Source organism: Lactimicrobium sp., assembly GCF_036453465.1.
Taxonomy (GTDB): Bacteria; Bacillota_I; Bacilli_A; order Erysipelotrichales; family Erysipelotrichaceae; genus Bulleidia.
On sequence record NZ_JAZHUW010000002.1, the window covers coordinates 1 to 56656 of the forward strand.

The following is a 56656-nucleotide window of genomic DNA, read 5'->3' on the forward strand; positions in this document are numbered from 1 at the left end:
TTAACGGGAAAAAGCGGTAGTTTGCGTGTGGCAGACCGCTTCATGCGCTTCTGAGCGCAGCCAGTAATAAGAGGGCTACGCCCGTCTTGTGAAAAACCACCAGCTCAGCTGGTGGATACTTATTTATAAGACTTCCTTAGGAGGTAAAAGCTGTTTACTATTGTTGATTTAATGATAGGACTAACAAATTCTCAAAGAATTTCAATTTTATATTTTGAAGATATATGTTGAGAAAGAAGAAAACCAACATATATGCCGATCATATCAAACAGTATATCAACAATATCAAATATTCCGCGCCTGGAAACCAGTTGGATTGTCTCGATTGAAAGAACGGAAATTAACGAAAGAAGCAGAACATGTTTATTGGAATCACTGGTTTTGAATAACATCCCGATTGGCATAAACAGGATGAAATTAAATAGATTTTGAAAGAATGTATATGAATCCATTTCAAATAATTTCAAAGGATTTAAATTAACAGAGATTCCGAAGTAGGACCTGCCGAATAGTAATATCAGCATTATTACAATATAAAAACACCAGAGTAATCGTATTTGATGACGGGAAATCGCTCTTTTTTGAAGAAGAGAAATGAAAAGGTATATCAATACACTTTGTCCCAGATAAATGACTATATATAAAATCTGTTCAAATTTAAATGAGCCTTGATAGAAATAAGTAATAAGTAATAAAAGAGCTCGTAACATGATAGAAAACCAGAAAGCTGGCAAATAAACTGAATGCGGCCAATAATATAGTCTTAATCAATTTCATTAAAATCCTCATAGCTATTGCAGATTGAAGTCTGTCTGTAGTTTTGGAAACTGTAAGTTTTCTTTTTTGATTTCTAATAATGCAATTGCATATAGAGGGTATGTTTCAAAACCATCTCCTCCACCTACATTTGTATCCGCATATTTTATGGCTGGATGCTTCCCGAATTTCTGAGGATGCTTTAAGACATAGCTCATACTGGTTGCCTTTGTTCGACTGGATTTACATTCAATCATTACTGCTTCACCATCTTTTTCTGCAATGAAGTCCAGTTCCGGAGAACCAGATCTGTGATGGTAATAATACAGATTCTTTCCTGCTGTTCTTAAAGCACAAGCTACGGCATTTTCAGCAATTGCTCCCTTATAAGCACTTAGATCACCCTTAAGTACATTAACAGCAGTCCCTTCGTCCAGTTGTGAGATCAAAAGCCCGGTATCTGCATAGTACAGTTTAAACTCCTCAGAAAGTTTCTGTGCTTCCAGTGGTGATGAGATTTCTTTCAGGTTATATGCCTTCATGACAAGGCCGACATCACAGATGTATTGAACGCCGTCAGCTTTGTCCGTACTGTGTCCACTAACATCAACTTCACTGTATTTAAATTTCTTATATTCGCGTGAAAGCTGTGAAGGTACGGAATCAAGGCAGGCTTCAGCACGCAGTTTCAGTGTCTCATTTATTCTGTCATTTCCATCTGCGTCCTTATATCTCCCAAAATCATCCCGAATCGAACGCAAAATCTGCCTCTGCAAATTCTGTACATGATTTACATCCTTATTCGTAAGAAAGACATTCACAACTTCTGGCATACCACCAACAATTAAATACTGGTAATACAAAGAACGAAAAGACGCATGAACAGCAGGCATGATCTGCTTGTGGTCTTTCAGGCATTGTCTGACATACCTAATCACATCATCCTTCATACCATAGTTCACAATGAACTCATGAAATGACAGTGGCATCATTGTCATTTCTTCCTCATAGCCGACCGGAATTCCGCGCTGATAAGGAGTCCGGAATCCTTTGACGCCTAAAAAGCTGCCTGTGGCAATCACATCATATCTTTTATCCAGATCCCAGTATTTCAGCGAGCTGCGTGCATTAGGACAATCCTGAATCTCATCCAGAATCACAAGTGTTTTTCCCGGCACAAAATGAGCAGATGGATCATTGGCAGTAATTGCCAGAACCATTGTATCAACATCGAAATTGCCACTAAATGCAGAGTGGATGGTTGTATTGCTGCGAAGATCCAGATACACAACATTCTCATAAAACTCTCTGCCAAATTCTTTGGCAATGTATGTTTTACCTACCTGGCGAAGACCACTGATGATCAGCGGATGATGACTGCGATTTTTCCACTCAACCAGACTTTTCCATATATCTCGCTGCAGCATAAGCAATTCCTCCAACATCACAGTTTATGATTCATTCTGCTAATAACAAGATCAGAATAACATTGAAAGGACAAAATTCAAGGGTTCAATAGTCAAATTTCGGACAAAATTCAAACGTTCAAGAGATATAAAACGGATATTTTTCAAACCTTTCTGGTCAATATAACTTCTGCGATTTGATTATGACGGAAGACAGGATTGGCTTTTTGTAACTTGCTCGTTTCACATAAAAGCCCCCTCAGTTTCCTGAGGAGGCGAAAGGGGTAAGTGTGATTGTTTTGTTTATGCTTACTTTTGAAGCATGATGGCATGCAGGTAATTGTATGCCATATAGAGACAGCCTGCTAAGACAACAAAGGAACCGATGATCATCACAATGGAAGACTTCTGCATGAACATGTAGACAACCAGTAGGATACCGAAGGCCAGGTACAGTACCATCAGTAATATTGCTTTTGGCTTTGTATAGGACTGGGCAACGGCCTCTGCCAGGGTATGTCTTTTCTCCGGTTTGAAGTTTTCAATGTGTGACAGGTTCTGCAGCCATTTGCGGTAGCGGAATTCCAGCAGAATGTACAGGACAACACCGACAATCAGCGGCATCTTCCATGAATTGACAAACGATGCCAGAATCATGAAGACAGCAATCGCAATGGCGACCCGGTTGTGATACAGACTGTATGCACTCCTGTCAGACGGCTTGAGAAGATAGCCGGTGCCTGTACGCTTGACATACATAACCGTCTGGCCTTTATCATTCTTATAAATATTCAGGCCGGCAATTTCATCATTGGAATTGCTCTTATTTCCCATTCCTGTTTTTTTCTTATCTGACATGAGTTTCTCCTTCTAAATTGATGAAATCAGAACTGCGGTACGCCCTTGCAGTATGTTTCCTCAACAGAGTAATCATCATTGAGAACAACGATATCTGCATCATAGGCAACGGCAATCTTGCCAAGATGGTCATTGAGACCAAGCAGGGATGCCGGATTGATGGTGCAGCTATTCAATGCTGCATCAAACGGAACACCAGCTCTTGTGACCAGGTTCTTCAGGCCATCACATATCCGCATCGTGGATCCAGCCAGACCCTTTGTCTCGGTCAGATGGGCACTGCCATCCGGGTAGATTTCGATTTCGTGGCCGCCGAACATGAATTTATCACCCGGCTTGAATCCCTTTGCCATCAGGGCATCGGAAATCATGATACCATGATCCTTTCCCTTGCTGGTGAAGAAAATATTCAATGCTTCCGGGGTGGAATGGTTGCAGTCACAGATGACTTCACTATACAGATCATGCAGTCTCAGTGCTGTACCAGTCACACCATTGGCACGGTGGTTGAACGGGGACTGACCATTGTATGTATGGGTAATGGACTTGGCACCATTGGCAACTGCCAGAATGGCCTGCTCAAAGGTAGCGCCGCTGTGGCCGATGGAAACAACCACACCGTTCTCACTGCAGTATCTTGTCAATGCATAATCCGGATCATGTTCCGGTGCCAGGGTGATGATCTTGATCAGACCATTGGCAGCTTCCTGATATTCCTTGAACTCATCCACAGAAGGAGGAACAATTGCCTCCGGCGGCTGGGCTCCCTTGTACTTCATATCCAGGTACGGTCCCTCAAAATGAATACCGAGAATATCAGCACCATCGCGGCCTGCCTCAAAGTCCTTCTTGACAGCAGCAACATTCTTGACAGCCTTCATCAGTACCGGTTTGAGCTCGGTAATGGTTGTGGACATGAACCCGGTAACACCTTCATGCACAATTCCCTTTGCCCACTTCTTCAATCCTTCCGGCTCTGCATAGTTGGTATCATAGCCATAGGCACCATGGCAGTGGATATCGAGGAAGCCAGGAACAATTCTCAGATCGCCATAATCCTTATCAGCCGGCTTTGTATTGAGCGGATAGATTTCGGTGATCTTCCCATCATTGATTTCAATTTCTGCGGGAATGAAATCACCGCAGATCCAAACACGTTTACTCTGAATCAGCATATTTATCTGATCTCCTTTCTTTGTCAATCTGGTTTGTACTTATACGATATCACGCGATGTAAGCGCTTGAAATCAATATGCTTACACTTTTCGGTTATCCTTTTATCGTTTTCAACCGAAACGTTCCATACCGGTATCGCACATGATATCATCCGATTGTGGAAAGTAAGGAACCAAAAGGAGGAGATACCTTATGACAATTTTCGGTTATACAGAAGAAGATCTGCAGAATAAAAATGCGATCTTTACCGCCACAGAAATTCACCAGCAGCCGGATACCTGGGAGAAGACAGTCAAGCAGATTGCGTCCATGAAGGATGAAATCAAGGCTTTCATCTCCAAGGTCACAAGCCAGCCTGACTATGACATCATCATGACCGGTGCCGGTACATCTGAGTTCGTTGGCAACGCACTGTTCTCTTATCTGAACAGACTGACAAACTACAAGGCAAAGAGCTTTGGCTCGACTGATCTGACACCTACCCCTGAGAACTATGTCAGTGCTCATAAGCCGACCCTGCTGATCAGCTTCGGCAGATCCGGTGATTCCCCGGAGTCCATTGGCGCCATTCAGTCTGTTGAGGCTGTCAATGACAACGTCTATCATCTGTTCATCACCTGCAACAAGGATGGTGCTCTGAGCAAGAGAGCTGCCCAGGAAGGTGACAGATGCCTGGCCATTGACCTGACACCGGAAACGCTGGACAAGAGCTTTGCCATGACATCTTCTTTCTCCAATATGTATCTTGCCTGCCTGCTGTGCTTCAGCCTGGATAACCTGGATGAAACCGCAGCCAAGGTCAAGGAAATCACAGAAGCTGCCAGAAAGCTGGTTGATACAGACTGGAAGGAAATGCTCAAGGTGGATGAGACATATGCTTATGACAGAATTGTTTACCTTGGCACCAACTGCCTGAAGGGTGTTGCCCAGGAGTCTGCTCTGAAGATGCTGGAACTCAATGCCGGCAGAATCGTTACAATGTACGATACACCGATGGGATTCAGACATGGTCCGAAATCCATCGTCAACGATACAACCCTGAATGTTGTCTATCTGTCTGATGGTGCTTACCAGAGACAGTATGAAATGGATCTGGTCAAGGAACTGGCATCCCAGAGAAAGGGCGACAAGGTCATGGTTGTCTGCAACACACCTTGTGAAGAAGCTGAAAAGCTCGCTGACTACTACTATTGCTTCAACACATCCGCAAAGGACAATGTGTTCCTCGGCCTGGAGTATGTTGTTGTTGCCCAGCTGATTGCCATCTTCCGTTCTCTGCAGAACAAGATCACACCGGACAACCCGTGCCCGACAGGTGAAGTTAACCGTGTCGTCAAGGGTGTTACCCTCTATCCGTACCATAAATAAGACTGGGAGAAATCATCGATGATTGGAATTGTAGTTACAGGACACGGACACTTTGCCACAGGTTTGGCAAGTTCCGTCAAACTTATTGCCGGTGTACCGGAGGACTTCGTGCCGGTAGACTTTGAGGAAGGAGACAGCTCCGAGGATCTCGCAAAGAAACTGACGGATGCCTTTGATTCTCTTTCCAACTGCAAGGATGGCATTCTGGTCTTCACGGATCTGGTTGGGGGATCTCCGTTCAAGATTTCAGCCGAACTTTCTGTTACCCAGAAAGACAAATATCATCTGGCTATCCTCTCCGGCAGCAATCTTGGTATGGTCATTGAGGCCAATATGTCCCGCCAGTTCATCACAGATCTGGATCAGCTCGCTGACAGCACTGTGGAAACAGGCAAGGATCAGGTCATTCATTACGTCTACAGCGAATCAAATAACGATGAGCCGGCAGACGACGAAGACGGTATCTGAGTATTCTGATAAGTCTGGCAGAAATGCCGGACTTTTTCGTTATGCTTGAAACGGAGGAACAATATGAGCAGATATATCATCGGCATCGATGGCGGCGGCACCAAGACCATCTATGCCCTGGCAGATGAAACAGGAAAAATCATACAGACATACGCAGCATCATCCATTTCCTATCATGAATACGGCATAGATACCATCATAGACAGAATCAAAGCAGGCATCAGGAATGTCTGTGCAGGAGCAGATATCAAAGAGAATCAGATCAGATGGATTGCGGCAGGGATTCCCTGTAATGGCGAGAATTCATCTGCCGACAAACAGATCAAAGAAAAACTGCAGGCCTATCTTTCCTGCCGGTGGATACTGGTCAATGATGCTGTGATTGGTTTTTATGGTGCATTGGGCGGCAAAGCAGGTATCAATGTTGTATCAGGCACGGGTTCCATTGCCTATGGTGAAGATGAAGAAGGAAATACAGCAAGAAGCGGCGGCTGGAGTGATCTGGTCGGGGATGAAGGCAGCTGTGCCTGGATAGGCAAAAAGGGCATGGAACTGTTTTTCAAAGAAGCGGATGAAAGAGTACAAAGAGGCAGTCTCTATACAATTGTGAAAGAGACGTATGCTTTAAGGAATGATATGGACTTTATTCCGATTGCGGAACAGAAGATCTTCCCCAATCGGAAAGAAACAGCTTCGTTTCAGAAGCTTGTATTGAAAGCAGCTGAACAGAAAGATACAGAAGCACAGAAGCTGTATGAGATGGCAGCCCATGAATTATTTCTGATGGCAGACAGTGTCAGAAGACAGCTGCAGTTTGCTGGTGATGTGCCGGTGTCTTTGACAGGCGGACTGCGCCATGCCAGTGCCTTTGTCCTGCCGTCCTTTCAGAAAGAACTGGCTGCACATCACATGTATTATCAGGAACCCATGAAAGAGCCATATGAAGGTGCTGTCATCCTTGGCCAACAGGCTGCAGGAGCTGATCCAGCCAGCCAAAGCGGTAAGGATAGCGCTCCACCAGCGTATTGATCAGATCTGTCATAAATATTTCTGAGAATACATACAGATAGCAGCTCTGCCACTTTTCAGAATAGACAGCTGTCCTGGAGCAAAATAGAAGTAATGCTTGTGGTTCCGGCTTTGGTTTTTTCTTTTCAGGATGGATGAGAAAGACATCCTTGGAGAAGTCTTCAATGACATAGCTGCCATCGTTTATAAGTCTGGCAAGGCGGCTGTCAGGACAGGCATGGACATGACCATTCATGCATACATATTTTGTATGATGGACTTTGCCACAGGCAATTGGGCAGGCATAAATGCATGTATTGAAATCCCGCATATGGTATAGTGAATTGCCTGTTTGGATCATATGATCTTTATGGATGATAACAGGAAACTGAAAGCATGGTACATCATAGCCGCGGCTGCTGCGCATGGAGATGATACGGTTCATTTCATACCGTTCTTCCAGACATTGTAATTGCAGGGATGGATGGCAATGCAGTATAGAGGAAGACTGTGCTTTGTGTAACAGGATCCGGTAATAGAATTTGGGCAATAGTAAAAGCACTGTATGCATCTGGGCACACGATAGAATGTGCAAGGTGGATACAGCGCTTTTGTTTGATTCATTGTCAGATATCAGTTTTCCTCAGACATCCTTTACATCATAGATGCGGCGGGCATATTCACTTGGTGTAACACCAAACTGGGCCGTGAATTTGCGGGAGAAGTAGTGGATGCTGTTATAGCCGACCATGGCTGCAATTTCAGAGATGGTATGCTTGCCAGAGCGGATGAGAATGCGGCTGCGGGCCAGCTTGGCATCGTTGATGTACTGCTTTGGTGATACCTTGAGGTTGTTTTTGAAAAGATTCTGCAGCGTACTTCTGGAGATGAAGAAGCGGCTGCATACCTGATCAATGGGCAGAGGCTCATTGAGATGGGTGTTGATATAGTCCACGATTTCTTCCACCAGACGTGCTTCATAGTGCTGGGCAATAGGGGATGTCGGCATAACCTTGTTTGTTTCTTCGGAGTCCATCTGCATGGCAATGATGAGATAGTGCAGAGCCGCGATCATGGCATCGTTGCGGAATTCACTCTTGTCATCGGTTGCTTTGACAAAGTCGTTGACATCCACCAGAAGGGCCCGGGAAAGAGAGATGACTTTGTTTAATACGAGATCGTCACGGATGCCGGAGGCACGAAAGATGATGGTGAGGTAGGAACAGGATTCTTCTGAGGAGATACGCTGGTCATGGTACTGGCCGGGGCCGTAGAGCATACACTGGTTGGCACCGATCTGGTATGTCTTTGTATCAACGGTTGTTTCCAGGGTGCCCTGGTCAACGTAGGTGAATTCATAGTAGGAATGGATTTCGCCGTCGAAGACGTAGCCTGGACGTTTGACCATGTAGTAGACAGCGACGATTTCATCGATGCTGATGTGCGGAGTGATGTAATTGTAGCGGTAGGGCTGGGGCAGGGTGAAGGAATCGCTTTTGGAACTGGCGTGGACATAGAGGTTGTAGGAGATGCTGCCATACATGGACATGGGGACAAGGGCAAAGTAGACGTGGGCGTTGATTTTGACAGAGCGGTGGAGGGCGAAGCTTTCAATGTTGTCGATGCGTGGATCGTTGACGACTCTGAGCATGCCCATGCCATCGACTGGCTCGATGTACACCGGCATATCATAGGCAATCATCTGATACACGATGCCGTCTCTTTCGACGTGGGAGGTCTTGATCATGTCTGTTTTTGTCAGATATGACTTTGTGACGATGCCATACTTCAGATAACTTGTACTTGTTGTTTTGTTAAACATATCGATTACCGAAAAATGCAACTTTCATGATGAATATAACACACAAATCCCACAATGTTTTCATTTCAGCCATGAAATTTCGAAAATTTACCGAAATTTATACATGGGATCATAAAAAATATAAAGACTTGGTAAACGCTTTCATGTATCTTGAAACCAGAAAGAGCGAACAGTTGACCGCGAGCTCATTCTAAAAAAGTAATAATGCTTGATAGAAAGGAGAGAATTCACATGCCTGATATTGTATTGTGCAGAATTGACAATCGTCTGATTCATGGACAGGTAGCTACGCAGTGGTCTGGTTCTATTGGCGCAAACTTGCTGTTGGTTGCAAATGATGAGGTGGCCGGTAATAAACTCCGCCAGGGGTTGATGGACATGGCTGCTCCGTCATATGCTCAGACAAGGTACTGGACATTGGATAAGACAATTTCCACGATTCATAAGGCATCTCCGAAGCAGCATATCTTCCTGATATGCGAGACACCGGAGGATGTACTGAAGCTGGTTGAAGGCGGCGTTCCGATTAAGAAGGTCAACATCGGAAACATGCATATGGCGGAAGGCAAGCGCCAGGTGGCTGGCAGCGTTGCTGTCAACGATGAGGATGTTGCCGCATTCAAGAAACTGCGTGATCTTGGGGTTGAGTTAGAGATTCGCAGAGTACCACAGGAGCCTGCTGAAGACATTAATAAGCTCTTCAAGTAAGCCATTCATTATTCGTATCAAAAGATTCACATTTAAATCATTGGAAAAGGAGAGAATTCATCAATTATGCAAATCGTATTGTTAGCGATTGTAACCTTCATCTTCGCGATTGACCAGTTCTCCCTGACAGAGCTGTTGTATCGTCCGATTATTGCCTGCCCGATTATCGGTGCAATTCTGGGCGATGTAAAGACCGGCCTCGTTGTAGGTGGAACCTACGAGCTGATGATGGTCGGTAACATGCCTGTCGGTGGAGCACAGCCTCCGAACGCAGTTCTCGGTGGCATCGTCGCCATGATCTTCGCCGTTAAGTCTCATCTGGATGTCGATACAGCTCTGGGTCTGGCCGTTGTCTTCTCAATCTTCGGTCAGTATGCAGTTACTCTGACATTCACCATCACTTCTGGTCTGATGTCCAAGGCTGATGAGGCTGCTGACAGGGCAGATCCTTCCGGAATCACAAAGGTCAACCTGATCGCTATGTGCTTCCTTGGTGTTCTGTTCGCAATCCTGGCTGTCGTTGCTTATGTTGGCGGCGAAGCAGCTGGTACTGCTCTGAACAACTTCTCTAACAGCAGATACTTCAGCTTCGTCATGGGTGGTCTTGGAGCTGCCGGCGGCATGATGCGTTATACCGGATTTGCCGTATTGCTGAAGATCATGCTTGCTGATGATATGTGGGGTATTTACCTGGCAGGTTTCGCTGCTGCTGCACTGTTCGGAAACGTCGATGCAACAAGCGGTGCTACTCTGATCCTGGTTGCCTTCATCGGTGTAGCAATTGCTCTGTATGACTACAACACAAATGTAAAGATCAAGAATTTGCAGAACGCAGGAGGAGACGAAGATGGCATCTGAGGCATTAGTATATGAGGATCGTACACCCGCTCCTCAGCTTGATAAAAAGACGCTGAACAGAATGGTCTGGAGATCACTCATGCTACAGGCATCCTTCAACTATGAAAGAATGCAGGCTGCTGGCTGGCTCTGGTCAATTCTCCCGGGACTGGAAAAGATCCACACAAACAAGAAGGATCTTGCCACTTCCATGAAGCACAACCTGGAATTCTTCAACACCCATCCGTTCCTGGTAACATTCGTTATGGGTATTGTCCTTTCCATGGAGCAGAACAAGGCTGATATCAACTCCATCCGTGCGGTAAGAGTTGCTGCCATGGGCCCTCTGGGCGGCATCGGTGATGCTCTGTTCTGGTTCACACTTGTTCCGATTACTGCTGGTATTACAGCGAACATGGCGATCAGCGGCAGTGTTGCCGGACCGATCATCTACTTCCTGATTACCTTCGGTGTCCAGATGGTTCTCCGTTACTGGCTGATGTACATGTCCTATGACATGGGCACAAAAGCTATCGAAGTCCTGACTGCCAATGCACGTGAGTTCACACATGCTGCTTCTCTGCTGGGTGTCTTCGTTGTCGGTGCTCTGACCTGCAACTATGGTGCTACAACACTGGGCATGGAAATCGCCAATGGTGATACGCCGATCGTTATCCAGGATAAGCTGAACAGCATCCTGCCGGCAATGATCCCGCTGATTCTCACTCTGATGTGCTATAACCTGATCAAGAAGAAGGGCTGGAGCCCGACAAAGTGCATCCTGCTTCTCCTTGCTATTGGTATCGTCGGATGTGCATTCGGTATCTGGTCCGGAACATACACAGCTCTGGTACCGGTTCCTTGGCATAGCTAATTCCAAGAGGGAAATAAGAACACCTTCGGGTGTTCTTTTCTTATCCCTGCATAAAAAACAACTGCTTATGCAGCAGTTGTATCAGAATGATCATCCGTATCCTGTGATTCCGGTGTGTGATTGGCTGTACGTTCTTTATCAACGTCTTCCTTCTCCTGTTTCAGCTCATTCATTTTCTTCTGGTATTCATCATAATAAATGTGCTGAACATCATCACTCAGCGGAACCTCATAATCTTTCTTCTTTCTTGCCTGACTCAGAAGTTTCGCTTTGCGCACCTGATAATAAATGACAACGCAGGCCAGGATGATGATGGCAATGACGGCAGACGAGTTATTCATAATTCAATGCTCTCCTTATATAATGAAACTGCTATGATAATAACACAAGAAACTGTAATCAATTGATCACTGGAGGATATATTTCATGAACTGGGGTTTATTTATTATTTTACTGATCATCGGCCTTGCCCTGTATATTGCCTGGACCTTTTTCTCACAGAGAGAGGCAGCAGTACTGTCCATTCTGCTGTACCGCAATGGTGATGCGGATGGTTTCCTGAAGGAGCTGGATACCGGCCGTGCAAAGTTCTTTTTCTCAAAGAAGCTGCGCGTATTGATGGCCATTGATGCCTATATGATGAAGAACGATGATGAAGCACTCGCAAAGCAGTTTGAAAAGGCAGATGCCTATAAACTGCGTGCTGCAGACAGACTGCTTGTCAAGCAGAAGGAACTTACCTGGCATGCTGGCAGAGATGAGATTGATCTTGCTAAGAAAGACTTTGAAGAGATGTCAAAGATCTATGATCATGATCTTTCCAAGAAACAGAAGAAGACGCATGAAGAGATGATGCGGGAAGCGGATTATACCAATGCCATTCATATTGAAAAGGATGGCAAGTATGCCCATGAACTGATGGAGAGGGCCAAGGGTATCAAGGATGATATTCCGTGTGGTGTGACGTATTACAAAGCAGCACAGTCCTATTATCTCAAGGGTGATAAGAAGCAGTGTCAGCTGGCACTGGAAAAGGCAGAACCGAAGCTTCGCAAGACAAGCTATCACGATCTGATCCAGAAGATGCTGGATAGTAAGAACTATGATCAGATCCTGAGCATGAAGATTTGAACAAATGAAAATCAGTACCATTCACAATTTGGTGAACAGTACTGATTTTTTTGTGCTTGTTTTTCAGAACTTGATCTCTTCCTGATGGGAAGCGAACAGATACTCATCAACAGTATGAATCACTCTGTCCTTGACGATGGATACCGGATCATTGTGCAGCTTTCCTTCTCTTACCTTTGTATAGGCAATCGGGGCAAACTGACTCAGTACACCTAGCGGAACACCATCCTTGAAGTTTTCAAACAGTTTTTCCTGGGCTGCGACAACTTCCGGCTGCGGCATGTAGTAGCGGCAGCGGTCAGAGAACGAGAACTTTCTCTTATAGGCAATCTCAGCATCAGTTCCATGATAATGATGCGCATAGTACTTAGGATCCTTTGTCATGGCTTCATCCAGCACTTCCATAAAGTGGGACTGCTTTTCCGGCTGATCCTTGTATACTTCCTTCTCGGCATAGGCCAAAGCAAACAAACCTTCTCTCATCGCAAAGGTCAGACCAGGTCCAACCTTCAGAATGCCAACACCATCTTCCACGAGTTCTCTCAACGCATACTTTGTCTGATAGTCAGTGGAATGTCCCTCAAACACAAAGTTCGGATATTCCTTGATCGATGCCATCAGATCAACAGCCTTGGATCTGTCATATGGTGTGCAGCCGGCATCTTTTTCTTCAACACCTGGCTGGACAACAAAGCCGATGACCTGTTTCCAGGCTTCATCCAGACCATGTTCATGGAAGGACTTCTCAAAGATATTCACGGTATTCTTGAAGTCTTCTACCTTGGTGACCTGCAGGCCTGTATCCACTGCCTGCTGGGAGCCGCCCGGAATCGGTACTTCCGAACCGACGATGTAGACAGGATGAATCGCATCCGGATTCTTCTTCAAGAGTTCCTGATATGCCTTCTCAGCAACAACAGCCAGTTCAGCACCTCTTCTGGAAATAACTTCATCTGACAGTCTTGTGTCAGGATCATCCGATGCGACCTTCATGGATGTATCAATATGGATCTTGGTGAAGCCGGCCAGAACAAACTGACGGATCAGCTCGGATGCCTCAGCCATTGCCTTTTCTTCATCATAATGTGCAAATGTCAGCGGACCCAGATGGTCACCGCCAAGAATGATCTGGCTCATCGGCAGATCTTCTTCAGCTGCCAGCTTCTTGATGAATTCCATGAAATCTGCCGGCTTCATGCCGGTATAGCCGCCATACTGGTCAACCTGATTGGCAGTTGCCTCAATGAGCAGAATTGTGTTTGTTTCCTTTGCCCGCTGCATGCATGCACGCAATGTTAAGCCATTGGATGTGCAGGCACTGTAAATACCTACCTGCTTGCCTGCTTTCTGCAGCCTGACAATATTCTTTAATGGATTTTCCTTTACCATAAAAGCAATATTCCTCCTGAAATCATTATACGGGAAAGTATTGTCACTATCCGCCACAGCGTGTGTACATTTGCACACAGGAAAAGAAAGAACCAGTTGAAAATGGACAAGCTGAAAAGACAACAATAATCTGTAAAAAACTTGATGGACGTCAATTTCGATTCCCGCTTTGAAAGATACACTGTCTGTGTCAAAAGAAAGCGGGGAATTCGAAAATGCAGAAATGGCTGAATCAAAATCGTGACGCAATCATGTATATCACAGGTGCATTGACCATCATGGCATTTGTTACACGGATTGTATTCCATCAGGAAGCAGCAGCGCAGCTGTTGTTTCTGACAGGATCCATTGTGGGCGGCTTTCCGATTGCCTTCAAAGCAATACAGGCAGTCAGGGTAAAGGTGATCAGTATTGATCTGCTGGTAACGATGGCAATTGCCGGTGCTTTTGTGATCCAGGAATATGAGGAATCGGCAGCAGTATCCTTCCTGTTCCTGTTCGGGGCATGGCTTGAGCAGCGGACACTGACAAAGACACGTTCTGCCATCAAAAGCCTGACAGAAATGGCACCGGAAACAGCGCTTGTCAGACAGGAAAATGGAGAATTTGAAGAAACAGAGATTGATGAGGTGGATGCCGGGGATGTTGTTCTGGTGAAAACCGGTGGAAAGATCCCGGTGGATGGCAGCGTCATCTTGGGATCTGGCTCAGCCAATGAAGCAGGCATTACCGGGGAATCTATCCCGGTATCCAAGCAGAAGGGAGATCATGTCTATGCCGGATCCATCCTGGCAAATGGCACGATCCAGATTGAAGCCGAGAAGGTTGGTGAGGATACAACCTTTGGCAGGATCATTGAGCTGGTGGAAGAGGCACAGGATTCCAAATCCGAAGCAGAACGTTTTATTGACCGCTTCTCCCGCTATTACACACCGGTGGTTCTGGCCATTGGTATCATCACGTATCTCTTTACCAGAAACATCGAACTTGCGGTAACGATTCTCGTGCTTGGCTGCCCTGGTGCCCTTGTGATCGGTGTGCCGGTATCCAACGTTGCCGGCATCGGCACCGGGGCAAGACACGGCATCCTGTTCAAAGGCAGCGATGTTATCACAAGATTCTCCAAAGTCGATACGATCTTCTTTGATAAGACAGGCACACTTACCTATGGCAGTCCGCGCCTGAACAGAACGATTTCTTATGACAGTGACAGACAGCTTGCAGAAAGTCTTCTTGTCAGTGTGGAAAAAGAATCCGATCATCCGCTTGCCAAAGCGATCATTGAAGCCTATCCAGATGTGAAGATCAGGCCGGTGGAACATACAGAAGTCATCCAGGGCGGCGGCATTGTTGCAGAGATTGAAGGACATCATGTTTTGATTGGCAGCCAGGCAATGCTGGAAAAATACAGCATTGCCATCAATGAACAAATAAAGAGAGATCTGAAACAGCTGGAACAGGATGGCAATTCGATTGTATTAACCGCCGTGGATGGAAAGCTGGCATTGGCCAGCGGTATCAAAGACCAGATCCGCAGCGGTGTCAAAGAAGATCTTGCGGCATTGAAAAAGGCAGGCGTAAAGAACCTGATCCTGTTATCCGGTGATAACCAGGAAACTGTCGATGCCACGGCAAAAGAACTTGGCTTAACACAGGCCTATGGACAGCTGCTGCCGCAGGACAAGGCAGAGATCGTGAAGAAACATCAGGAGAATGGAGAAATCGTGGCATTTGTCGGGGATGGCATCAATGACAGTCCTTCTCTGGCTCTGGCAGATATTGGCATTGCCATGGGGAAAGGCACAGATGTGGCCATTGAAACATCCAATGTGGTTCTGATGAACTCAGATTTCCATAAGATCCCCTATGCCATCACGCTGGCGAGAAAGGTCAGAGCCAACATGATCGAGAATATTGTCATAGCGATTGCAACGGTAGTGGTCTTATTAACAGGGATTCTGGCAGGCAGCTGGATGAACATGGCCATCGGCATGTTTGTCCATGAAGGCAGTATTCTTGTGGTCATTCTCAATGCCATGAGACTTCTTCATAGAAATCATAGAAAACTTGATGGACATCAATTTCAAAGCAGGACAGCCGAAGTAAATTAAAGCTGTCAGAAGAAAAGGAGATGAAGGAAATGAAAAAAGCAGTATTACAGCTGGAAACACTGGTCTGCCCGACCTGTGTACAGAAAGTAGAAGGAGCCATCAGAAGTGTGGATGGCGTTGATGCAGAAAGTGTGAAAGTGCTCTTCAATGCCAGCAAGGCAAAGGCACAGTTTGATCCGGAAAAGACCAATGCAGAAACGATTTCCCAGGCAGTCAGGAAGATCGGCTATGACGTATTGAAAGTGTCAGAAAGATAACAAAGGAAGGAAAGGTACAGGAGAATGAACCAGTTTTTCAAGGAGAATGAAAAGACGTTGGACTTATATACAAATGCCATTACCAAGGCACATGGAGCCCATCATCCGGAGGTATTTGAGGTCAGAAAGATCTATCAGCAGATGGCAGAGAAACTCAAGGCAGGGAATGCAGATCTGTCCGAAGAATTCAGAAGACTCCGTGAGATCACAGACAACTACAGTATTCCGTCTGATGCCTGCGGTACATTAGCTGCTACATATGAAATGTTAAAGGAAATGGACAGCCTGCAGTAAAGAAAGAAGATGATGAATATGCATGAATTCTTTGAAGCAAATGATCTGGTTCTGGATTTCTATACACTGGCAATGACAAAGGCACATGGTGCCCATCATCCGGAAGTGTTTGAAGTCAGGAAAATTTATCAGCAGATTGAACAGAAGATGAGAAGCGAAGACAGCGATCTGACAAAGGAGTTTGCCCGTCTGCGCACTGTCACAGATCACTATACGATTCCATCGGATGCCTGTGGTGTCTATGCAGCCACCTATCAGGCCCTTGAGCAGATGGACCATCTGGCATCTAGACATACTGTATAATCAATCGTATCAAACAAGGAGAACTTTCATGAAGCATCTGTGTGTGGCACTGGTACCGTTATTCAATACACTTTCGGAAACAGAACAGGAAGAGATCAACAGCCTGACGGTGCATAAATCCTATGAGAAACATGAGCAGGTATTCGCGCCCGGGGATGAAAAGCTCAGTATCGTGGCCCATGGCAGACTGAAAGTCTATCAGGTCTCTGCCAATGGCAGAGAGATGATGCTGCGGGTTGTGAAGACCGGAGAATTTGAAGGAGAGAACCAGCTGTTCGGCATTCAGAATGAAAATCTGTATGGCGAAGCACTGGAAGATACTGAGATTTGCTCATTGAGCAAAAGTGCCTTTGATCAGGTGATGATGAAGAATCCAAAGATTGCATTGAAGCTGGTTGAGCTCAGCGGCCAGAAGATGGTGCAGCTTGAAAAGCAGACACAGATACTGAGTCTGGAAAGAGTTGAGGAAAGACTGGGTGCCTATCTTCTGGATCTGGCCAGACAGAAAAAGACAGATTTCTTCATCCTGCCAGTAAAGATGAAGGATCTGGCAATGTATCTTGGCACAACACCGGAAACACTTTCCAGAAAGTTGAAATATCTGGAAGATGAAAAGATGATTGCACGTGATGGAAAGACTATCACTATTCTGGAAGAAGGCAGGCTTTCATCCTTGTAATGAGAACAAAGATCAGATTTCTGCAGACAACAGGAACCTGATCTTTTTAGACTATATGTATTGTTTTCCTTCAGCTTGTCGGGTGTAAGGAGAGTGGTTGAAGATGTTTATTAGATTGATATATCGGAATTTGCGGATGGTAGAAGTTCAGACAGCTTTCTTATACTCCCTAAAATATCCTCATAGGAAATATTTGCAGCATAGGAATACTTCCTGCAGTAAGCCTTCCATAATCTTCTGAGATTTTCATCTACGGCAATAGCAGAGATGATATTTTGCCTGTCACGGATAAGGCTTGCAGTTCCGCGTTTTCTGCAAGTTGAAATAAAAGCTTCTGCAAAAACATAGGTATCCAGACCATTTTGAAAACGAAGCAGTAATGTATAAATATCGTAATAATCTCTCATCCTGGTATTTAACACTCCACGTGAAAGGATTGTCTGAAGTTTTTCACCGAGGATGGTTTCCAGATTGTAAGATAAAAGACGAATAGAACGGTTTTCTAATAACAATCTGTATTGATACTCTATTGCACCTGGCGTAATAGCATCCCCAGTGGATATATCAATTTTTATCGGTGTGATCATTTCTTCAGAAAGTGCATTTATCGAAAGCCGAATTCCAGGATATTCCATGTCATCCATAATTTTCTCTGTACGCTTGATCTCGAATGTAACACCGTCACCCAGATCAATTGCACTTATTTCTTTTGCAATCTGAAGTACATCTTCCTCAGATAAAGTTACATTACGGATTGAGGTGTCAATATCCATTGTTGATCGCTGAGCGATTCCCACCATCGACGTGACCAGAATTCCACCTTTAATAACAAAGTTTTCTGCATAAGATGATTGAGATATTCTCTCAAGGAAGCGCTCCATCATATATAGGCGCATCAGAATTCTCGCATCCGCATGATTGTCTTTGGCAAGTCTTTTGATTTTGGCTTTCAGCTGTGCCTGCGATAACATTTATAGCATTACCTCCATATACTCTCTTACTTTTGCATCAACGTGAAATGCCTTTGCATATTTCATTAACTTGTAAAGATCTTTGTTCTGATTTCTGGTGTAAGACTGCAGAGCTGTCTGATAATCCTGAATTTCAAACCAATTCCTGTTTCGTATCAGATCACAAATGGTTCGGTCTATATCGTACATTGGGATCTCATGGCCAAATGATGTAGGGACAATGATCTTTCCTAAATTCAAAAGCTCTTTTTTTACTGTAAAAAGTTTGACTCCGTCCTTTACAAGTCTGGAAGTGCTGTACCCTGTATATACAGTCATTGTTCTCTGTGATGGCTCTCTGTCGATCAGGCCATAATGGTACAGTGCTTCATCATGAGAAATAACACCTTTCGGACAGCGCAGAGACAAAACATAAAGATCATCAGCCCACGCAGCAGGTGACACATATATTCCCTGCGCTGCCTTTTCAAAGGAGTTCTGTTTCAGGAAAGAGTATAGATCGTGCTTACTGATTCCTGATTCCAGTGCATTCCTGGTTAAGATAATTCCAGATGAATCAACAAGCTGCTCAATTGATTTCATAGATATCACCAACTTTCGTGCTAATTTCATTATTAATATTAGCACGAAAGTATACAAGAACTTCTGAAACAGAATGTTTCAAATTTCTTTGTTCTGGCAGCTTACATTTACTCTATGGCATCTGATTTCTAATATTCCCTGCAATTTCTTTCAGAAGTTGAATAATCTGTTTAATGTCAGAATAATCATCTGCATCACGAATGTGACGATTCATGATTGATAATGATCGCAGCATAAATGATGGTGTTCTGATAGATCAGCAGATGATTCATGATGTTGATCAACGATACATTGTGCATCTTTTACCTGGATAGATGTTTATCCTGCAGGGGATTTTACGAAGATGGCATATGATCAGAAACAGGCAGAAACATTGCGGATGAAAGAGGGACACAATGGATACTATTCTGGAAGTCAGCCATCTTGTGAAAAACTATGGATCTCTGCAGGCAGTCAGAGATATTTCCTTTACAGTAGAAAGAGGCAGTCTGTTTGCTTTTCTTGGCACCAATGGTGCCGGTAAATCGACAACAATCAATATTCTCAGCACCTTGATGAAGCCGGATGACGGCAGTGTGCTGATAGATGGATTCATTCTGGGCAAAGAGGATGCAGTGATCCGTTCAAAGATCGGCGTTGTCTTCCAGAACAGTGTGCTGGATCATCTTCTGACGGTAAAAGAAAATCTGCAGGTAAGAGGATCTTTCTATCATCTGTCCACAGATGAGCTGGAAGAAAGAATCCTGTATGCGGCCAGAATCACCGGCTGTTCTGATTATCTGTTTCAGCGCTATGGCATGCTTTCCGGCGGTCAGAAAAGAAGGGCAGATATTGCCAGAGCTCTGCTGCAGAAACCGGATTTGTTGTTTCTGGATGAGCCGACGACAGGACTGGATCCACAGTCCCGCCAGCAGATCTGGGAAGCAATATCCTCCATGCAGAAAAAAGAGGGGCTGACTGTCTTTCTGACGACACATTATATGGAAGAAGCGGCTGGGGCAGATCATATTGTCATCATTGATAAGGGCAGGATAGCAGCACAGGGTACACCGGATGCACTGCGTGAGAAATATTTACATGATCTGTTACGCATCTATCATCCGGATGAAGAAGTGCTGTGCTATCTGCAGGCCAACCAGATGCCGTTTGAAACAAAGAATGATACATGTGAGGTACAGATCAGAAAGCCAAGACAGGCAATGAATATTCTGCATCTGATTGAAGCCGAAGGACACACACCTGTGTTTGAGATGAAGAAAGGCACAATGGATGATGTGTTTCTGACTGTTATCAAAGAAGCTGAAAAGAAGGAGATGGCAGGATGAAAGCCGTCAGAAGTCTGATTTCCCGGAATCTGAAACTCTATTTCCGTGATCATACTGCCGTCTTTTTTTCTGTGCTGGCTGTACTGATTGTCATTGTCCTGTATATTCTGTTTCTGGCAGACATGCAGGTTAAGATCATCCAGGACAGTGCTGAAGGCATGCTGGCAGAAAAGGATATCTCCTATCTTGTCAACAGTTGGATTCTGGCTGGGCTTCTTTCCATAACAACTGCCACTAGCACACTTGGTGCCTATGGCACCATGGTCAAAGATACTGAAAACAGAATCAGGATGGATTTTGCCAGCTCACCATTAAAAAAATGGCAGTATCCTGCTGCCAGCCTGTTATCAGCCTTCTTCATTGGAACCACGATCAGTCTGCTTGCGGCACTGTTTTACGCATTATTTATCGTCATCAAAACCGGATACTGCTTTACCATCGTACAGATGCTGGAAACCATCCTGTTCATCTGCCTTTCCTCATTGATGAATGCAGCATTGATGGGACTGATTGTATCTTTTCTGAAAACAAGCAGTGCCTTTTCTTCTGTCAGTCTGGTCATTGGCACCATCATCGGTTTCCTGACTGGTTTGTATGTACCGCTGGGATCTCTGCCATCTTCTGTTGCCAGACTCATCCAGGGTCTGCCATTCATGCATATTGCCGCAATCTTCAGGCAGATCCTGACAAAGGATGCCGCAGACATCTGCTTCAAACAGGCAGGGAAGCAGGCACTGCTTTCCTGGCAGAAAAGCTTTGGCGTCATACTGGATATCGGCAATGGCACAATATCCCTGCAGACATCCTTATGTTATGTACTGATCATACTGGCTATTTCCCTGCTCCTGTTCTGCATGAACGATAGCCGTAAAAAGAGATACCTTTAGCTGCGTTTGATTAACAGGACAGTCAGATCATTGACATTGGTGCCGGTAGGACCTGTCTTGATCAAAGCATTCACAGCCTGTAAGGCATGATAGCTGTCATTGTCAGAAAGAACAGCAGGAATGGATATGCCTTTCTTTTCTAATTGTTGTTTTGTATGCTCATCCACCATGCCGCCAGCCGCATCGCTTGGCCCGTCCGTGCCATCAGAACCAATGGAGAAAACACAGGTATCATGGCAGGCAGATAATCCTTCTGCTGCAGCTAAAGCAAGCTCCTGGTTTCTGCCTCCCATACCGCTGCCGGTCAGATGAACAACGGTTTCCCCGCCCAGAATCCAGGCCGTTGAAACAGTGACATCCTGATGATCACGTCCAATGGCAGACAGGAATCTACCTGCTTCCTTTGCCTCACAGTCCAACGAGGATGTCAGATAGACAGGGGTATAGCCAAGTCTTCTGCATTCTTCTTCTGCACTTTGACATAATTGTTTAACACTGCCAGTGACGATGCTTTCCACATTGGGCAGTGCTTTTGGTATTTCTTGTTTCAGTGCAGCAAGTGCCTCATCTGACAGGGTGAGATGGTATTTGTTGACAATTGCCATCGCATCCTGGCTTGTATGGGGATCCACCGCAGCTGGGCCAGACGCAATGGCATCCAGGGGATCGCCAATAATATCTGACAGGATAATGGCATAGACATGGGCAGGGGAACAAAGCTGGCCGAATCGGCCTGCTTTGACATGAGAAAGCCGCTTGCGGATGATATTGATCTCCTGGATATCAGCCCCGCAGGCCAGCAATTGATTTGTAATATCCTGCAGTTCAGGCAGTGGAATGATGGAATCTTCAAACAGGGCACTGCCTCCTCCGGAGATACAAAAAAGTACAAGATCGTCTTCACACAGATTGCTTACGATTTTCTCTGCCTTTCTGGCCGCAAAGATACTGTTCTGATCCGGTACAGGATGGCCTGCCTCCAGGCATTTCACATGGGGAATATCTCCTCTGACATGGCCGTACTTGGTGATACAGATACCTTTACAGAGTTTCTCACCAAGCTGTTTTTCAGCCGCATCTGCCATTGTCCAGGCAGCTTTGCCAATGGCCACAAGATATATCTTTCCTTTTACTTCCGGCATCTTTGTTAATGCCGTAATGACAGCCTGGTCCGGCTGGGTATCATGCAGTGCTTTCTGTATCACTGCCTGTGCATCTTGTTGTATTGTGTTCATCGTCAGTCCTCATATCTATTTTATGCCTGTGATGTTTACGGCAGGTAAAAACAATATGAAATTGCATGCGTGATGATCAGTGATTCTAATTTGATCATTCTGTTTTCAATTTGATCAAATTCTTAAAAATGATCAAATTGAAATATCTCCTGCTGATATACTGTGGGTAACATGTCACTGATTACACTGGTAAAAGAAAGCCGGAAATACTGGCAGAATTCTCTTGCTTCATTCGATGAAATCCAGAAAGACAGCCTGGATGGCTTTCATCATGTACTTGTGCATGCCTATGATCATTCTGTGTTTTATCATGATCTGTATACCAAAGCCGGTTTGAAGAGAGAGGATCTTTTTGAGATTGATCCAAATGATGTGCCAGTTATTGCCAAACAGGATGTGATTAATCATTTTGAGCAGATTGCCACAATCCCGGTCTATCATACAGCAGATGGGTGGAAAGCATCCCATGGTGCTATGGTGATTCACTCTTCCGGCTCTACCGGAACGCCCACCCCATATGTATATGGAAGAGGAATGTTAACGGCTATTGAGGCTAACTTTGTTCGACTGGTAAATAGAGGCGGGATGAACCGGATCATGTGGTCGGATCTGCCAATCAAGAATATTCATGCCGCATCGGTTGGATCCGGCTATGCCAGTACATTGCTGCTGACAAGCGGCTTGAAGAAATATCATGTTAATTGCATTGTCGTGAAAGCTTCGGATCCATTGGAAGAATGGGTCAGAAAGATCGGTGATTTCCAGCCGCAGTTTCTTTCAGGCTATCCATCGTGTGTGGCAATCCTGTTGAAGCTGCAGAAAGAAGGCAGAATCCATCTTTCACCAAAAAAGATCATCATTGGCGGTGAACCGGTTAACAGAGCACAGATGAAGGATTTATCTGATGCCTTCCATGCGGATGTGATCGACTACTATGGCAGCTCAGAATCCATTCTGATCGGAGCTGGCAGCAGCTGGTATGACGGCATGTATTTGTTTGATGATCTGAATTATGTTGAAGAAGATGACAAACACAGGTTGATTCTGACCACCCTGCATAATCCGGAATTTCCCTTGATCCGCTATCAGATGAATGACATCATGATCCACTTTGATAAACATGATCATGGTATTCTGCCATTCACCCATATCGATGGCATTGCCGGTCGAGTGGAAGATACGCTCTGGTATGACAACGAAGAAGGCAAACAGGATTTCCTGCATCCATTACTGCTGGATGACTTATATGTGGAAGGTGTCTCTGCCTATCAGTATGAGAAAACAGGAAAAGATGAACTGACCGTATACTGCCTGACAGACAGAGATCATCAGGAAGTGACATATGAAGTAAATCGCCAGGTTGGCAGAATGCTGGCGGACAAAAAGATGAGGAATGTAAGAATCGTTGTCAGATTTGTGGATCATCTGTACCGGAATCCCAGATCAGGAAAAACAGCGATGATCATCAATCATAAAAATGAAATTGTTTTGAAGCAGAATCATCATAATACCTGATGAATCCTGCTTTTTTCATTACTTTCATATGTAGTGAAATATCCTTGGATTGCTACAAATACTGTATTCTGATGGATGAGAAAGATACATTTCATTGTATAAACTTATAGGTATGAATAAGGTACAGACAGACAATATGAAAAATCATCAGGATGATGAACATCATCATACACATGGCCACTATCATTCTGTGGAGGAAAAGAAAAAGCAGCTGAACCGTCTTGCCAAAGCATCTGGTCATCTGTCTCATGTGAAGACAATGATCGAAAATGATGAGGATTGTGCTGAGGTTCTGATGCAGTTGGCAGCGGTGGAGTCTGCTTTGCACAGTCTTGGCAAAGAGATCATCAATGAACATCTGACCCATTGTATTACCCATGCCGTTGAGGATGGGGATATGGAAACACTGGAAGAGTTCAAGAAAGCAATTTCGAAGTATATGTAATAACCCCCAACGGGCTTGTGAAGGGATTCTCGATTCCGTAGAATGAAATCAATGAATTGATTTTATGGGGAGAGAATACCATGCATATTCCTGAGAATTATCTTTCACCAGCCACCTGTGCTGTGATGGGGGCAGCTATGGTCCCGGTATGGGTTCATGCTGTGAAGAAAGTAAATCATGATCTGCCAAAGGAGAAGATGCCGTATCTTGGTGTTGGCGCAGCTTTTTCCTTCCTTGGCATGATGTTCAATGTCCCGCTGCCTGGTGGTACTACCGGACATGCCGTTGGCGGTACCTTGATTGCCATCCTGTTTGGACCGGATGCGGCCTGTATCGCTGTATCAATTGCACTGCTGTTACAGGCAGTGATCTTTGGTGATGGCGGCATTTTGTCCTTTGGCGCCAATTGTTTTAACATGGCCTTTGTACTGCCCTATGCCGGCTATGGCATTTACAAGCTGATCTTAAAGGCTGCCGGCACAAGGCACAAAGGAGCTGGTTATGTATCGGCGGCAATTGCCTCCTACATTGGTATCAATCTTGCTGCATTGTGTGCAGCCATTGAATTCGGTATCCAACCATTATTATTTAAAGATTCTGCCGGCAATGCCCTGTACTGTCCCTATGGACTCTCTGTTTCCATTCCAGCTATGATGATTCCTCATCTGCTTGTGGCGGGTGTTGTCGAAGCCATCTTTACTGTGGCTGTGTTTGCCTTTGTGAAAAAGACATCACCGGATCTTCTGTTTGACAGCAGTAACGTACAGACAGAAAACAAAAGACATCTGCCTGTGTTTGCATTGCTTGCCGCACTGATTGCGGCCACACCGCTTGGCCTTTTGGCAGCAGGCACTGCCTGGGGAGAATGGGGTGCCGATGAAATTGCCTCCATTGCCACCAATGGCAAGGCACTGGGCTATGTGCCTGCCGGGCTGAAAAACGGCTGGACATTATCTGCTTTGATCTCTGATTATGCCATTGATGACATGAATGAGATTGCTGCCTATATTCTGTCTGCCATCATTGGCGTGGCACTTCTGATCATCATCTTCAAGCTGCTTTCGCTTGCAAGGAAAGGAAAATATGCTGCCTGAATGGATGAAAGAAGAGGATGATTATCATCCTGAAAAGGATCGAAATCCGTTTGTCCTTTCCACCATCAAAGCCATTGGCAGTGCTATGGCAAAGATACGTGTGCAGCGCGGCCATGAAAAAGGGCGGACGATGCCGCCTGTTTTAAAGCTTTGTCTGTTGTTTGCGATGATTCTTTGCATTTCCATCTCTCAGAACAGACTGTTTGTGATGGCTTGTGCAGCAATTGTACTGCTGTACCTGTGCACATGGCCTGCCAGGGATATCCTGCCGATCATCAAAGCGGGATTAAAGGCATCGTTATTAGCATTTCTGATCTTACTGCCAGCGATGATCACCCATCCCGCATTGATCCACAATGATCTTTTCATTGTCTCAAACGTCTTTCTGAGCATTGTCTGTCTATCTATTTTCAATCACACAACCCAATGGAACCATATCACCATGGCCCTGAAACAGATCCATCTGCCATCCTTATTTGTGTTTACCTTGGATATGGCATTGAAATACATTGTCCTGCTGGGCAGCCTTATGAGGGATCTGCTGACAGCAGTGCAAGTGCGCTCCGTTGGCAGAAACCATAAGAAATACAATTCCATTGGCGGCGTCATGGGCGTGACCTTTGTGCGGGGCTCTGAAATGAACCGGCAGATGTATGAAGCCATGCAGTGCCGCGGCTTTACAGATGACTATAATGGACTGTGACATGGATCTGATCACATTAAAAGATATTACATTTGCCTATGGTGAGGATGAACCACCGGTGCTGGATCATCTCAGCTTTTCGCTTGCCAAAGGAAAATGTCTGGTGGTGGAAGGGGAGAATGGTGCCGGCAAAACAACTTTATTCCGCATTCTCAATGGTCTTTCGTTTCCACAGAGTGGGAGATATTTGTTTGATGGCATACAGATTGACAGAAACTATCTGAAAAACAATCAGAATGCCAAGCTGTTCCATAAAAGAATCGGCTATCTGTTTCAGAATCCGGATCTGATATTATTCAATGCCAGTGTGTATGATGAGATTGCTTTTGGGCCAAGACAGATGGGACTGAAGGAAACAGAGGTACAAACAAGAGTTGAAGACTGCATGAATCTGTTTCATCTGTCCGCTTACAGAGATAAGGCTCCCTATCATCTCAGCGGCGGTCAGAAGAAAAGGGTGGCACTGGCTGCTGTGATGGCATTGAATCCAGAGGTGTTGATCCTGGATGAACCCTTTGCCGGACTGGATCAGAAGAATGCCGAAAACCTGATGGCATTTCTGAAAGAGATGAAATCTGCTGGCAAAACACTGATCATTGCCTCCCATCATCCTGCTGTAAAAGAAAGACTGGCAGATGAAGTACTTACCCTTTGCAATAACAAGTCAGAATCGTTTTGAAGCAGAATCCTGATAACATCCGATGGATCCTGCTTTTTCTGACTTTGGTCTCTGTAGTGGAAAAGTCCGGTAAACCTGATAAGATAGCAGGGCTGTAGAGAAGGGATGAGAGACATCTATGAAGAAGCTTGTGATCTTTGATGTGGATGGTTTACTGCTGAATACGGAGTTTATCTGGCAGAAGATCTGGAATGAAGTAGGAGAGAAGGACAATGTGCCTGCTTTTGGACCATTGTTTCATCTTGCGGTTGGCACCAATGGCGATATGGTCATGAATATGCTGCATAAGCAGCTGCCTGATCTTTCTGCGGCTGAGATTAACAAGCTGCGGGATGATGTCTTTGCCCTTGGTGATGTGCAGATGGACCGGGATCTTGCCCTGATGCCTGGTGCACAGGAGCTTCTGACATATCTCAAAGACAGAAATATCCCCATGGCTGTTGGTACAGCGACTTCCCGCATCAAAACAAAAGAACGCTTTGAACGCATGAATCTGTTTCCGTATTTTTCCTGCATTGTATGCGGGGATGAAGTAAAGAAGAGAAAACCGGATCCGGAGGTTTACCAGACCCTTCTTGCCAGAACAAAAACAGCACCAGAAGATGTTCTGGTGCTGGAAGATACATGTTATGGCGTGGAGGCAGCTCATCGGGCAGGCATCGATGTGATCATGGTGCCAAGCATCAATCCTGCCACAGAGATTGATAAATCCCGTGCTTATGCAGTTGTGAACAGTCTGTATGATGTATTGAAGATGATGGAAGAAGGACAGATTGCACTTATGCCAGCGAGCTTTTCCGGCGGATCTGCACTCTGACCTTCTTTTTCTTGATGGTCAGATTCTCCAGCTGCGTCAATGCCGCTTCCTTTGTCATAAACAAGACCACGGTACAGTAATGATCCTGAAGCTGCACTCTGCCGATCTTTTCAAACGGAATCCTTGCACAAAGGGCACCAATCACATCCTTGAGGCGCATTCCATCCTTCTTGCCAAGTGACAGCTGTATTTCTGTGGCATCCGGGGTATCTGTTTTCTCTTTTTCAATCGGAACGGACAGATCATTTTCTTCATTGTTCTGCCATGGGTATGGCTCTGCCATCGCCATGATTTCCTTTCCGATATCTGAATTCTGATCTTCTGTGTCAAGCAGGGCAATCGTCATACCGGATTGTTCCTGATGGCCGGATCTTCCGGATCTGTGCAGGAAGGTATCCATATCGGCAGGCAGGTCATAGTGAATGACCATGGAAATACTGGTCAGATCCAGACCTCTGGCCGCCGCATCGGTGGCACATAACACCCGGATTTCACCTTTCTGAAAATGATCCAGAATGGACAGGCGCTTTGCCTCATCAAAGTAGGCCGAAAAAGCAGAACAAAGAATATTGTGATGAGACAGGATATCACTGAGATTGTTCGCATCCGAACGGTGATTCACAAAGATGATTGCCTGCTCGATCTTTTCTTTCTGCAGCAGGTCCAGCAGTGTTTCCTTCTTGTTCTGTGATGCGATGTAATATGGTTTGATGTTATGGCTGAGAGAGGCATCATCCAGGATGACCTGTTCATATGGTTGGGGCAGATAGGCTTTGACATCCTCATGCAGGGTTGCTGAAAAGACAGCCCTTTGTCCATTTACCATCGAAAGAATCTGATTTGTCTCTTCATTCTGGCCGGTGCCAGCCATCATATCTGCTTCATCAATGATGGTGAATATGACATTGCTAAGATCAAGCTTATCCTGATGGATCAGATCCAGCAGTCTGCCCGGTGTGCCGATGACAAGCTCTGCCCCTTGTTTCAACAGATTTTCCTGCTTTTCAATGGGCATGCCGCCAATCAGGCAGACCGTATGAATCCGGGTAAAGACAGACAGACGCTGCGCATTCTTTTCAATCTGCATAGCCAGCTCCCTGGTCGGGGCCAGAATCAGAACCTGTGTCAGCCTGTTTTCCTGGATTTTATCCAATGCCGGTAACAGATATGCGGCTGTCTTGCCTGCTCCGGTATGGGCCTGGCAATAGAGATTCCTTCCCTGCTTTAATAACGGAATGCATTCCTGCTGAACAGGGCGCATCTCTTTCATGCCGCACTGCATCATTGCTTTTTGCAGCGCTTCCTTTTCAATCAGACTCTGTGTCATAGCCCTAGTGTAGCTGAGATGGCGCCGAATGCAAATGGTGCGGTGTGCGGAAAGAACAAAGGGAAGGTATACTAATAAGGAAATGAAGGGAGACAGACATGGAAGATACCATTGCGGCCATTGCCACAGCCAATGCCATGGGGGCAGTTTCAATCATTCGCATTTCAGGTGAAAATGCGATATCCGCAGCTGGAAAGATCACGCATAAGGATTTTTCCAAAGCAGCTGGCTACACCATCCACTTTGCGACGGTCTATGATGGCAGTGAACCGGTGGATGAAGTGCTTGTCTCTTTATTCAAAGCACCAAAGTCCTATACCGGTGAAGATGTGGTGGAACTATCCTGCCATGGCGGTTTATACATCACCCGCCGGATTCTCTCAATTGTACTGGGAACAGGTGTACGCATGGCAAGACGCGGTGAATTCACGGAACGTGCTTTCCTCAATGGCAAAATGGACCTCACCCAGGCCGAGGCCGTCAATGATCTCATCCGTTCCCGTGACAAGGTCAATGCCAGAAGTGCTGTTCATGCCATCAAGGGATCTGTGCAGAAACTGCTGGCACCGCTGGAAGAAGACCTGACTCAGATCATCTCCAACATTGAAGTCAACATCGACTATCCTGAGTATGACGATGTCCATGTACTCACCGAAGATGAAATCCTGCCCAAGGCAAAACAATGGGTGAAACAGATTGATCAGATCATTGAAACAGCCCAGGATGCCGTCCTGATCAAAGAGGGCATTGATACCGTGATTCTTGGTAAGCCCAATGTCGGCAAGTCATCCCTTCTCAATGCCCTGCTGGAAGAAGACAAGGCCATTGTGACAGATGTGGCCGGCACCACCCGTGATCTTGTCGAAGGCAGTGTAAGAGTAGGCAATGTCACCCTGAACCTGATTGATACGGCCGGGTTGCATGATTCCAGCAATAAGATAGAGCAGATCGGCATGGCCAAGACCATGGAAGCTCTGGATAAGGCACAGCTGGTCATTGTCGTCATTGATGCCGCCCATCAGGATGATGAGGATCAGAAACTGCTGGATCTGACCAAAGATAAAAACAGAATCGTTGTCTACAACAAGAAAGACCTGCAGGAAGTACCAGGAAAGCTTTGTATCTGTGCTGCGAAGGGCGACGTACAGGCTTTGAAGAATGCCATTGAGAAAAAGTATGAAAAGGAACTGCTGGCGGCAGATACTGATACTTTGAACAATGAACGTCAGATCGGTCTTGCCATTGCCGCACGCAATTCTGTCAAAGATGCCATTGCCTCTTTGGAAGCGGGCATGGAGCTGGATCTTGTGACGATTGATCTGCAGAAGGCATGGACCGACTTAAGAGAAATGACAGGAAAGGCAGGCAGGGAAGATCTGCTGGATGAAATATTCAGCCGCTTCTGCCTGGGTAAGTAAGATGCAGTATGTTGATACACATGCCCATCTGTTTGATGAGGCATTTCATGATGATTTTCACGATGTGATTCAAAGGGCAGAGAATGCCGGTATCACCAAGACGCTGATCATCACATTAAAACATGAAGAGACGATGCAGGCTATCGACTTTGCCAGCAAAGATCCAGAACGCTATCAGGTAGCCACAGCTATCTTTCCCGAAGACGCTGACAAGATCACCGACAAAGACTATGCACAGTTTGAAAAAGATGCGGCTCTGCCACAGGTCAGTGTGCTTGGGGAAATGGGCCTGGAATACCACTGGGTTAAGGATCCCGGCTTACGGCAACTACAGAGAGATCTCTTTGTCAGACAGATGGAACTTGCCAAAAAGCTGGATAAACCGGTGGCAGTCCATGCCCGTGATGCCATCCAGGATACCTATGATCTGATGAAACAGGTTCATCCAAGAGGACTGCTGCACTGTTTCTCCGGCACAAAGGAAATGGCAAAAGAGTTTACCAAACTCGGCTTCTATCTTGCTTTGGGCGGTGCCCTGACCTTCAAGAATGCCAGACATTCCGTAGAAGTAGTGGAAACTGTAGATGAAAAGTGGCTGTTAACCGAAACCGACTGTCCATATATGGCACCGGAACCAGTGCGGGGAACCCGCAATGAGCCTGCCAACATTCCCTATGTCCTTGCCAAAATGGCAGCTGTCAGAAACGAAACACCAGAACATATGTCTGAAGTGGTGATGGCCAACTATGAAAGGTACCTCCATGGCTGAGAAGAAACGGATCAAAGAGCTGATTGTGGTGGAGGGACACCATGATACAGCCAGACTGAAACAGCTGTATGACTGTGATACGGTAGAAACCCATGGTACATGTCTGTCTGATTGGACGCTGCGCTTTATCAAGCGTGCTGCCAGGACGCGCGGTGTGATTGTGATGACCGACCCGGATTCCCCCGGCAACCGCATCCGTAAGGCAGTCAACGATGCTGTGCCAGGCTGTAAGAACGCCTTTGTGGATAAGGCCCATGCCCATACGGATCATAAAGTCGGGGTGGAACATGCGGATGATAAAACCATCCAGGAAGCATTGAACAATCTGATTACCTTTACAGAAGAAAACCATCTGACCATGCAGGATATGTATGCTCTGGGTTTGTCAGGACATCCTGACAGTGCAGAGAAAAGAGAATGGATCGGTCAGAAGTATCACCTTGGCAATGGCAATGCAAAAACAATGCTGGCAAGGCTGAATGCCCTTGGCATTACCAAAGAAGAACTCCAGGAGGCAGTGAAATGACAAAGTGGATTGCGACACCATCCCGGACGAAACAGATTCTTGCCGACTATGGCCTGCATGCAAAGAAGGGCTATGGACAGAACTTTCTGGTGGATCCCATGCTTGTGGAGCGCTGTGCCCAGGAAGCCCATGCCAGTGATGCGGTGATTGAAATCGGACCAGGCATCGGCTCCCTTACCGAACAGCTGGCCCGTGTGGCAAAACACGTCACCGCCTACGAAGTCGACCATGACCTGGAGAAAGTTCTGGCAGATACCCTTTCTCCTTACGATAACATCGAAATCATCTGGCAGGACTTTCTTACCTGCGATCTGCGCGCCAAGGTGGATGAGCTCAAAGCAAAGTATGGCAGCGTTTCCGTCTGTGCCAATCTGCCATATTACATCACCACACCGGTATTATTCCGCCTGTTTGAAGAAGCACCGGATATTCCCTATATCACAGTCATGGTGCAGAAGGAAGTCGGAGAACGCTTTGCGGCTGCTGTCAATACGGCTGACTATGGCGCATTGAGTGTAGAGGCACAGACATTGTATGATGTGAAAAAGCTGTTCAACGTACCGGCCAGATCCTTCAATCCCAGTCCGAATGTGGACAGTGTGATTATCCAGTTTGCCCGACACTCTGAACAGACCATGGACAGCCAGGATCTGCAGAATTTCTTCACCTTTGTCAAAGCCTGTTTCCGCCAGAGAAGAAAGACGGTTTACAATAATCTCAGAGACTATCTTGGCTCCGGTGAGCAGGCCCTTGCCGTGCTTGCCAAAGCAGGTGTTGACCAGCGTACAAGAGCGCAGGAGCTGAGTACAGAACAGTTAAGAAAGCTGTATGAATGCCTATGAGAGAACGTGCTTATGCAAAAATCAACCTGTGTCTGAATATCAAGGATACAAGAGCAGACGGCTATCATGATCTGGAAATGATCATGGTGCCGATTGACTTCTATGATGTTCTGGAAATGGAAGTATCCAGTGAAACAACCCTTTCCAACAACCGCAGCTTTCTGCCGGTCAATGAGAAAAACACAGTGATCAAGGCCATCCGTGTGCTGCGTGACCGCTATGGCTTCCGGGAAAACTTTGCCTGCACGCTGAACAAGCATATTCCCACCCGGGCCGGACTGGCCGGGGGCAGTGCGGATGCAGCGGCTGCCATCCGCATGATCAACCGGATGTTAAATCTGCATATGAGCCGTCAGGAAATGATCGAAGCAGGCAAGGAAGTCGGTGCCGATGTGCCATTCTGCCTGATCAACCAGCCCGCCTTTGTACAGGGCATCGGTGAAATCATTGAACCCTTTGTATGCCATCCTGACTTTGAAATCCTGCTGGTCAAGCCAAAGCGCGGCGTTTCCACCAAGGAAGCCTTTGCCCTCAGTGACAAGACAGATCCCATCCATCCTGACTGCATGGCCATGTGCAGGGCATTGATTGAAAATGACTACCAGGGTGTGATTTCATCGCTTGGCAATTCGCTGGAAGATGCGGCAGTACAGCTTGTGCCGGAAATCCGCAGCGTAAAAGAAGCCCTGCATGCACTGGGCTTCGATGGGGTATTGATGTCAGGCTCAGGCAGCACCGTCTTTGGCATTACCCAAGACCATGCGCTGCTGGAAAAAGCCAGCCAGCTGCTGTATGAGCGTAAATATTTTGTCAGAAGAACACGGATTCTCACCCGCTGATTATTCCAGATACATCTTCTTCAATCGATCAATCTCATCATCACTGAGATTGATTTTTTTCTGGACAAATCCCTTCACAGAACCATATTCTCTGTCACACCAGTCCATCATCTGTTCCATGGTGTCCGGTACAACACCAAACATGCACCGGATGCCGGTCATGATACGATCATCATCTGTGAGCTCACGTGCCTTTTCCAGCATGGACTCAATCCGATCCGCCCGGTATTCATTGGTCAAAAGATAGTCTTCCATCATGGTCTCGCGGTCAAAGTCCAGGACCGACATCAGGAAGACAGCAGCGATGCCTGTGCGGTCCTTGCCGGCATTGCAGTGCCACAATACAGAACAGCCATCCGGATTGGACAGCAGATAGTCAAAGAAACGGCGATATCCCTGCTGTGCCCGGAAGGTCTTGATGAGCTCAATATAGAAGCCATACAGATCAAACGGCATCTTGACCATCTCCATAACCATGGAAAGCTCATCATCATTGGCATGAACGGCAGGATTTTTTTCATCCGCAATCTCCGGATTGACTGAAATCCAGACATAGTCAGCACCGGGAATGGACACATCCGGCTTCTGGGCTGCTTCCAGTCGTGTGCGGAAGTCGATGACCGTCTTGACATGATATTTGCCGGTTAACAGCTGGATGTCATCATCCTGCAGATTATGCAGATTGGCAGTGCGCAGCAGACGGTCCATCCGGATCTTTCTGCCCTCTTTGTTTACATAGCCGCCCAGCTGGCGGTCATTGTCTACATGGGCAAGCCCCAGGGCATGAGGCATGGCCGTGACAGATTCATAGTCCATAACAATTTCCTCCGCTTTCATGATACATCATCCATCTCTCAGATGGATGACAATTGCCAGCGGTATAATAGACACGGAAACAGCGGAGGACACAAAAAACATATGAAGAATGCAATTATTATGGCCGGGGGCAAGGGAACCCGCATGAAGTCAGACAAGCCGAAGGTGCTGCATGAGATTCTGCACGAGCCGATGCTTGGTCTGGTTATTGACAGCCTGCAGGCAGCCGGTGCCCAGCGGATTGTGACGGTTGTCGGCTATCACCATGAAGAAGTTGAGAAGGCAATGGCAGGCAGATGTGAGTTTGCTGTGCAGCAGCCGCAGCTTGGTACCGGCCACGCGGTCATGCAGGCCCGTCAGCTTGAGAAGGAAGATGGCATCACGCTGGTGGCATCGGGTGACTGTCCGTGTGTCAGACCGGAAACGTATGCCCATATGTATGAGGCTCTCAAAGACGCCCAGATGGCGGTGCTGACAGCCATTCCGGATGATAATGGTGCTTATGGCAGAGTCATCCGCAATGAAGATGGCAGTGTCAGAAAGATTGTGGAATTCAAGGATGCCAGTGAAGAAGAGAGAAAAGTCAGGGAAGTCAACACCGGCATTTATGCCTTTGATACCCAGAGCCTGTTTGCTGGTCTTTCTCATCTGGATAACAACAATGCCCAGCATGAGTACTATCTGACCGATCTTGTCGAGATTCTGCAGAAGATGGGAAAGAAAGTGACGGCTGTGGCATGTGATGACTGGCAGGAAGTATCCGGCATCAATGACAATCCTGCTCTGGCTGCCTCTTCTTTCTATCTGCAGCAGCGCATCAACCTGGCCCACATGCAGGCGGGTGTGACAATTGTAGATCCGAAGAACACCTACATCGGTCCGCATGTGACCATTGGCCATGATGTCATCATTTATCCAAATACATACCTGTATGGGAACACAAACATCCCGGATGGCAGTGTCATTGCGCCGGGTACGGTCATGACAAATGGGCATATTGGCCTGTAATCCGGGCATTCTTACCCTGTTCAGAAAGAATAATCGCGCTTATAATATTACCTGTTTGTGAGGATATAGAAGGGAACCAGTATGGTAAAGGAAACTGTCATTTTCGCTCTTACTTCCAGCACTGATCTCGCTGCGCATGTTTGCCGGGATCTTGGCCTGCCGCTTGGCAAAATCAAGGTGGAACATTTCGCCGATGGTGAGATTCTTGTAGAACCGCAGGAATCTGTCCGCGGAAGATCTGTCTTCATTGTCCAGAGTACATGCAATCCGGTAACAGAGAGACTGATGGAGGTACTTGTATGCATCGATGCCTGCAAGCGTGCTTCTGCCGGTGAGATCAATGTTATCATGCCGTATTATGGCTATGCCCGTCAGGACCGCAAGGCAAAGCCCCGCCAGCCGATTACAGCAAAGCTCGTTGCAGATCTTCTGCAGGTAGCTGGTGCTGACCGGGTTGTCGTATTTGACCTGCATGCAACCCAGATCCAGGGCTTCTTCGATATTCCGATTGATGATCTGACTGCTGTACCGATGATTGGCCAGTACTTCAAGGAGAAGAATCTGCCGTCTGACAAGCTGGTCGTTGTATCGCCTGATCATGGCGGTGTCACCAGAGCAAGAAGACTTGCGGATATTCTGGATGCACCGATTGCCATCATTGATAAGCGCCGTCCGAAGCCAAACATGGTTGAAGCACAGAATGTCATTGGCGACGTTGATGGCAAGATCTGCATCGTTGTTGATGATATCTGCGATACAGCCGGTTCTCTGGTAGCAGGCTGCCAGATTCTGAAAGATCATGGTGCCAAGGAGATTTATACCGGCATCACACATGGTGTCTTCTCCAGAGATGCCATTGAAAAGATCGAGAATTCTCCGATCAAGGAAATGGTCATCACAGATACTATTCCGATGAGCGAGGAACAGAAGGCCAGAACAACCAAGATCCATGTTCTGTCCGTCGCTGACATGATCGCCAAGACAATTGACTCCATTCAGAACCACACACCGGTATCTGATGTCTACGATCTGTTCAAGGACTGATAGAAAACAAATATTTATCATCAGCCAGTGGAAACACTGGCTTTTTGAATACAAAAAAAGAGGAAATCTCAAGGATTTCCTCAGGCTGTAAAGCGATATCCCATACCCATATCATAATTAACATGGACAGGACGCGATGGATTGACTTCAATCTTTTCACGGATATGGCGGATATGTACAGAGATGATCGGCCTTACCTCAAACGGTTCTTCGTTCCAGGCATGGCGGTAAATCTCCTCCGGAGAAAAGGTATGGCCGGGATGGTCCATCAGAAAGTGCAGGATCTGAAACTCCTTGGGAGTCAGATGGCTGTTTCTGCCATTGGCAGAGACACTGTGCTTTTTGGTATTCAGAAAGATCATAGGCTTATACCGATAGTTTGTCCTGCATCAGCCATCCGTCAAGCCCATACAGACCAAGCACCCAGACAAGAGATAACAGGGTAGTGGCCGCATAGCTTGTATCAACTCTGATGGTCATCCATGCATTCAGGCAGGCAAGGATAATGAACAGCAGGAAGGCCAGCCAGCCGCCGTACTTTTTGCCATTGAACAGCGTGGCCTGAATAATGACGGCAGAGAATGCAGCAAGGGTGAAGGAGAGCAGTTCCAGCAGGCTGAGCAGGCAGAATCTGACAATGTCAAGCATATGGAAGCTATTCAGATCAAAGGCGGAAATCACGGCCTGAATGGTAATATCCGGACTGATGGTACCGGCTGCTTTGAGGTCAATGATGGCCAGCAAGGCAAAGAAGGCAATCATGACAAAGAAAGATACCGTGTTTTCAATCACTTTGGCACCCAGGATCTCCCAGGAGGAGTGAGGTGTCAGAAACAGCATATAGCTCTGCTTGGTATTGAGATCCTTGTACAGAATCATTGTGGAGTAGATGGCAATGATCATCAGGCCAAGGGCAGTCGTAAAGACAAGCCCCATAGAGCCAAAGATCAAGGATCTGTTCATGTCATATTTCACCGGATTGCCATGGAACAGACCGACCAGAAACAATGCCTCAAACAAACAGGCAATGACAATAATGATCAGCTTCAGATTCCGCGTTTTACGGAATTCATATTTCAACAGTTTTCCCATGTCTTTTCTCCTTCTTATTTCATGATTTCCCGGTACAGATCAGCCAGCGAATCATGTGCTTCGCTGCGTACATCTTCGGTATCAACCGTCTTGATCAAATGACCATTGTGGATAAAAACGGCATCCGTCACATACTGTTCCAGCTCTTCGACAAGATGGCTGGAGATAACAATAGCTGTATCCGGCGCAGAGGCAGAAATGATCGTATCCATGATGGCATCACGGGATAACAGATCAATGCCATTGAGCGGCTCATCCAGCAGATATACCTTTGCATGGCGGGACAGTACACCCGCTGTTTTCAGCTTTGCCAGCATGCCGGATGACAGATTCTTCAGCTTTTTATCAGCAGGCAGTTCCATCTTCTGCAGCAATTCATCAAAGCGGGCTGCGTCAAAATCATCAAAGAAGTCCGCAAACCAGGAACGTATATCCTGTACATTCATCCAGTCATAGAAGAAGGATTCCGTGCTCATGTAGGCAATATCCTTCCGGCTGGAAACACCAACCGGTTCTCCTTCATACAGCACTTCACCGGATGTTGGCTTGCTTAAACCAGCCGCAATCTTCATCCAGGTTGTCTTGCCGGATCCATTGGGACCAAGCAGAGCATAAATCTTCCCCGGTGCAATCGTAAACGACACATCATCCAGCGCCGTTGTATTCAGAAATTTCTTCGTTAAATGTTTTGTTTCAAGCATCTTTCCAATTCTCCTTGATCATCTGGATCATTTCCTCTTCACTGTAGCCAAGCTCTTTCAGACTTGAAATCAGACCGGCAATGGACTCCTTTGCCATCTGATTGCGGATATTTTTCACCATGTCCGCATCTTCAGAGACAAACGTACCAAGGCCGCGCTTCGTCATACAGATGTGTTCACTTTCCAATACCTGATATACCCGTGAGGCTGTATTGGGATTGATCTGAAAGGCCAGGGCAAGATCCCGTGTAGAAGGCATCTTCTCACCCGGTTTACGCCTGCCTGAGGCAATTTCCTTTTCAATTTGTCTTACAACCTGCAGATAGATCGGCATACTCGTGTCATACTTCATACGTTTCCCTCACTAGTGCACTAGTAGATTAGTACACTATGGCAATTATTGCAAGAGATAAATTTCATTTTATTTTCAAAGGGAAATAATCACTTTGACGGATATAAGGAAGCAGGGAGATCTGCCGTGAGTAAGAAATATGCCTGTGCGCATTGCATTTGGAAACATCTTTATCTTGTCAGGGATCATCAGGTCATACTGGATTATGATCTGGCATTTTTTCTGGAGATGAAAAGGTATGCCATCCGCAGCACCGTCAGGCGGCACAAAGATGTCTTTTCGCAAGGATTCTGTTTTTGCTTAACGAAACAGGAATACAAGCTGCTGCAGGAAAAATGGAATGTAGAGACAGATCAGACATACAGAGCACTGCCATATGCCTTTACCAGACATGGGATATCCGTATTGAGCGGAATGATGCATCGAAGCGTGAATACAGAAATGACCGTACAGATTCTGAAAGCCTTTGATGAAAACATGCGGATGATCGCTGATTATGCTGCCATGCTGGAAAGAATCCAGGCCTTGGAGATGAAACTGGCTGCACAGCACACCCAGGTCGAGCAGAAGATTTCAGAAATCTCTTCCTGTATGAATGAGCGTTCACCGTCACAGCAGAAGGTCTTCTTTGGCGGCCAGATTTATGATGCCTTTCAACTATTGATATCACTTGTGCAGAAAGCCAGGAAAAGAATTGTTCTGATTGACGGTTATGTAGATACTGGCACGCTGAATATTCTGGCCAAGAAGGCAAAGAATGTGAATGTGATAATCTATACGTTTCCATCCGCCCGGCTGACTAAGCGGGATATCAAAGCCTTTAATCGGCAGTATCCACCGCTCTGCGTCAAGAGAATGACAGATTTCCATGACCGCTTTCTGATTCTGGATGATGCGGCTGGTTATCATATCGGCGCATCGATCAAGGATGCCGGAAGGAAATGCTTTGGCATTACCGAGATCCTGGATACACATACCATTAAAGAAATACTATCTCATCTGGAAAAAGCAGGAGGAAACCCGTGATGCAGATCAAAAACACAATCAGCCTTGCCGATCAGAAAGAACAGCTGGACCTGCATGCTAAAAAGATCATGGCATTAGATCAGATTGCAGGATTGTTGTTGAAAAACGTGGCACCGGAATGGTTCTCTTCTAAAGAGGACATCCAGATCTGGAATCTTTCCATTTCCAAAGTGCCTGTGCATCCCGGCTATACCAGCCATGTCAAACTGCTGCAGGAGGATAACTTTATACCGTCAGAAGGCAGGATTGTTTTTGACCTGCTGTTTGATGTACAAACCATGAATCAAAACACGATCAATATCAACATTGAAATCCAGAAGACGTTTCATCAGAAATATCCACCTTCGTACCGGGAGGAGTTCTATATTGCCAGACAGATTTCATCACAGGCAGAATCCGTGTTTTCCCTTGCCAAGCAGGAATACGGGAAGATGCACCATGTTCTGGGGATCTGGCTGTATCTCAACGCTCCAAAGAAATATGGCAATACAATCATCAGATGTAAAAGAAACAGAGAGCTCATGACAGGAAACGGAAAGCGGCGGACAGATCTTTTTCCTTCCATGATTGTTGAGGTCATGGTCAGTGATGAAAAGTACGATGGTGACAATGCACTTCTGCATGTTCTGTACATCATTTTCAAGGACAAATGTGGTGTTGAAGAGAAGATAAAAAGGCTGGCACAATTCGGTATCATAGATCATAATGATGTCAGAAAGGAGCTGAGAAATATGTGCAATTACAGTGACCTTGTGTATGAGGATGGTATTAAGAAAGGCAAGGCAGAGGGCAAGGCTGAGGGCAAAGCCGAGGGCAGAGCGGAAGGTAAAGTTGAAGGTGTCAGAGAACATAGCCTGCAGATGGCTGAGAAGATGATAAAGGATGCCATCCTTCCAGATAAAATGATTGCTGAATATTCTGGATTGAGTCTGGAAGAAGTGCGTCAGCTCCATAAGAAGCTGCTTAACTGATCTTGTCAGAATAATCCTCAATGATGTCAGAAAGGAGCTGAAAAATATGTGCAATTACAGTGACCTTGTGTATGAGGATGGTATTAAGAAAGGCAAGGCCGAGGGCAGAGCGGAAGGTAAAGTTGAAGGTGCCAGAGAACATAGCCTGCAGACGGCTGAGAAGATGATAAAGGATGCCATCCTTCCAGATAAAATGATTGCCAGATATTCTGGATTGAGCCTGGATGAAGTTCATCAGCTCCGCAATGATCATCTGGTGCAATGAATATCGATAATCAGGCAGCTGATAGGCTGCCTTTTTGTGTGCCTGTCAATACAAAAGTTACAAAATGTATGAAAGACTTGTGAAAAGATTTATAAAGTCTTGAAAGAAAACTGAAAATCGGTCATCATTAGGTCAATGGGGACAGATTCATCATAGACACTGGAGGTAATTTATGAAGGAGTCATGCTATTTTCATGATAATGAGGTGATTCTGAACTATTCTGCAGACTTTGTCACCTCAACATCACAGCTTCTGGATTCACAGGTATTCAATGAATTTCTGGATCATTATCTGACATACCTGGACAGCCACCGCCGTGACCTGCGGTCTTTTCTTTACAAGAATACCAATGACCGTGAGCAGGTAAAAAAAGACCTGAAGAATGTTCTGCATGTTTTGCTGCTGATGAATGTAAACAAGGTAGATCTGCCATATCTGGAACTGCCGGAAACCATGCAGGATGTCATTGAGGAAGGATACCGCTATTGGAACAGTCTGCAGCGCTTCAGTGTGCTGTATGCACAGCGCGCCGATTCGTATCAGACTAATGCATTCATGAATGTGGACAATCAGATCAATGAGGTTGCCCGCAACTTTTTCCGTACTGTTGAAGCCAAGATCACCGGCCGTGCTGATAATGTCTACCGGCAGATTCAGGCAGGCACAAATGCCTCTTTGCTGATGCAGAAATACGCCTGGGACTGCCCCAAGGAATATCAGGAACTGTCAGACATTGACTTTGTCCACACCATCATGGTCCGTACACCATTGATCATCCACACAAAGTCCAACAAACGCACAAACACCTTTGCCCCGAGTGATCACAATCCGATTGAAGATTTCAAAAAGGGTAATGATGACTGGTTCTGCTTCCCGGCACTGGTTGGTGAAGTGCTGATCTTTGTCTATTTCCACAGGGATGAAATGAGTTCCTGTGTGGCTACCTCCGGCCTGTTCCAGCTGGCCAGGGAAGAAGACTGCCGCAATAGAAAGCCAGATGCCATCCTGTTCTTCGGCAATCCCGATGGCACCAAAGATACTGTCTATTATCATGACAAAGACAATCACATGTGGATCGGTAAGACAAGTGCTTCCCCGGAGATTGATTACTTTGGCTATACAAAGAAGAGTATTCTGACCCTGCACAATCTTGCCATGATGGAAAGGGGCTGGCTGCCGATTCATGGTGCCATGGTCAACCTCTATCTCAAAGATGGCAGAAAGAAAGGTCTGATGTTCATGGGCGATTCCGGTGCCGGCAAGAGTGAAACGATTGAAGCATTGAGCAATCTTGCCAGTGATCAGATCGATCATCAGGAAACCGTCTTTGATGATATGGGCACCATTCACATGGACAAGGATGGAAACCTCTGGGCACAGGGCACAGAAATCGGTGCCTTTGTCCGCCTGGATGACCTTGATAAAGGAACTGCCTACAAAGACCTTGACCGCTCCATCTTCTTCAATCCCGATAAAAAGAATGCCCGGGTCGTCATGCCGGCAGCACCGTATAAAGTAGTCACAAAGAACCATCCGATTGACTGCTTTGTCTATGCCAACAACTATGATGACAAGCGGGGCATGCACTTATTTGCCAATGAAAAGGAAGCAGAAGATGTCTTCATCCAGGGTAAGCGTTTTGCCCTTGGCACAACCCAGGAAAAAGGCCTGTCCACAACCTTCTTTGCCAATCCGTTTGGCCCCATGCAGGAACAGGATATCTGCAGACCGCTGATCGATAAGATGTTTACAGCACTGTTTGAAAAGGGTATCCCGGTTGGTGAAGTCTACACATGCCTTGGTTTGCCTGACAAGGGAAACCATGGTATTGACAAAGGTGCCCAGGCACTGCTGGATTTCGTCGTAAACAAGGAAGACTGAGGCAATTGCATAACTTTACAAAAGTTATGTGCAAACTTGTCATCATATGACTTGAATTCACAAATCAAAGTGACTATTCTACATGTCAATGACAAGAGTATTGGGATCAAGACGCACCTTCTGTGATGAAGATGACGAAAAAGCTTTGACGTTTATAGAGAGTGTCGCAGATATAACGGCAGTAAAGGAGTACAGAGAACTGATGCACTGCCGTCAGCATCATGCGACATCACGGTATCAGCACTGCCTGAACGTGGCATGGTATTCCTACCTTATGGCAAGAAAAGCCGGACTGGATTATGTCAGCTGTGCCAGAGGCGCCATGTTACATGACTTCTATTTATATGACTGGCATAAGGGAACACCGCTGCCTGGCAGACACTGCTCTGTACATCCGCGCGTTGCCTTGATGAATGCCGAAAAGTATTTCAAGCTCAACGACATTGAAAAGGACTGCATTGTACACCACATGTGGCCAAATGGAACATCACGCCCGACCACAAAGGAAGGCATGATTATCACCATTGCGGACAAATACTGTGCCGCCTTGGAATTCTGCAGTCATGGTGCTCTGCAGGTTCCTCACTATGTAGCCAAAGCCTATCGCATGATTATGGAATGAGCAGAGCATAAACTCTGCTTTTCTTTTTTGGAATCAAAAGAAAAAGACGATTCTATCCATCTGGACGGAATCGTCTTTATCGTAGGATCTATGCTTATGCAGCTGCCTGTGCCGGCTGTTTATTTGCCGCAATGACAAACGGTGAATAGATTACTACGGATGCCGCAAGACAGATCAACTGTGTCAAAGCACCTGTCAGCTTACCGCCGGAGGACAGGAATCCTAACAATACAGGCGGTGTGGTCCAAGGCGCATCCACAACCATGATCGGGCAGAAGCCAATCTTTGTCAGCACATAGCCAATGACAATCGAGGCAATTGGTGCCATGAAGAACGGAATGGCAAACAGGGGATTCATGACCAGCGGAATGCCGAAGATTACCGGTTCATTGATATCGAAGATGGCACATGGAATGGCCAGCTTTGCAATGGCTTTGTAATCATCTCTCTTGGAGAACAGCATAATCGCAATGACCAGGCCGCCGGTCAGGCCGGAACCTGTGACCGCATAGAAAGATGAATTGAATGCATTACTGATGATGCTGTAACCAGAGGTTGCGGCCACCGAAGCTACCTTATAAGGAATGCCTGTCTGGTTGTAGATAGCCAGGTTTTCAGCACTTGCCTGGGTAAAGAAGGCAGCTGTGACAGCAGACATGACATTGTCACCATGAATGCCAAAGAACCACAGAAGCAATGCCAGGAACGTGACAAGCAGGTAACCTGGCAGACCGGTCATGATCGCTTTCAAAGGCTCCATGATGGCAGCCATGAGATCAAAGATATTGGTGCCGATGACCGTGTTGAAGATAAAGCCAACTACAGATACGACCAGAATACAGATCGCAACCGGGAACAGTACGGCAAACGATGCACTGACATTGGGCGGTACGGAATCCGGCAGCTTGATGGTAACCTTGCCGGAGTTAACCAGTTTGACATACAGCAGGGTTACCAGAATACCTACCAAAAGACCTACGAATAATGCATTGGCATCGGTGAAGGACTGCAGAACACCTGCACCAGCTGAAAGCGATATTTCTGTGCTTTCAGAGGCACCTTTGGCAAGCTGCAGTGCACCGTTGCTTGCCGTAACGACGTCGGCAGCAGTTGATTGTGCAGTGATGGAAGTGTTCATCAGTGTAACAAGGGAAGAAATAGCCAGCACCGGCACCGTCTTGTCACCATGACGGCCCAGGTTTTCGGCATAATGCATTGCGGTAAGCACACAGACATTGACCGCCATGAAATTCATGCAGCCATAGTTTGCAGTAGTGGCAATCGGGGTGAGATACTCCAACCATGACAGGCCGGGAATGTTTGCGATTGAAAGATATACTGTCGTAGAACCTGCCGGATCATGATGGAATACTACCCACTGAAACAGTGTGCAGAAAGCACCAACGATGACAATCGGCATGTTGTCGATAAAGGCGTCCTTGATCGCGGACAAAACCTTATTCGACTGCATCTTACCTGCGATGTTGAGGAGCCCATTCATTAACTTCTCATTCATCTTAAGAAGTCTCCTTTCAAGTTACCTATTGTAGATATAACTGAAAGAGGTGACACAGCATTCTTTGAAAAAGTGTTTCAATATAATCGAAAGAGTCATAAAATTATGAAAAAATATGTAAAACAATCAAATCTATAGATGTAAATTGCCAAGTGCGAAAAAATAATACCAGAATCATATTTCGGATTTTCTGTATGCATTTTCGTTTTTTCTCCGCTATCCTGAAGACAGGAGGTGTTTATATGGAAAATCTGTATCACCGTGTCAGTATCCGGAAATATACGAGTCAGCCTGTTAAGAAAGAAGATCTTGTGGAAATTATGCGGGCTGGCATGCAGGCACCAAGTGCCGGCAATCAGCAGCCATGGGAGTTCTATGTTGTTACAGACAAAGAAAAGATTGCAGTATTATCTCAATGTTCACCCTATGCCGGCTGTGCAGCTGGGGCCCCGGCTGTAATTGTGCCGGTTTACCGCACGGATGGGCTGCGCTTTCCTGAATATGCGGACATTGATATGGCAATTGCCCAGGAAAATATGTGGATCATGACCGATGCCCTTGGCCTTGGCGGTGTCTGGCTTGGCATTGCCCCGCTGAAAGACCGCATGGCTGCTGTAAAGAAAGTACTGGATCTGCCGGAGGATGTAGAGCCATTCTCTTTGTTTCCGGTAGGCTATCCTGCTGAAGAAAAAAAGCAGCAGAACCGCTTTGCAGAAAGCAGAATCCACTGGCAGTAAAAAAGGAAGGCTCAACCTTCCTTTTACTTGTCATGTTCAGAAGAACTGCTGTGATAGATTTCCATCTGAATGATGGCTTTGCTGTTATCCGGAGAAATACCAAGGCGCATGGCCAGAACAAGATATGTCTGTCCATCAAGCTTTCCGCACTGCCATACTGGCACATTTGATTCTGCGGCTTTCCTCAGCACCTGCTGGCACAATACCGTCTGCAGCACATTGGTATGCTTGCTCAGGAATTTCTCCATAGCATCAGACAGCCGCAGCATGGTAATACTGCTGCCGGATACTTCCATGACAATTTCCGGAATCATCCTGCCGACGGTAAGGTAATGATTTGCTTCGGTGATGTATGTGGTATTTGCCTTCTGATAATACGGAAGCTGATCCATACGCACATAGTTTGTCCAGAATCTGCTCTTGATCAGATCCTGCCAGGGCATCGGCCTTGCATAATAGAAACCCTGGATGTAATTGCCGCCGCACAGACGGACAAAGGATAACTGTTCACGTGTTTCCACACCTTCCACAACAACTTCCGTGCCCATGGAATGTGACATCTCAATCAATGCCCGGATAATAATGGAAGAACGTGCATTTTCATGGAAGCTGCGCATAAACTCCATATCCAGCTTCACACCATCTACCTTGTAATCCTTCAAGGCACTCAGCGATGACATGTCAGTACCGAAATCATCCAGCCAGATCTGATAGCCCTCTTTCTGCATCACGCGGATGGCATTCTGAATCTTCGGGCTGTCAATAATCGCAGATTCCGTGATCTCAAGACGAAGGGCACGGTGGGGAATCTCATACCTGGAAACAATGCGGTTGATCCTGGCCGGTACATCACATACATCAAAGTCTGTTCTTGAAAGATTGAAGGAGAAGAACAGATTCTCTCTGCGGTCAGCATTCATATCTGCCAGCAGCTGACATCCTTTTTCCAGCATGTAGAAGTCCAGACGATAGGCATCATGGGAATTCTCCAATACCGGCATGAAATCACCTGGTGAAATCATGCCATGTTCCGGATCATTCCAGCGGGACAGCACTTCAAAGCCGCAGGTCTTGCCAGAGGCACCGCCGACAATCGGCTGGAAGTAAGGAACAAAATCACCATTGACGATGGCATCATTGAACTTGGAAAGCACAAACGCTTCCTTCTGCATGCTCTGATACAGCTCTTCATCAAACAGACGGATGGATTGCACCGTCTGATTGCGCAGGGTATCACATGCCGCATGAGCCATATCCACACAGCCGCGCAGATCACTCGTGCCGCTGTCTGCGTGATGCTGGTAAACACCAGCCCGCAGAAAGATGTAATTATGAGGAAGATAACGGGAGATCTCCTGCTGCACCGTTTCAATCCTGTTCTGATCATCCTTTTTCTGGGTCAGCACGAGGAAGTGGTCACTCTCACTTCTGGTAATCAGATCCCCCGGGAAACTCTCCTGCAGCAGCTTTGCCGTCCTGTTCAGCACCTGATCACCCGTTTTGAAACTGTTTGTCTGATTCAGACTCTGGAAACGGTCGATATCAAAGAAGATGATCTTCCAGTCAGGGCTATCCTTGATCACATCTTCGGCATCATGATAGAAGGAAGATAATGACGGCAGGCCGGTAATCCGGTCTTTTTCATTACTGAGGGCATGTTCAGAAGGCTTGATGTAATCCAGAGAGAACGGCCGGCTGACAATCTGATTCTTGCCCAGCGCCTTTGCTTCATACAGGCAGTCATCTGCCTGCTGCAGACAGGAACGAATACTGCGCTCATTCTTCATCTGACCATAGCTGATACCAATGGAAAACGAAGACATCGTGCCATCCGGCATCTTTTTCGCAAAATCCTTCCGAAACTTCTCCATCCGGGACGCAAACTCATCAAATGCCACATTGCGGCTGATCACCAGAAACTCATCACCGCCATAGCGGTAACATTTAATCTTCTCACTCTGTAGATCCTTGATCATACCGTCACCGACATGTTTCAGAAGTGAATCACCATACACATGGCCAAACACATCATTGACCCGCTTGAAATCATCAATGTCCATCATCGCCATGCAGACAAAGGCACCTGTATAGGCAGGAAAGTCCTGCCGCAGAGCACCGCGGCTGTTCAGCTCCGTCAGTGTATCCGTACGATTTTCTTTCACAAGACTGGAATTGGTCCTGGACAGCTGCACCTGCAGCCAGGTTGTCTGGGCAAACCAGATCCGCCGCAATAACATGGTGCCGACGCAGATAAAATAGAAAATACCAAGATCAAACCCATCCTGCCAGGCAACTTCTGTATGCGAAAACAGAAGGCAGCCAAGAGTTGTCGCAATCGAAAAAATGATAATCGGTGCAATGTGCTTTCTGCGGTAAAAGGGCAGAATGGCAACCAGCACCATAACAATGACGAGCTCGAAAAAAAGAGAACTTCCTGTCTGGGTGGAAAACAGGGTCAGACCGGAGAGGAGGGCATTGAGCAGAAAACTGCAATATGTGACATTGAGATTGTGAATGGCACTTTTTTTATCTGTGGCTTCATTGAGGTGGAGAAGATGAACGATATGGAAAGTATTGATAGTCATCAGGATCAGATAGATCAGGATACTGGGGATCTTTGGAAACAGGGCAACATTATCATGAAAGATGAAAAGACCGAAGGTGCCAATGACACCAATCAGGATCAGTGTGGCAGAGACAACGTAGCTGACTCTGATATTATTCTCAGCCGCTGCCATCAATAGCTCCTGACTCTCCATGAATTGTTTCAGGTCTTTGTTTTTACTAAGTCTCAGATAATCTTTGATTGTCCGCGCAGAATTGATCTCCATGGGTCCCTCACCCCCTCCGTATCAAATCAGTGTGCATACAGACCTATTATATAGAAGAAAAGCTGTGCTGGCGAAAATAAAGTATAAGAATTCCTGATAATTTCTAACAAAATGATGCCATCTTAAGAATTGGCAGATTGACAGCAGACTAGTACAGATAATACACTTAGTACAGAAAGTACAGATGAAAGGAGAGTGTATGTTTCTGCTCAATCTGCAAAGCAAAGAACCGATCTATGAACAGATCCAGAATCAGATTCTCCGGTTTATTCAGGCCGGGGTGCTGAGCCCGGGAGACAAGCTTCCCTCTGTCAGACAGCTGGCCCAGGACAATGGGATTAATCCCAATACCGTTGCCAAGGCATACAGCGAACTGGAGAAGACAGGCTGTGTCTACAACGCACCCAAAAAAGGTGTCTATGTCGCAGATGTGAATGTAAAAGATTCACATCATCATCAGATCACGGCAGTACTGGAACCACTCAAGAACATGGGCATTCAGAAACAGGAAATCCTGGATGCACTCGACGAACTGTATGGGGAGGAAGATCATGCTGAAAATTGAAAATCTGTCCAAGTCCTTCGGCCAGAAAGAAGTATTGAAAGATCTTGACCTGGAAGTACAGGATGGCTCGATCTTCGGCCTGGTTGGCATCAATGGTGCCGGCAAGAGTACACTGCTGCGGCTGATCGCCGGTGTATATGAACCGGATGCCGGCCATATCCTGTTCCAGGATGAAGATGTCACACTTGATCCACAGATCCGGAAACAGATCGCCTTTGTGGCCGATGATCAGTATTACCCGATCGGCTCTACGATCCGTTCCATGAAGCTGCTGTATACCTCCATGTATGACTTTGACGAGGACGCCTATCAGAAATATCTGGACCTCTTCCATCTGGATGAAAATGCCGGCATCCTGAATCTTTCCAAAGGCAACAAACGCCGGGTAGCACTGTTGTTTGCCTTCTGCATCCATCCCCGTCTGTTACTGTTGGATGAAGCCTATGACGGTCTGGAGCCGCTGGCAAGACTGAGCGTCAAGAAGGCACTTGCCCGGCTGATCGAAGATGACCATGCCATCGTCATCATCTCTTCCCACAACCTCAAGGAACTGGAAGATATCTGTGATTCCTTCGGTATTCTCGAAGAAGGAAAGATGATGCAGTACGGTGATCTGCTGGCTTCCAAATCCCTGATTAACAAGTATCAGGCTGCTTTTGCAAAGCCAATGACAAAAGAAGACTTCAAGGATTTTGATCTGCTGCATTTCAGCAGTGAGGGCAGAGTCTGCCAGCTGGTGATCAGAGGTGACCGTGAAGAAGTCACTGCAAAGCTGGAAGAAATGCATCCGCTGGTGCTGGATGTACTGCAGGCTAACTTTGAAGAACTGTTTATCTATGAACTGGAAAGCAGAGGTGAAGGCCATGAATAAAAACTATGCGTCTTATCTCTATAAGAGATGGAAGACCGGCTGGCTGTTCTATGGTGTCATGTATGTGCTGATTCCAGCTGCCACTGTACTGCTTGGCTATCGTTCCCGCTATGCATACACGGCAGATGTGGACTATGCAGCCACAGCCACAATGAACGCTGCCAACGTAAAAGCCGCAATGATTCTGATCATGGTCATTGCCATCCTGTCCTGCTATGTCCTGCCGGTATTCATGTTCTCCTATCTGCACAGAAAGCGCAGCGTAGATCTCTTCCTTTCCCTGCCAATCTCACGCAAAGAACAGATCCAGACAGAATTCGGCGTCATGTATGCGGCCATCATGGGCGGTTTCATTGTCTCCAGCCTGATTGCCGGTGCCTGCGGCCTGATGCTGCAGCCAACGCTGATTCACTATGGATTGCGAATGCTTGCCCTGTTTGCACACATGTTCCTGTACATTGGCGTCTTACTGCTGTTCAACAGCATGCTGTATATGATCGCCAATAACATCCTGGACGGCGTCATCATGCTGGGTGCCTATACACTGCTGCCATTTATCATTCAGTTTGTCTGGAATGCCTTTCTGACAAGCATGACAGTCAGCTCGGCATACTTTGGCGGCACGATGACAATCGGACAGTGGCTCTCACCGTTCTATCTTGGCTTCATCAATGCCCAGTACATTGTGGAACCTTCCGCCGTTATGGGTGTGCAGTGGTCCCGCTTCAGCTGGCTGTATGAGGCCATTCTGCTTGGCTATGGCATTCTTGCTTATATCCTGAATCAGAAACTGATGATCCAGAGAAAGGCAGAAAGAGCAGAACAGCTGTCTGACAGTCTGATGGCATATCCATTTGTGGTTCACATCATGCTGTTCCTTGGCTTACTGCTGGTGACAAGCAGTTATGAATCTGATGGCTTTACCGCTGCTTTGATTTATCTGATGATCATGCTGTGTCTGTATGTATCGGCATCGTTCATCTACCGCCGCAGAATCGTATTGAAGCCAAGAATCTTTATCATCTTTATCGCCATGTGCCTGACAACCGGACTGATTTCTGCCGTGGGCTGGAAGACAAGGGGATTTGGCATGATTTATCCGGTAAATCTTTCTAAGAGTCAGAATGTGGAATTCAGCTACAATGCCTTTGTAAACAAGGATGATTTCACAACAAGTCTTGGCGCAGATGATGAACAGACGCTGAATGTTATGTTTGACGGACAGCTGTCCTATGAAGACTGGATGAATAATGCAGAGCTGCAGAAGATCTTCAATACGCATATGGAGGAAAGCATCCCGGCAATGTATGAGCAGAAGACAGCTTATATCACCGGTGCTTCGATGACCATCAACAGTATCTCAGGGTCCAGATCATCAGGATACAGCACATCCAATACACATCAGTATGGCCTTCCGGAAGGGAAGTTCCTGTCACTGGAGGAATTGAAGACCATTTCGAAGTATATTGAGGTGGATGTGACTTCCTATGATGATGGAGAGAGCATGACATTGCAGCAGTATTTACAGAAAGAAGGGAAATAACCATGTCAATCAGACTTGATGATAAGACCATGAGTGTCAATGCCAATGGCAGACTTGAACATCTGACACCGCATGAATATGGCATTCTTGCCTACCTGATGTCTCATCCCAACCGGACATTTACAGCCGAGGAAATTTACCGCAATGCCTGGAAGGAAGAACCATTTGAGTGCAAACCGATCATTTCGGTGCATATCCGCCACATCCGTGAAAAAATAGAAGCCAATCCCTCACAGCCTTTGTACCTGGATTCGTTCTGGGGTAAGGGATACCGCTATAACGAGCACTGAAACAGAAGAAAATCAGAAATAACAATAAGGAAGAGAGCACACGCTTTCTTCCTTTTCAAATAAAAAGAGATGGTTTGCACCATCTCCCTGGCTAAGCTTAGAGCTTGACGACGTTGGAAGCCTGCGGTCCGCGGTCACTCTGTGTAATATCAAAGCTGACTGCCTGGCCTTCATCCAGAGTCTTGAATCCTTCACCCTGAATGGCAGAATAATGAACGAATACATCCTTGCCATCATCTGTAGTGATGAAGCCATAGCCCTTTTCAGCGTTGAACCATTTTACCTTGCCTGTTGCCATAATACTTTTGAATCTCCTATCTTTCTAATGTATCCCCGCATTGTCATTTTTGATGTACATACTTAGAATACAAAAGTACATTAGCACGTCTGCCATCCTCGCGCAAGAAGAAAGCGGAAGGACCAGAGAGAATTTGACAATGAAAATATCAAGAGCTGAAAATGACTGTCAGCAGGTAAGCAAATCTGAATTTGTCAAATCTGAATTAGGCAAATCCAGATTTGCTAACATGAGCTGTCACATAAAACGGAGTAATTAATTACACCGTGTCTTTCCATCATACCTTGTGATAATACAGGCAAATATCTTTATGTCTGCATCCCTGACTTCTTGATAGTTCCGGATGATCGTTGACAGGATCGCTCTTCGCTGTCTATTGAGAAAAGATGATATGACAGAGGCGGTTTCATGCGGCATGATCTTTGCAAAAGCTGACAGCTCACATATAATAAGAAAGCAAATGCAAGGAAGGGAAGAGTACTTCTGTTCTGATATGAAGCGAGCCGGTGTGTGGTGGAAGGCCGGTATGGATGGCAGAAGGAAGATGGTCCTGGAGCAGGCCGTGTGAATGTTGAGCATGGCACGTTGGCTGCGTTAAAGCGTTGAGTGGTCTGTGATGTGCAGGCAAGATAAAGGTGGTACCGCGTGAAATACGTCCTTTCAACAGGACGCTTTTATTTTATAAGGAGGTGCAGCAGATGAGTGACAAGGGAAAGTACTATATTACAACAGCCATTGCCTATACCAGCGGCAAGCCGCATATTGGCAATGTGTATGAGATTGTTCTGGCAGATGCCATTGCCCGTTATAAGAGACTGACGGGTTATGATGTGCGTTTCCAGACAGGTACGGATGAGCATGGCCAGAAGGTAGAAGAGAAGGCCAAAGCAGCCGGTGTTACCCCGAAGGAATTCGTAGACAAGGTATCCGGCGAGATCAAGGAACAGTTTGATGTCATGAATGTGTCCTATGACAAGTTCATCCGGACAACCGATCCGTATCATGAGAAGCAGGTACAGAAGATTTTCCGCCGTTTCTATGAGCAGGGTGACATTTATAAAGGAAAGTATGAGGGCATGTACTGCCAGGAATGCGAGGCTTTCTATACCAAGAGCCAGCTGACGGAAGATGGCAAGTGCCCGGTATGCGGCCATGATGTCAAGCCGATGGAAGAGGAAGCTTACTTCTTCAAGATGAGCAAGTATGCACCGCGTCTGATCAAGTACATTGAGGACCATCCTGACTTCATCCAGCCGGAGAGCAGAAAGAACGAAATGCTCAACAACTTCCTGAAACCTGGTCTGCAGGATCTGTGTGTTTCCCGTACAAGTTTCTCCTGGGGCATTCCGGTCGACTTTGATCCCAAGCATGTCATCTATGTCTGGATTGATGCTTTGAGCAACTATATTACCGGACTTGGCTACGATGCGGATGGCAACAGTTCTGAACTGTACAAGAAGTACTGGCCGGCTGATCTGCATCTGATTGGCAAGGACATTGTCCGCTTCCATACCATTTACTGGCCGATCATGTTAATGGCACTGGGTGAGCCGCTGCCGAAGCAGGTCTTTGGACATCCGTGGCTGTTAACCGGTGATGCCAAGATGAGCAAGTCCGCAGGCAATGTCATCTATGCGGATGATCTGGTATCTCTGTTTGGTGTGGATGCTGTGCGTTTCATCATGCTGCATGAGATGCCGTTTGCCCAGGATGGCCATGTTACATACGATCTGATGATTGATCGTATCAACTCTGATCTGGCCAACAATCTTGGCAACCTGGTCAACCGTACACTGTCCATGGAGAACAAGTACTTCAATGGCCTGGTATCCAATCCGCATGATGATGAACCGATCGATGAAGAGCTGAAACAGGCTGTTAGTGATACTGTCCGTCTGGTTAATGCCAAGATGGATGAGCTGCGGGTAGCCGATGCCATCCAGCTGATTCTGGATCTGTTCTCCCGCTGCAACAAGTACATCGATGAAACAATGCCATGGTCTCTGGCCAAGGATCCTAACAAGAGCGGCCGTCTGGCCACTGTGCTGTACAATCTGCTGGAGTCCATCCGTGTGGCTGGTGTACTGCTGAAGGCATATCTGCCGGATACAGCTGACAAGATTCTCAAGAGCCTGAATACTGCACATACAGACTATGATTCCATCCAGAGCTTTGGACAGCTGGAAACCGGTATTACGATCACGGATCATCCGGAAATTCTGTTTGCCCGTCTGAATGAGAAGGAAGTCATGGCCAAGGTGGATGTGATCAATGCCCGCATTGCCAAGGAAAGAGCTGTACAGGCTGACAAGAAACAGGAAGTTACAGTGGATGACTTTGACAAGTTGGATCTGCGGGTTGGACGGGTTGTATCCTGTGAGCATCATCCGAATGCCGACAAGCTGTATGTCCTGCAGGTAGATCTTGGTGAGGATAAGCCAAGACAGATTGTGTCCGGTCTGGCAAGCTCCTATACACCTGGTCAGGTCATTGGCAAGAACATTGTCGTGATTGCCAACCTGAAACCGCATGTGTTCCGCGGTGTGGAAAGCAGGGGCATGCTGCTGGCGGGAAAGAACGACAAGGAAATTGCCGTTGTTGAAGTAAACGGTCTCAAACCGGGAACGAAAATCTGTTAAAGTAAGAGGAGATGTGAAAACATCTCCTTTTTGAGGTTATTGTTGATATGAATAAGAGATATGCACTTGTTGTAAGACCAGATGAGACTTCTGCCAGAATTGCGGACCAGTTAAGAAAAAGACTGGCTGTATTTGGCTGCGTGGAAGATGAACACATGCCGGAAACGATCTTTGTAATTGGCGGGGATGGCACGTTCATCTATGCCGTGCATGAATATATGCCGCATCTGAATGAAGTGCGTTTCTATGGCATTCATACCGGTACCCTGGGTTTCTATACCGATTATCGTGATACGGATCTGGATGCTTTTGTGGATGCCTACGTCAATGACAAATGCACAGAAGTCAGATATCCCATTCTCAGTGCTCACTATGATGGCCATGAAGTACATGGTATCAATGAGATCCGGATTGAGAATGCATCAAGGACACAGGTGATGGAAATCTATGTCAATGGCCGTAAATTTGAAGATTTCCGGGGCACCGGTATCTGTGTATGCACACAGCTTGGCTCGACTGCCTATAACCGTTCTTTAGGCGGAGCAGTCATCCAGGAGGGCCTGCGCTTTATTGAAATGACCGAGATTGCCGGTATTCATCATGTGAAGTACAGGTCGCTTGGTTCACCAATTGTGATGTGCGAGGATACCGAGCTGCGCTTTGATTCGGAAAGCTTTGATCATGCCCTGCTGGGGGTTGATTCAGATGTTTTGCCATTGGATGGTGTCAAAAGCATCACCATGCACACATCCAAAGATCTGTGGGTGCGGATGTTACGGGGCAGATCGGTGAGCTATTTTGACAGATTGAAGAGTCTGTTCTGAAAGGAGGAAAGTGACAATGCAGAAAATATGGCATTCGTTCTATGAACTGCTGAAGACACCGCTGGAGATCATGCTGGTGGGGTATGTCTTTCTTGGCATTGGCAATCTGCTTGTCAATCCTGCTTTCAGTACACTCTACAGCGTACATACCGGCTGGCCGACAACGGCAGCTATGATTCTGGCTCGAACCGGCTCCTTTCTGATCGTCAACTTTCCACTGCTGTTTCTTATCAGAATCGTATCAAGAAGATCATCTTCCTATACAACCATCCTGGCAGCTATTGGCGGCTATGCGGCATTCCTTTCTGCAACCATGGTGCTGCACAGCAATAGTCTGCCTGCCAGCGCCTACTCTTCCATTCTTGGCATCTCGATGTCACAGAGCGTGAAGTATTCCAGTCAGACCGTTACGATCTATCCACTGCAGACAGGCGTGATTGCCATGGTCATTGTGGCCGCAGCCACGATCTTCTGTTTCCGGCATACAAAGAATGTACCGGAACAGGGCAGCCACTTCTCATTCAGCTCAGTTGTCTTTTTCAAGACGGTACTGCTGAGTGCAGCAGGAGGCATTCTGATTGCTTTGATCTGGCCATATCTTGTGACGGTGATAAACAAGGGCATCAGTTTCCTTGCCAGTGATACAAGTTCTTCGGTCATGCTTGGCTTCTATGGTGTGCTGGACAGGATCTTTGGTGTATTGAATCTTGGTACCTTGTTCCGCACGCCGTTCTGGTACAGTACGCAGGGTGGTTCCTGGGTGAGTGCAGCCGGCACCAACATCACCGGCGATGCCAGTGTATGGACAGCTCAGTATGCAGCAGGATCACTCAATGGCATGGCCGGCAGATACTTCACGCCGTATTACATCCTGAATCTCTTCGCCATTCCGGGTCTGCTGTGGGGTACGTTATCATTGACAACAGACAGAGCCAAACGGCGCCGTCAAAGCCTGCTGGTCTTCCTGCTGACAATTGTCTCATTGTTCTCAGGTATTCTATTACCGGTAGAAATTGCCATGTTACTGGTGGCACCGCTGCTGTTTGTCATTCATCTTGGTCTGACAGGAATCCTGTTTGCATTACTGCAGGGATTACATATCTATCTTGGCTATTACACAACATCTTCACTGACGATGACAGCACTGCCAGGTACTCTGATGGAACTGCTTGTCTATCTGCAGACAGACAGCCTGAGGTCTTCCATATTAAAACTGGTCATCATTGGCGTCATCTGCTTCATCATCTGGTTTGTGATATCAAGGCTGTATTTCCGCTATCTGGCACTGGATCTTTTCCACAGCGGCAAAGGAAAGCAGACCATTCTGGAAACAGAGAGGGCAGT

General features: G+C 46.4%; 60 protein-coding genes, 1 pseudogene and 1 other annotated feature (1 of these 62 cut by a window edge). Of the genes and pseudogenes, 41 read left to right on the forward strand and 20 right to left on the reverse strand.

The features are described 5' to 3' along the window. Nucleotides 1-191 precede the first annotated feature (191 nt). The 4 genes from SOI44_RS10380 to nagA all read right to left on the reverse strand — a co-directional run bounded on the left by SOI44_RS10380 (nucleotide 192) and on the right by nagA (nucleotide 4195). Nucleotides 192-710 (reverse strand): VanZ family protein, encoded by a 519-nt coding sequence (locus SOI44_RS10380; protein ID WP_442914572.1) that lies wholly within the window; start codon nucleotides 708-710, stop codon nucleotides 192-194. 81 nt (nucleotides 711-791) lie between these two features. Next, entirely contained in the window at nucleotides 792-2201 is a 1410-nt protein-coding gene (locus tag SOI44_RS00765; RefSeq protein ID WP_331347436.1) for an ATP-binding protein, read from the reverse strand. Nucleotides 2202-2471: 270 nt separating this feature from the next. Next, nucleotides 2472-3020 (reverse strand): hypothetical protein, encoded by a 549-nt coding sequence (locus tag SOI44_RS00770; protein WP_331347344.1) that lies wholly within the window; start codon nucleotides 3018-3020, stop codon nucleotides 2472-2474. 26 nt (nucleotides 3021-3046) lie between these two features. After that, nucleotides 3047-4195 carry an N-acetylglucosamine-6-phosphate deacetylase gene (nagA, locus tag SOI44_RS00775; RefSeq protein ID WP_331347345.1) on the reverse strand — a complete coding sequence of 383 codons (1149 nt, stop codon included), beginning with the start codon at nucleotides 4193-4195 and terminating at the stop codon, nucleotides 3047-3049. A 193-nt stretch (nucleotides 4196-4388) separates the two neighbouring features. On the opposite strand from nagA, the gene SOI44_RS00780 reads away from it, so the two are divergent. From SOI44_RS00780 to SOI44_RS00790, 3 genes are all read left to right on the forward strand, one after another. Next, nucleotides 4389-5564: an SIS domain-containing protein gene (locus SOI44_RS00780; RefSeq protein ID WP_331347346.1), complete on the forward strand. Its 1176-nt coding sequence runs from the start codon at nucleotides 4389-4391 to the stop codon at nucleotides 5562-5564. A gap of 18 nt (nucleotides 5565-5582) precedes the next feature. Further along, nucleotides 5583-6032, forward strand: coding sequence for a PTS sugar transporter subunit IIA (locus SOI44_RS00785; RefSeq protein WP_331347347.1), 450 nt, complete (start codon nucleotides 5583-5585; stop codon nucleotides 6030-6032). 63 nt (nucleotides 6033-6095) lie between these two features. Further along, the gene (locus tag SOI44_RS00790; RefSeq protein ID WP_331347348.1) at nucleotides 6096-7061 is read left to right on the forward strand and encodes an N-acetylglucosamine kinase; all 966 of its coding nucleotides are present in this window, start codon (nucleotides 6096-6098) and stop codon (nucleotides 7059-7061) included. Here the strand turns inward: SOI44_RS00790 and SOI44_RS00795 are convergent. Together SOI44_RS00795 and SOI44_RS00800 are read right to left on the reverse strand one after the other, a co-directional pair. After that, complete coding sequence (locus SOI44_RS00795; protein WP_331347349.1) at nucleotides 6985-7485, reverse strand: hypothetical protein; 501 nt, start codon at nucleotides 7483-7485, stop codon at nucleotides 6985-6987. The two genes, SOI44_RS00790 and SOI44_RS00795, sit on opposite strands and share 77 nt — an antisense overlap. 198 nt (nucleotides 7486-7683) lie before the next feature. Beyond that, nucleotides 7684-8862 carry an AraC family transcriptional regulator gene (locus tag SOI44_RS00800; RefSeq protein ID WP_331347350.1) on the reverse strand — a complete coding sequence of 393 codons (1179 nt, stop codon included), beginning with the start codon at nucleotides 8860-8862 and terminating at the stop codon, nucleotides 7684-7686. Between the two features lie 231 nt (nucleotides 8863-9093). Here SOI44_RS00800 and agaV point away from each other — a divergent pair, with 231 nt between their 5' ends. The 3 genes from agaV to SOI44_RS00815 all read left to right on the forward strand — a co-directional run bounded on the left by agaV (nucleotide 9094) and on the right by SOI44_RS00815 (nucleotide 11281). Beyond that, on the forward strand, nucleotides 9094-9570 hold the full coding sequence (gene agaV, locus SOI44_RS00805) for a PTS N-acetylgalactosamine transporter subunit IIB (RefSeq protein ID WP_277009313.1): 477 nt from the start codon (nucleotides 9094-9096) through the stop codon (nucleotides 9568-9570). A gap of 66 nt (nucleotides 9571-9636) precedes the next feature. Then, a complete protein-coding gene (locus tag SOI44_RS00810) occupies nucleotides 9637-10428 on the forward strand; it encodes a PTS sugar transporter subunit IIC (protein ID WP_331347351.1) in 792 nt (263 codons plus the stop codon). After that, nucleotides 10418-11281 carry a PTS system mannose/fructose/sorbose family transporter subunit IID gene (locus SOI44_RS00815; RefSeq protein WP_331347352.1) on the forward strand — a complete coding sequence of 288 codons (864 nt, stop codon included), beginning with the start codon at nucleotides 10418-10420 and terminating at the stop codon, nucleotides 11279-11281. Before SOI44_RS00810 ends, SOI44_RS00815 begins: the two co-directional genes overlap by 11 nt. Before the next feature lie 65 nt (nucleotides 11282-11346). Here SOI44_RS00815 and SOI44_RS00820 read toward each other — a convergent pair whose 3' ends face one another. Further along, complete coding sequence (locus SOI44_RS00820; RefSeq protein WP_331347353.1) at nucleotides 11347-11622, reverse strand: hypothetical protein; 276 nt, start codon at nucleotides 11620-11622, stop codon at nucleotides 11347-11349. An 85-nt stretch (nucleotides 11623-11707) separates the two neighbouring features. Between SOI44_RS00820 and SOI44_RS00825 the strand changes: the two genes are divergently transcribed. Then, on the forward strand, nucleotides 11708-12412 hold the full coding sequence (locus SOI44_RS00825; RefSeq protein ID WP_331347354.1) for a hypothetical protein: 705 nt from the start codon (nucleotides 11708-11710) through the stop codon (nucleotides 12410-12412). Nucleotides 12413-12475: 63 nt separating this feature from the next. Here SOI44_RS00825 and SOI44_RS00830 read toward each other — a convergent pair whose 3' ends face one another. Further along, nucleotides 12476-13801, reverse strand: coding sequence for a class II D-tagatose-bisphosphate aldolase, non-catalytic subunit (locus tag SOI44_RS00830; RefSeq protein WP_331347355.1), 1326 nt, complete (start codon nucleotides 13799-13801; stop codon nucleotides 12476-12478). 215 nt (nucleotides 13802-14016) lie between these two features. Here SOI44_RS00830 and SOI44_RS00835 point away from each other — a divergent pair, with 215 nt between their 5' ends. The 5 genes from SOI44_RS00835 to SOI44_RS00855 are packed head-to-tail and all read left to right on the forward strand — an operon-like array spanning nucleotide 14017 to nucleotide 17445. Continuing rightward, complete coding sequence (locus SOI44_RS00835) at nucleotides 14017-15912, forward strand: heavy metal translocating P-type ATPase (protein ID WP_331347356.1); 1896 nt, start codon at nucleotides 14017-14019, stop codon at nucleotides 15910-15912. Nucleotides 15913-15941: 29 nt separating this feature from the next. Next, nucleotides 15942-16169: a heavy-metal-associated domain-containing protein gene (locus SOI44_RS00840; RefSeq protein ID WP_331347357.1), complete on the forward strand. Its 228-nt coding sequence runs from the start codon at nucleotides 15942-15944 to the stop codon at nucleotides 16167-16169. Between the two features lie 57 nt (nucleotides 16170-16226). Then, nucleotides 16227-16463 (forward strand): iron-sulfur cluster repair di-iron protein, ric, encoded by a 237-nt coding sequence (locus SOI44_RS00845; RefSeq protein WP_331347358.1) that lies wholly within the window; start codon nucleotides 16227-16229, stop codon nucleotides 16461-16463. An 18-nt stretch (nucleotides 16464-16481) separates the two neighbouring features. Next, the gene (locus tag SOI44_RS00850; RefSeq protein WP_331347359.1) at nucleotides 16482-16766 is read left to right on the forward strand and encodes a hypothetical protein; all 285 of its coding nucleotides are present in this window, start codon (nucleotides 16482-16484) and stop codon (nucleotides 16764-16766) included. A gap of 28 nt (nucleotides 16767-16794) precedes the next feature. Then, nucleotides 16795-17445 carry a Crp/Fnr family transcriptional regulator gene (locus tag SOI44_RS00855; protein WP_331347360.1) on the forward strand — a complete coding sequence of 217 codons (651 nt, stop codon included), beginning with the start codon at nucleotides 16795-16797 and terminating at the stop codon, nucleotides 17443-17445. 110 nt (nucleotides 17446-17555) lie between these two features. Here SOI44_RS00855 and SOI44_RS00860 read toward each other — a convergent pair whose 3' ends face one another. Then, a complete protein-coding gene (locus SOI44_RS00860) occupies nucleotides 17556-18416 on the reverse strand; it encodes a nucleotidyl transferase AbiEii/AbiGii toxin family protein (protein WP_331347361.1) in 861 nt (286 codons plus the stop codon). Further along, entirely contained in the window at nucleotides 18417-18998 is a 582-nt protein-coding gene (locus tag SOI44_RS00865) for a type IV toxin-antitoxin system AbiEi family antitoxin domain-containing protein (protein ID WP_331347362.1), read from the reverse strand. Nucleotides 18999-19393: 395 nt separating this feature from the next. Here SOI44_RS00865 and SOI44_RS00870 point away from each other — a divergent pair, with 395 nt between their 5' ends. Together SOI44_RS00870 and SOI44_RS00875 are read left to right on the forward strand one after the other, a co-directional pair. Further along, a complete protein-coding gene (locus SOI44_RS00870; protein WP_331347363.1) occupies nucleotides 19394-20323 on the forward strand; it encodes an ABC transporter ATP-binding protein in 930 nt (309 codons plus the stop codon). Beyond that, entirely contained in the window at nucleotides 20320-21210 is an 891-nt protein-coding gene (locus tag SOI44_RS00875; protein WP_331347364.1) for an ABC transporter permease, read from the forward strand. The genes SOI44_RS00870 and SOI44_RS00875 overlap by 4 nt, the downstream gene beginning before the upstream one ends. Here the strand turns inward: SOI44_RS00875 and SOI44_RS00880 are convergent. Continuing rightward, a complete protein-coding gene (locus SOI44_RS00880) occupies nucleotides 21207-22445 on the reverse strand; it encodes a glycerate kinase type-2 family protein (protein ID WP_331347365.1) in 1239 nt (412 codons plus the stop codon). The two genes, SOI44_RS00875 and SOI44_RS00880, sit on opposite strands and share 4 nt — an antisense overlap. A gap of 171 nt (nucleotides 22446-22616) precedes the next feature. On the opposite strand from SOI44_RS00880, the gene SOI44_RS00885 reads away from it, so the two are divergent. From SOI44_RS00885 to SOI44_RS00910, 6 genes are all read left to right on the forward strand, one after another. Continuing rightward, nucleotides 22617-23960, forward strand: a complete 1344-nt coding sequence (locus SOI44_RS00885) for a phenylacetate--CoA ligase family protein (protein WP_331347366.1) — start codon at nucleotides 22617-22619, stop codon at nucleotides 23958-23960. A 136-nt stretch (nucleotides 23961-24096) separates the two neighbouring features. Continuing rightward, nucleotides 24097-24405 (forward strand): metal-sensing transcriptional repressor, encoded by a 309-nt coding sequence (locus SOI44_RS00890; protein WP_331347367.1) that lies wholly within the window; start codon nucleotides 24097-24099, stop codon nucleotides 24403-24405. An 80-nt stretch (nucleotides 24406-24485) separates the two neighbouring features. Then, on the forward strand, nucleotides 24486-25499 hold the full coding sequence (cbiM, locus tag SOI44_RS00895) for a cobalt transporter CbiM (RefSeq protein WP_331347368.1): 1014 nt from the start codon (nucleotides 24486-24488) through the stop codon (nucleotides 25497-25499). Then, nucleotides 25489-26202: an energy-coupling factor transporter transmembrane component T gene (locus SOI44_RS00900; protein WP_331347369.1), complete on the forward strand. Its 714-nt coding sequence runs from the start codon at nucleotides 25489-25491 to the stop codon at nucleotides 26200-26202. Before cbiM ends, SOI44_RS00900 begins: the two co-directional genes overlap by 11 nt. Continuing rightward, entirely contained in the window at nucleotides 26192-26881 is a 690-nt protein-coding gene (locus tag SOI44_RS00905; protein WP_331347370.1) for an energy-coupling factor ABC transporter ATP-binding protein, read from the forward strand. Before SOI44_RS00900 ends, SOI44_RS00905 begins: the two co-directional genes overlap by 11 nt. 118 nt (nucleotides 26882-26999) lie before the next feature. Beyond that, nucleotides 27000-27698, forward strand: a complete 699-nt coding sequence (locus SOI44_RS00910; protein WP_331347371.1) for an HAD family hydrolase — start codon at nucleotides 27000-27002, stop codon at nucleotides 27696-27698. Here the strand turns inward: SOI44_RS00910 and SOI44_RS00915 are convergent. Next, on the reverse strand, nucleotides 27661-29025 hold the full coding sequence (locus tag SOI44_RS00915; RefSeq protein WP_331347372.1) for a DEAD/DEAH box helicase: 1365 nt from the start codon (nucleotides 29023-29025) through the stop codon (nucleotides 27661-27663). The genes SOI44_RS00910 and SOI44_RS00915 overlap by 38 nt on opposite strands. A 98-nt stretch (nucleotides 29026-29123) precedes the next feature. Here SOI44_RS00915 and mnmE point away from each other — a divergent pair, with 98 nt between their 5' ends. The 5 genes from mnmE to SOI44_RS00940 are packed head-to-tail and all read left to right on the forward strand — an operon-like array spanning nucleotide 29124 to nucleotide 33419. Continuing rightward, nucleotides 29124-30443 (forward strand): tRNA uridine-5-carboxymethylaminomethyl(34) synthesis GTPase MnmE, encoded by a 1320-nt coding sequence (gene mnmE / locus SOI44_RS00920; RefSeq protein ID WP_331347373.1) that lies wholly within the window; start codon nucleotides 29124-29126, stop codon nucleotides 30441-30443. Beyond that, nucleotides 30409-31212, forward strand: coding sequence for a TatD family hydrolase (locus SOI44_RS00925; protein ID WP_331347374.1), 804 nt, complete (start codon nucleotides 30409-30411; stop codon nucleotides 31210-31212). Before mnmE ends, SOI44_RS00925 begins: the two co-directional genes overlap by 35 nt. After that, nucleotides 31205-31738, forward strand: coding sequence for a ribonuclease M5 (rnmV, locus tag SOI44_RS00930; RefSeq protein WP_331347375.1), 534 nt, complete (start codon nucleotides 31205-31207; stop codon nucleotides 31736-31738). The genes SOI44_RS00925 and rnmV overlap by 8 nt, the downstream gene beginning before the upstream one ends. Further along, a complete protein-coding gene (gene rsmA, locus SOI44_RS00935) occupies nucleotides 31735-32580 on the forward strand; it encodes a 16S rRNA (adenine(1518)-N(6)/adenine(1519)-N(6))-dimethyltransferase RsmA (RefSeq protein WP_331347376.1) in 846 nt (281 codons plus the stop codon). Before rnmV ends, rsmA begins: the two co-directional genes overlap by 4 nt. Beyond that, nucleotides 32577-33419, forward strand: a complete 843-nt coding sequence (locus SOI44_RS00940) for a 4-(cytidine 5'-diphospho)-2-C-methyl-D-erythritol kinase (RefSeq protein WP_331347377.1) — start codon at nucleotides 32577-32579, stop codon at nucleotides 33417-33419. Before rsmA ends, SOI44_RS00940 begins: the two co-directional genes overlap by 4 nt. On the opposite strand, the gene SOI44_RS00945 is transcribed toward SOI44_RS00940, so the two are convergent. Next, nucleotides 33420-34235, reverse strand: a complete 816-nt coding sequence (locus SOI44_RS00945; protein ID WP_331347378.1) for a tyrosine-protein phosphatase — start codon at nucleotides 34233-34235, stop codon at nucleotides 33420-33422. A gap of 102 nt (nucleotides 34236-34337) precedes the next feature. On the opposite strand from SOI44_RS00945, the gene SOI44_RS00950 reads away from it, so the two are divergent. Continuing rightward, nucleotides 34338-35243, forward strand: a complete 906-nt coding sequence (locus tag SOI44_RS00950; RefSeq protein ID WP_331347379.1) for a bifunctional UDP-N-acetylglucosamine diphosphorylase/glucosamine-1-phosphate N-acetyltransferase GlmU — start codon at nucleotides 34338-34340, stop codon at nucleotides 35241-35243. Nucleotides 35244-35324: 81 nt separating this feature from the next. After that, nucleotides 35325-36287: a ribose-phosphate diphosphokinase gene (locus tag SOI44_RS00955; protein ID WP_331347380.1), complete on the forward strand. Its 963-nt coding sequence runs from the start codon at nucleotides 35325-35327 to the stop codon at nucleotides 36285-36287. Nucleotides 36288-36367: 80 nt separating this feature from the next. Here the strand turns inward: SOI44_RS00955 and SOI44_RS00960 are convergent, their stop codons facing one another. Genes SOI44_RS00960 through SOI44_RS00975 form a run of 4 tightly spaced genes read right to left on the reverse strand, consistent with a single transcriptional unit; the run spans nucleotide 36368 to nucleotide 38432 of the window. After that, on the reverse strand, nucleotides 36368-36649 hold the full coding sequence (locus SOI44_RS00960; RefSeq protein ID WP_331347381.1) for a winged helix-turn-helix domain-containing protein: 282 nt from the start codon (nucleotides 36647-36649) through the stop codon (nucleotides 36368-36370). Between the two features lie 4 nt (nucleotides 36650-36653). Next, complete coding sequence (locus tag SOI44_RS00965; RefSeq protein WP_331347382.1) at nucleotides 36654-37379, reverse strand: hypothetical protein; 726 nt, start codon at nucleotides 37377-37379, stop codon at nucleotides 36654-36656. 14 nt (nucleotides 37380-37393) lie between these two features. Next, nucleotides 37394-38080, reverse strand: coding sequence for an ABC transporter ATP-binding protein (locus SOI44_RS00970; protein WP_331347383.1), 687 nt, complete (start codon nucleotides 38078-38080; stop codon nucleotides 37394-37396). Further along, nucleotides 38073-38432 (reverse strand): GntR family transcriptional regulator, encoded by a 360-nt coding sequence (locus tag SOI44_RS00975; protein ID WP_331347384.1) that lies wholly within the window; start codon nucleotides 38430-38432, stop codon nucleotides 38073-38075. Before SOI44_RS00975 ends, SOI44_RS00970 begins: the two co-directional genes overlap by 8 nt. 126 nt (nucleotides 38433-38558) lie before the next feature. Between SOI44_RS00975 and SOI44_RS10385 the strand changes: the two are divergent. The 6 genes and pseudogenes from SOI44_RS10385 to SOI44_RS01000 all read left to right on the forward strand — a co-directional run. Further along, nucleotides 38559-38834: pseudogene (locus SOI44_RS10385) on the forward strand (ORF6N domain-containing protein); the annotation flags it as partial. Nucleotides 38835-38861: 27 nt separating this feature from the next. Next, a complete protein-coding gene (locus SOI44_RS00980) occupies nucleotides 38862-39458 on the forward strand; it encodes a hypothetical protein (RefSeq protein WP_331347385.1) in 597 nt (198 codons plus the stop codon). Beyond that, nucleotides 39458-40429, forward strand: a complete 972-nt coding sequence (locus SOI44_RS00985; RefSeq protein WP_331347386.1) for a hypothetical protein — start codon at nucleotides 39458-39460, stop codon at nucleotides 40427-40429. The genes SOI44_RS00980 and SOI44_RS00985 overlap by 1 nt, the downstream gene beginning before the upstream one ends. 46 nt (nucleotides 40430-40475) lie before the next feature. Continuing rightward, the gene (locus tag SOI44_RS00990) at nucleotides 40476-40694 is read left to right on the forward strand and encodes a hypothetical protein (protein ID WP_331347387.1); all 219 of its coding nucleotides are present in this window, start codon (nucleotides 40476-40478) and stop codon (nucleotides 40692-40694) included. A gap of 172 nt (nucleotides 40695-40866) precedes the next feature. Continuing rightward, nucleotides 40867-42576: a hypothetical protein gene (locus SOI44_RS00995; protein ID WP_331347388.1), complete on the forward strand. Its 1710-nt coding sequence runs from the start codon at nucleotides 40867-40869 to the stop codon at nucleotides 42574-42576. 82 nt (nucleotides 42577-42658) lie between these two features. Next, a complete protein-coding gene (locus tag SOI44_RS01000; RefSeq protein ID WP_331347389.1) occupies nucleotides 42659-43198 on the forward strand; it encodes an HD domain-containing protein in 540 nt (179 codons plus the stop codon). Nucleotides 43199-43292: 94 nt separating this feature from the next. On the opposite strand, the gene SOI44_RS01005 is transcribed toward SOI44_RS01000, so the two are convergent. Beyond that, nucleotides 43293-44714 (reverse strand): PTS sugar transporter subunit IIC, encoded by a 1422-nt coding sequence (locus SOI44_RS01005; RefSeq protein WP_331347390.1) that lies wholly within the window; start codon nucleotides 44712-44714, stop codon nucleotides 43293-43295. 242 nt (nucleotides 44715-44956) lie between these two features. On the opposite strand from SOI44_RS01005, the gene SOI44_RS01010 reads away from it, so the two are divergent. Then, nucleotides 44957-45451, forward strand: coding sequence for a nitroreductase family protein (locus SOI44_RS01010; RefSeq protein ID WP_331347391.1), 495 nt, complete (start codon nucleotides 44957-44959; stop codon nucleotides 45449-45451). A 23-nt stretch (nucleotides 45452-45474) separates the two neighbouring features. On the opposite strand, the gene SOI44_RS01015 is transcribed toward SOI44_RS01010, so the two are convergent. Then, nucleotides 45475-48282, reverse strand: coding sequence for a bifunctional diguanylate cyclase/phosphodiesterase (locus tag SOI44_RS01015; RefSeq protein WP_331347392.1), 2808 nt, complete (start codon nucleotides 48280-48282; stop codon nucleotides 45475-45477). 199 nt (nucleotides 48283-48481) lie between these two features. On the opposite strand from SOI44_RS01015, the gene SOI44_RS01020 reads away from it, so the two are divergent. From SOI44_RS01020 to SOI44_RS01035, 4 genes are read left to right on the forward strand one after another with little or no spacing between them, the layout of a single operon-like run. After that, the gene (locus tag SOI44_RS01020) at nucleotides 48482-48847 is read left to right on the forward strand and encodes a GntR family transcriptional regulator (RefSeq protein ID WP_331347393.1); all 366 of its coding nucleotides are present in this window, start codon (nucleotides 48482-48484) and stop codon (nucleotides 48845-48847) included. Next, a complete protein-coding gene (locus SOI44_RS01025) occupies nucleotides 48834-49718 on the forward strand; it encodes an ABC transporter ATP-binding protein (RefSeq protein WP_331347394.1) in 885 nt (294 codons plus the stop codon). The genes SOI44_RS01020 and SOI44_RS01025 overlap by 14 nt, the downstream gene beginning before the upstream one ends. Continuing rightward, on the forward strand, nucleotides 49684-51261 hold the full coding sequence (locus tag SOI44_RS01030) for a hypothetical protein (protein WP_331347395.1): 1578 nt from the start codon (nucleotides 49684-49686) through the stop codon (nucleotides 51259-51261). Before SOI44_RS01025 ends, SOI44_RS01030 begins: the two co-directional genes overlap by 35 nt. 2 nt (nucleotides 51262-51263) lie before the next feature. After that, complete coding sequence (locus SOI44_RS01035; RefSeq protein WP_331347396.1) at nucleotides 51264-51551, forward strand: winged helix-turn-helix domain-containing protein; 288 nt, start codon at nucleotides 51264-51266, stop codon at nucleotides 51549-51551. A gap of 97 nt (nucleotides 51552-51648) precedes the next feature. On the opposite strand, the gene SOI44_RS01040 is transcribed toward SOI44_RS01035, so the two are convergent. Continuing rightward, entirely contained in the window at nucleotides 51649-51849 is a 201-nt protein-coding gene (locus SOI44_RS01040; RefSeq protein WP_331347397.1) for a cold-shock protein, read from the reverse strand. 456 nt (nucleotides 51850-52305) lie between these two features. Next, nucleotides 52306-52512, forward strand: a binding site (T-box leader). Nucleotides 52513-52547: 35 nt separating this feature from the next. Here SOI44_RS01040 and metG point away from each other — a divergent pair. The 3 genes in view from metG to SOI44_RS01055 are tightly spaced (at most 47 nt apart) and all read left to right on the forward strand, a layout consistent with a single transcriptional unit that may run on beyond the window. Beyond that, on the forward strand, nucleotides 52548-54488 hold the full coding sequence (metG, locus tag SOI44_RS01045; RefSeq protein WP_442914573.1) for a methionine--tRNA ligase: 1941 nt from the start codon (nucleotides 52548-52550) through the stop codon (nucleotides 54486-54488). A 47-nt stretch (nucleotides 54489-54535) separates the two neighbouring features. Further along, nucleotides 54536-55312, forward strand: coding sequence for an NAD kinase (locus SOI44_RS01050; protein WP_331347398.1), 777 nt, complete (start codon nucleotides 54536-54538; stop codon nucleotides 55310-55312). 16 nt (nucleotides 55313-55328) lie between these two features. After that, nucleotides 55329-56656 carry the 5' portion of a hypothetical protein gene (locus SOI44_RS01055; RefSeq protein WP_331347399.1) on the forward strand. It continues 223 nt past the right edge of the window, so 1328 of the gene's 1551 nt are visible here — the first part of the coding sequence; its start codon is at nucleotides 55329-55331; the stop codon falls past the right edge of the window.

Coding starts and splice junctions, on each gene's coding strand:
- SOI44_RS10380 (WP_442914572.1), bottom strand. CDS start 710: ATGTTACGAGCTCTTTTATTACTTATTACTTATTTCTATCAAGGCTCA.
- SOI44_RS00765 (WP_331347436.1), bottom strand. CDS start 2,201: ATGTTGGAGGAATTGCTTATGCTGCAGCGAGATATATGGAAAAGTCTG.
- SOI44_RS00770 (WP_331347344.1), bottom strand. CDS start 3,020: ATGTCAGATAAGAAAAAAACAGGAATGGGAAATAAGAGCAATTCCAAT.
- nagA (WP_331347345.1), bottom strand. CDS start 4,195: ATGCTGATTCAGAGTAAACGTGTTTGGATCTGCGGTGATTTCATTCCC.
- SOI44_RS00780 (WP_331347346.1), top strand. CDS start 4,389: ATGACAATTTTCGGTTATACAGAAGAAGATCTGCAGAATAAAAATGCG.
- SOI44_RS00785 (WP_331347347.1), top strand. CDS start 5,583: ATGATTGGAATTGTAGTTACAGGACACGGACACTTTGCCACAGGTTTG.
- SOI44_RS00790 (WP_331347348.1), top strand. CDS start 6,096: ATGAGCAGATATATCATCGGCATCGATGGCGGCGGCACCAAGACCATC.
- SOI44_RS00795 (WP_331347349.1), bottom strand. CDS start 7,485: ATGAACCGTATCATCTCCATGCGCAGCAGCCGCGGCTATGATGTACCA.
- SOI44_RS00800 (WP_331347350.1), bottom strand. CDS start 8,862: ATGTTTAACAAAACAACAAGTACAAGTTATCTGAAGTATGGCATCGTC.
- agaV (WP_277009313.1), top strand. CDS start 9,094: ATGCCTGATATTGTATTGTGCAGAATTGACAATCGTCTGATTCATGGA.
- SOI44_RS00810 (WP_331347351.1), top strand. CDS start 9,637: ATGCAAATCGTATTGTTAGCGATTGTAACCTTCATCTTCGCGATTGAC.
- SOI44_RS00815 (WP_331347352.1), top strand. CDS start 10,418: ATGGCATCTGAGGCATTAGTATATGAGGATCGTACACCCGCTCCTCAG.
- SOI44_RS00820 (WP_331347353.1), bottom strand. CDS start 11,622: ATGAATAACTCGTCTGCCGTCATTGCCATCATCATCCTGGCCTGCGTT.
- SOI44_RS00825 (WP_331347354.1), top strand. CDS start 11,708: ATGAACTGGGGTTTATTTATTATTTTACTGATCATCGGCCTTGCCCTG.
- SOI44_RS00830 (WP_331347355.1), bottom strand. CDS start 13,801: ATGGTAAAGGAAAATCCATTAAAGAATATTGTCAGGCTGCAGAAAGCA.
- SOI44_RS00835 (WP_331347356.1), top strand. CDS start 14,017: ATGCAGAAATGGCTGAATCAAAATCGTGACGCAATCATGTATATCACA.
- SOI44_RS00840 (WP_331347357.1), top strand. CDS start 15,942: ATGAAAAAAGCAGTATTACAGCTGGAAACACTGGTCTGCCCGACCTGT.
- SOI44_RS00850 (WP_331347359.1), top strand. CDS start 16,482: ATGCATGAATTCTTTGAAGCAAATGATCTGGTTCTGGATTTCTATACA.
- SOI44_RS00855 (WP_331347360.1), top strand. CDS start 16,795: ATGAAGCATCTGTGTGTGGCACTGGTACCGTTATTCAATACACTTTCG.
- SOI44_RS00860 (WP_331347361.1), bottom strand. CDS start 18,416: ATGTTATCGCAGGCACAGCTGAAAGCCAAAATCAAAAGACTTGCCAAA.
- SOI44_RS00865 (WP_331347362.1), bottom strand. CDS start 18,998: ATGAAATCAATTGAGCAGCTTGTTGATTCATCTGGAATTATCTTAACC.
- SOI44_RS00870 (WP_331347363.1), top strand. CDS start 19,394: ATGGATACTATTCTGGAAGTCAGCCATCTTGTGAAAAACTATGGATCT.
- SOI44_RS00875 (WP_331347364.1), top strand. CDS start 20,320: ATGAAAGCCGTCAGAAGTCTGATTTCCCGGAATCTGAAACTCTATTTC.
- SOI44_RS00880 (WP_331347365.1), bottom strand. CDS start 22,445: ATGAACACAATACAACAAGATGCACAGGCAGTGATACAGAAAGCACTG.
- SOI44_RS00885 (WP_331347366.1), top strand. CDS start 22,617: ATGTCACTGATTACACTGGTAAAAGAAAGCCGGAAATACTGGCAGAAT.
- SOI44_RS00890 (WP_331347367.1), top strand. CDS start 24,097: ATGAAAAATCATCAGGATGATGAACATCATCATACACATGGCCACTAT.
- cbiM (WP_331347368.1), top strand. CDS start 24,486: ATGCATATTCCTGAGAATTATCTTTCACCAGCCACCTGTGCTGTGATG.
- SOI44_RS00900 (WP_331347369.1), top strand. CDS start 25,489: ATGCTGCCTGAATGGATGAAAGAAGAGGATGATTATCATCCTGAAAAG.
- SOI44_RS00905 (WP_331347370.1), top strand. CDS start 26,192: ATGGACTGTGACATGGATCTGATCACATTAAAAGATATTACATTTGCC.
- SOI44_RS00910 (WP_331347371.1), top strand. CDS start 27,000: ATGAAGAAGCTTGTGATCTTTGATGTGGATGGTTTACTGCTGAATACG.
- SOI44_RS00915 (WP_331347372.1), bottom strand. CDS start 29,025: ATGACACAGAGTCTGATTGAAAAGGAAGCGCTGCAAAAAGCAATGATG.
- mnmE (WP_331347373.1), top strand. CDS start 29,124: ATGGAAGATACCATTGCGGCCATTGCCACAGCCAATGCCATGGGGGCA.
- SOI44_RS00925 (WP_331347374.1), top strand. CDS start 30,409: ATGAAATATTCAGCCGCTTCTGCCTGGGTAAGTAAGATGCAGTATGTT.
- rnmV (WP_331347375.1), top strand. CDS start 31,205: ATGGCTGAGAAGAAACGGATCAAAGAGCTGATTGTGGTGGAGGGACAC.
- rsmA (WP_331347376.1), top strand. CDS start 31,735: ATGACAAAGTGGATTGCGACACCATCCCGGACGAAACAGATTCTTGCC.
- SOI44_RS00940 (WP_331347377.1), top strand. CDS start 32,577: ATGAGAGAACGTGCTTATGCAAAAATCAACCTGTGTCTGAATATCAAG.
- SOI44_RS00945 (WP_331347378.1), bottom strand. CDS start 34,235: ATGGACTATGAATCTGTCACGGCCATGCCTCATGCCCTGGGGCTTGCC.
- SOI44_RS00950 (WP_331347379.1), top strand. CDS start 34,338: ATGAAGAATGCAATTATTATGGCCGGGGGCAAGGGAACCCGCATGAAG.
- SOI44_RS00955 (WP_331347380.1), top strand. CDS start 35,325: ATGGTAAAGGAAACTGTCATTTTCGCTCTTACTTCCAGCACTGATCTC.
- SOI44_RS00960 (WP_331347381.1), bottom strand. CDS start 36,649: ATGATCTTTCTGAATACCAAAAAGCACAGTGTCTCTGCCAATGGCAGA.
- SOI44_RS00965 (WP_331347382.1), bottom strand. CDS start 37,379: ATGGGAAAACTGTTGAAATATGAATTCCGTAAAACGCGGAATCTGAAG.
- SOI44_RS00970 (WP_331347383.1), bottom strand. CDS start 38,080: ATGCTTGAAACAAAACATTTAACGAAGAAATTTCTGAATACAACGGCG.
- SOI44_RS00975 (WP_331347384.1), bottom strand. CDS start 38,432: ATGAAGTATGACACGAGTATGCCGATCTATCTGCAGGTTGTAAGACAA.
- SOI44_RS00985 (WP_331347386.1), top strand. CDS start 39,458: ATGCAGATCAAAAACACAATCAGCCTTGCCGATCAGAAAGAACAGCTG.
- SOI44_RS00990 (WP_331347387.1), top strand. CDS start 40,476: ATGTGCAATTACAGTGACCTTGTGTATGAGGATGGTATTAAGAAAGGC.
- SOI44_RS00995 (WP_331347388.1), top strand. CDS start 40,867: ATGAAGGAGTCATGCTATTTTCATGATAATGAGGTGATTCTGAACTAT.
- SOI44_RS01000 (WP_331347389.1), top strand. CDS start 42,659: ATGTCAATGACAAGAGTATTGGGATCAAGACGCACCTTCTGTGATGAA.
- SOI44_RS01005 (WP_331347390.1), bottom strand. CDS start 44,714: ATGAATGAGAAGTTAATGAATGGGCTCCTCAACATCGCAGGTAAGATG.
- SOI44_RS01010 (WP_331347391.1), top strand. CDS start 44,957: ATGGAAAATCTGTATCACCGTGTCAGTATCCGGAAATATACGAGTCAG.
- SOI44_RS01015 (WP_331347392.1), bottom strand. CDS start 48,282: ATGGAGATCAATTCTGCGCGGACAATCAAAGATTATCTGAGACTTAGT.
- SOI44_RS01020 (WP_331347393.1), top strand. CDS start 48,482: ATGTTTCTGCTCAATCTGCAAAGCAAAGAACCGATCTATGAACAGATC.
- SOI44_RS01025 (WP_331347394.1), top strand. CDS start 48,834: ATGCTGAAAATTGAAAATCTGTCCAAGTCCTTCGGCCAGAAAGAAGTA.
- SOI44_RS01030 (WP_331347395.1), top strand. CDS start 49,684: ATGAACTGGAAAGCAGAGGTGAAGGCCATGAATAAAAACTATGCGTCT.
- SOI44_RS01035 (WP_331347396.1), top strand. CDS start 51,264: ATGTCAATCAGACTTGATGATAAGACCATGAGTGTCAATGCCAATGGC.
- SOI44_RS01040 (WP_331347397.1), bottom strand. CDS start 51,849: ATGGCAACAGGCAAGGTAAAATGGTTCAACGCTGAAAAGGGCTATGGC.
- metG (WP_442914573.1), top strand. CDS start 52,548: ATGAGTGACAAGGGAAAGTACTATATTACAACAGCCATTGCCTATACC.
- SOI44_RS01050 (WP_331347398.1), top strand. CDS start 54,536: ATGAATAAGAGATATGCACTTGTTGTAAGACCAGATGAGACTTCTGCC.